Annotated in this window: 60 protein-coding genes, 1 tRNA gene and 1 pseudogene (1 of these 62 cut by a window edge); 20 read left to right on the top strand and 42 right to left on the bottom strand. The window is 63.7% G+C overall.

Translation table 11 applies throughout. The annotated features are described in order from the left end of the window. Together ACWKV7_RS20800 and ACWKV7_RS20795 are read right to left on the bottom strand one after the other, a co-directional pair. Nucleotides 1–868 carry the 5' portion of an efflux RND transporter periplasmic adaptor subunit gene (locus ACWKV7_RS20800; protein ID WP_483859608.1) on the bottom strand. It extends 452 nt beyond the left edge of the window, so 868 of the gene's 1,320 nt are visible here — the first part of the coding sequence; the start codon lies at nt 866–868; its stop codon lies beyond the left edge, outside the window. Further along, nucleotides 865–1,635: an efflux RND transporter periplasmic adaptor subunit gene (locus tag ACWKV7_RS20795; RefSeq protein WP_483859607.1), complete on the bottom strand. Its 771-nt coding sequence runs from the start codon at nt 1,633–1,635 to the stop codon at nt 865–867. Before ACWKV7_RS20795 ends, ACWKV7_RS20800 begins: the two co-directional genes overlap by 4 nt. A 202-nt stretch (nt 1,636–1,837) precedes the next feature. On the opposite strand from ACWKV7_RS20795, the gene ACWKV7_RS20790 reads away from it, so the two are divergent. Further along, entirely contained in the window at nt 1,838–3,112 is a 1,275-nt protein-coding gene (locus tag ACWKV7_RS20790; protein ID WP_483859606.1) for an ATP-binding protein, read from the top strand. Nucleotides 3,113–3,197: 85 nt separating this feature from the next. Continuing rightward, nucleotides 3,198–3,271, top strand: a tRNA-Gly gene (locus ACWKV7_RS20785). 477 nt (nt 3,272–3,748) lie between these two features. Here ACWKV7_RS20785 and ACWKV7_RS20780 read toward each other — a convergent pair. The 4 genes from ACWKV7_RS20780 to ACWKV7_RS20765 form a co-directional block, all read right to left on the bottom strand. Beyond that, complete coding sequence (locus ACWKV7_RS20780) at nt 3,749–4,906, bottom strand: UvrD-helicase domain-containing protein (protein WP_483859605.1); 1,158 nt, start codon at nt 4,904–4,906, stop codon at nt 3,749–3,751. After that, complete coding sequence (locus tag ACWKV7_RS20775) at nt 4,899–6,560, bottom strand: ATP-dependent nuclease (protein ID WP_483859604.1); 1,662 nt, start codon at nt 6,558–6,560, stop codon at nt 4,899–4,901. The genes ACWKV7_RS20780 and ACWKV7_RS20775 overlap by 8 nt, the downstream gene beginning before the upstream one ends. Nucleotides 6,561–6,792: 232 nt before the next feature. Further along, the gene (locus tag ACWKV7_RS20770) at nt 6,793–8,070 is read right to left on the bottom strand and encodes a Y-family DNA polymerase (RefSeq protein WP_483859603.1); all 1,278 of its coding nucleotides are present in this window, start codon (nt 8,068–8,070) and stop codon (nt 6,793–6,795) included. After that, a complete protein-coding gene (locus ACWKV7_RS20765; protein WP_483859602.1) occupies nt 8,063–8,500 on the bottom strand; it encodes a LexA family protein in 438 nt (145 codons plus the stop codon). Before ACWKV7_RS20765 ends, ACWKV7_RS20770 begins: the two co-directional genes overlap by 8 nt. A 155-nt stretch (nt 8,501–8,655) precedes the next feature. Here ACWKV7_RS20765 and ACWKV7_RS20760 point away from each other — a divergent pair, with 155 nt between their 5' ends. Beyond that, nucleotides 8,656–9,366, top strand: a complete 711-nt coding sequence (locus tag ACWKV7_RS20760; protein WP_483859601.1) for an SOS response-associated peptidase family protein — start codon at nt 8,656–8,658, stop codon at nt 9,364–9,366. 336 nt (nt 9,367–9,702) lie between these two features. Here the strand turns inward: ACWKV7_RS20760 and ACWKV7_RS20755 are convergent, their stop codons facing one another. After that, nucleotides 9,703–9,885, bottom strand: coding sequence for a hypothetical protein (locus tag ACWKV7_RS20755; RefSeq protein WP_483859600.1), 183 nt, complete (start codon nt 9,883–9,885; stop codon nt 9,703–9,705). Between the two features lie 64 nt (nt 9,886–9,949). Next, nucleotides 9,950–10,753: a DNA adenine methylase gene (locus tag ACWKV7_RS20750; RefSeq protein WP_483859599.1), complete on the bottom strand. Its 804-nt coding sequence runs from the start codon at nt 10,751–10,753 to the stop codon at nt 9,950–9,952. Nucleotides 10,754–11,419: 666 nt separating this feature from the next. On the opposite strand from ACWKV7_RS20750, the gene ACWKV7_RS20745 reads away from it, so the two are divergent. After that, entirely contained in the window at nt 11,420–12,256 is an 837-nt protein-coding gene (locus tag ACWKV7_RS20745) for an S-type pyocin domain-containing protein (RefSeq protein WP_483859598.1), read from the top strand. Nucleotides 12,257–12,269: 13 nt separating this feature from the next. Further along, nucleotides 12,270–12,605, top strand: coding sequence for a DUF6572 domain-containing protein (locus ACWKV7_RS20740; protein ID WP_483859597.1), 336 nt, complete (start codon nt 12,270–12,272; stop codon nt 12,603–12,605). A gap of 1 nt (nt 12,606) precedes the next feature. Here ACWKV7_RS20740 and ACWKV7_RS20735 read toward each other — a convergent pair whose 3' ends face one another. From ACWKV7_RS20735 to ACWKV7_RS20725, 3 genes are read right to left on the bottom strand one after another with little or no spacing between them, the layout of a single operon-like run. Beyond that, a complete protein-coding gene (locus ACWKV7_RS20735) occupies nt 12,607–12,789 on the bottom strand; it encodes a hypothetical protein (RefSeq protein WP_483859627.1) in 183 nt (60 codons plus the stop codon). After that, the gene (locus ACWKV7_RS20730) at nt 12,707–13,189 is read right to left on the bottom strand and encodes a hypothetical protein (RefSeq protein WP_483859596.1); all 483 of its coding nucleotides are present in this window, start codon (nt 13,187–13,189) and stop codon (nt 12,707–12,709) included. The genes ACWKV7_RS20735 and ACWKV7_RS20730 overlap by 83 nt, the downstream gene beginning before the upstream one ends. Continuing rightward, entirely contained in the window at nt 13,180–13,734 is a 555-nt protein-coding gene (locus tag ACWKV7_RS20725) for a glycoside hydrolase family 19 protein (protein ID WP_483859595.1), read from the bottom strand. Before ACWKV7_RS20725 ends, ACWKV7_RS20730 begins: the two co-directional genes overlap by 10 nt. Before the next feature lie 99 nt (nt 13,735–13,833). Between ACWKV7_RS20725 and ACWKV7_RS20720 the strand changes: the two genes are divergently transcribed. Beyond that, nucleotides 13,834–14,535 (top strand): endonuclease, encoded by a 702-nt coding sequence (locus tag ACWKV7_RS20720; protein WP_483859594.1) that lies wholly within the window; start codon nt 13,834–13,836, stop codon nt 14,533–14,535. 226 nt (nt 14,536–14,761) lie between these two features. Here the strand turns inward: ACWKV7_RS20720 and ACWKV7_RS20715 are convergent, their stop codons facing one another. From ACWKV7_RS20715 to ACWKV7_RS20675, 9 genes are read right to left on the bottom strand one after another with little or no spacing between them, the layout of a single operon-like run. After that, nucleotides 14,762–14,998 carry a hypothetical protein gene (locus ACWKV7_RS20715; protein WP_483859593.1) on the bottom strand — a complete coding sequence of 79 codons (237 nt, stop codon included), beginning with the start codon at nt 14,996–14,998 and terminating at the stop codon, nt 14,762–14,764. Continuing rightward, nucleotides 14,998–16,767: a hypothetical protein gene (locus ACWKV7_RS20710; protein WP_483859592.1), complete on the bottom strand. Its 1,770-nt coding sequence runs from the start codon at nt 16,765–16,767 to the stop codon at nt 14,998–15,000. Before ACWKV7_RS20710 ends, ACWKV7_RS20715 begins: the two co-directional genes overlap by 1 nt. Beyond that, the gene (locus ACWKV7_RS20705) at nt 16,767–17,615 is read right to left on the bottom strand and encodes a hypothetical protein (RefSeq protein ID WP_483859591.1); all 849 of its coding nucleotides are present in this window, start codon (nt 17,613–17,615) and stop codon (nt 16,767–16,769) included. Before ACWKV7_RS20705 ends, ACWKV7_RS20710 begins: the two co-directional genes overlap by 1 nt. Nucleotides 17,616–17,618: 3 nt before the next feature. After that, nucleotides 17,619–18,608 (bottom strand): hypothetical protein, encoded by a 990-nt coding sequence (locus tag ACWKV7_RS20700; protein ID WP_483859590.1) that lies wholly within the window; start codon nt 18,606–18,608, stop codon nt 17,619–17,621. Next, nucleotides 18,608–22,183: a hypothetical protein gene (locus tag ACWKV7_RS20695; protein WP_483859589.1), complete on the bottom strand. Its 3,576-nt coding sequence runs from the start codon at nt 22,181–22,183 to the stop codon at nt 18,608–18,610. The genes ACWKV7_RS20700 and ACWKV7_RS20695 overlap by 1 nt, the downstream gene beginning before the upstream one ends. Nucleotides 22,184–22,231: 48 nt before the next feature. Next, nucleotides 22,232–22,630 carry a hypothetical protein gene (locus ACWKV7_RS20690; protein ID WP_483859588.1) on the bottom strand — a complete coding sequence of 133 codons (399 nt, stop codon included), beginning with the start codon at nt 22,628–22,630 and terminating at the stop codon, nt 22,232–22,234. Further along, nucleotides 22,631–25,969 carry a tape measure protein gene (locus ACWKV7_RS20685; protein ID WP_483859587.1) on the bottom strand — a complete coding sequence of 1,113 codons (3,339 nt, stop codon included), beginning with the start codon at nt 25,967–25,969 and terminating at the stop codon, nt 22,631–22,633. A gap of 59 nt (nt 25,970–26,028) precedes the next feature. Further along, nucleotides 26,029–26,496, bottom strand: coding sequence for a hypothetical protein (locus ACWKV7_RS20680; RefSeq protein ID WP_483859586.1), 468 nt, complete (start codon nt 26,494–26,496; stop codon nt 26,029–26,031). 21 nt (nt 26,497–26,517) lie between these two features. Continuing rightward, nucleotides 26,518–27,111, bottom strand: coding sequence for a PH domain-containing protein (locus ACWKV7_RS20675; protein WP_483859585.1), 594 nt, complete (start codon nt 27,109–27,111; stop codon nt 26,518–26,520). A gap of 149 nt (nt 27,112–27,260) precedes the next feature. On the opposite strand from ACWKV7_RS20675, the gene ACWKV7_RS20670 reads away from it, so the two are divergent. Beyond that, nucleotides 27,261–27,737: a hypothetical protein gene (locus tag ACWKV7_RS20670; RefSeq protein ID WP_483859584.1), complete on the top strand. Its 477-nt coding sequence runs from the start codon at nt 27,261–27,263 to the stop codon at nt 27,735–27,737. A 24-nt stretch (nt 27,738–27,761) separates the two neighbouring features. Here the strand turns inward: ACWKV7_RS20670 and ACWKV7_RS20665 are convergent, their stop codons facing one another. The 20 genes from ACWKV7_RS20665 to ACWKV7_RS20570 all read right to left on the bottom strand — a co-directional run bounded on the left by ACWKV7_RS20665 (nt 27,762) and on the right by ACWKV7_RS20570 (nt 43,691). Then, complete coding sequence (locus ACWKV7_RS20665) at nt 27,762–28,517, bottom strand: phage tail tube protein (RefSeq protein ID WP_483859583.1); 756 nt, start codon at nt 28,515–28,517, stop codon at nt 27,762–27,764. A gap of 48 nt (nt 28,518–28,565) precedes the next feature. Further along, on the bottom strand, nt 28,566–28,769 hold the full coding sequence (locus tag ACWKV7_RS20660) for a hypothetical protein (protein ID WP_483859582.1): 204 nt from the start codon (nt 28,767–28,769) through the stop codon (nt 28,566–28,568). 11 nt (nt 28,770–28,780) lie between these two features. Continuing rightward, nucleotides 28,781–29,218 carry a hypothetical protein gene (locus ACWKV7_RS20655; protein ID WP_483859581.1) on the bottom strand — a complete coding sequence of 146 codons (438 nt, stop codon included), beginning with the start codon at nt 29,216–29,218 and terminating at the stop codon, nt 28,781–28,783. A 1-nt stretch (nt 29,219) separates the two neighbouring features. Continuing rightward, entirely contained in the window at nt 29,220–29,531 is a 312-nt protein-coding gene (locus ACWKV7_RS20650; protein ID WP_483859580.1) for a hypothetical protein, read from the bottom strand. Nucleotide 29,532: 1 nt separating this feature from the next. Further along, nucleotides 29,533–30,519 carry a major capsid protein gene (locus ACWKV7_RS20645; RefSeq protein ID WP_483859579.1) on the bottom strand — a complete coding sequence of 329 codons (987 nt, stop codon included), beginning with the start codon at nt 30,517–30,519 and terminating at the stop codon, nt 29,533–29,535. A gap of 68 nt (nt 30,520–30,587) precedes the next feature. Continuing rightward, on the bottom strand, nt 30,588–31,223 hold the full coding sequence (locus tag ACWKV7_RS20640) for a head decoration protein (RefSeq protein ID WP_483859578.1): 636 nt from the start codon (nt 31,221–31,223) through the stop codon (nt 30,588–30,590). Next, nucleotides 31,220–32,416, bottom strand: a complete 1,197-nt coding sequence (locus tag ACWKV7_RS20635; protein WP_483859577.1) for a head maturation protease, ClpP-related — start codon at nt 32,414–32,416, stop codon at nt 31,220–31,222. Before ACWKV7_RS20635 ends, ACWKV7_RS20640 begins: the two co-directional genes overlap by 4 nt. After that, nucleotides 32,400–33,866 (bottom strand): phage portal protein, encoded by a 1,467-nt coding sequence (locus ACWKV7_RS20630; RefSeq protein ID WP_483859576.1) that lies wholly within the window; start codon nt 33,864–33,866, stop codon nt 32,400–32,402. Before ACWKV7_RS20630 ends, ACWKV7_RS20635 begins: the two co-directional genes overlap by 17 nt. Next, nucleotides 33,866–34,090, bottom strand: a complete 225-nt coding sequence (locus ACWKV7_RS20625) for a hypothetical protein (RefSeq protein ID WP_483859575.1) — start codon at nt 34,088–34,090, stop codon at nt 33,866–33,868. Before ACWKV7_RS20625 ends, ACWKV7_RS20630 begins: the two co-directional genes overlap by 1 nt. A 20-nt stretch (nt 34,091–34,110) precedes the next feature. Beyond that, nucleotides 34,111–36,072, bottom strand: a complete 1,962-nt coding sequence (locus ACWKV7_RS20620; RefSeq protein ID WP_483859574.1) for a phage terminase large subunit family protein — start codon at nt 36,070–36,072, stop codon at nt 34,111–34,113. Between the two features lie 3 nt (nt 36,073–36,075). After that, entirely contained in the window at nt 36,076–36,657 is a 582-nt protein-coding gene (locus ACWKV7_RS20615; protein WP_483859573.1) for a terminase small subunit, read from the bottom strand. A 148-nt stretch (nt 36,658–36,805) separates the two neighbouring features. Then, nucleotides 36,806–37,597 (bottom strand): hypothetical protein, encoded by a 792-nt coding sequence (locus ACWKV7_RS20610; RefSeq protein ID WP_483859572.1) that lies wholly within the window; start codon nt 37,595–37,597, stop codon nt 36,806–36,808. Beyond that, nucleotides 37,561–37,908 (bottom strand): phage holin family protein, encoded by a 348-nt coding sequence (locus ACWKV7_RS20605; protein ID WP_483859571.1) that lies wholly within the window; start codon nt 37,906–37,908, stop codon nt 37,561–37,563. The genes ACWKV7_RS20610 and ACWKV7_RS20605 overlap by 37 nt, the downstream gene beginning before the upstream one ends. A gap of 322 nt (nt 37,909–38,230) precedes the next feature. Beyond that, nucleotides 38,231–38,542: an FxLYD domain-containing protein gene (locus tag ACWKV7_RS20600; RefSeq protein WP_483859570.1), complete on the bottom strand. Its 312-nt coding sequence runs from the start codon at nt 38,540–38,542 to the stop codon at nt 38,231–38,233. A gap of 250 nt (nt 38,543–38,792) precedes the next feature. Further along, nucleotides 38,793–39,392: a hypothetical protein gene (locus ACWKV7_RS20595; protein WP_483859569.1), complete on the bottom strand. Its 600-nt coding sequence runs from the start codon at nt 39,390–39,392 to the stop codon at nt 38,793–38,795. Between the two features lie 342 nt (nt 39,393–39,734). Next, a complete protein-coding gene (locus ACWKV7_RS20590; RefSeq protein WP_483859568.1) occupies nt 39,735–42,452 on the bottom strand; it encodes a bifunctional DNA primase/polymerase in 2,718 nt (905 codons plus the stop codon). After that, nucleotides 42,449–42,640, bottom strand: coding sequence for a hypothetical protein (locus ACWKV7_RS20585; RefSeq protein WP_483859567.1), 192 nt, complete (start codon nt 42,638–42,640; stop codon nt 42,449–42,451). The genes ACWKV7_RS20590 and ACWKV7_RS20585 overlap by 4 nt, the downstream gene beginning before the upstream one ends. Then, nucleotides 42,637–42,840: a TraR/DksA C4-type zinc finger protein gene (locus ACWKV7_RS20580; protein ID WP_483859566.1), complete on the bottom strand. Its 204-nt coding sequence runs from the start codon at nt 42,838–42,840 to the stop codon at nt 42,637–42,639. Before ACWKV7_RS20580 ends, ACWKV7_RS20585 begins: the two co-directional genes overlap by 4 nt. Then, on the bottom strand, nt 42,833–43,321 hold the full coding sequence (locus tag ACWKV7_RS20575) for a phage regulatory CII family protein (protein ID WP_483859565.1): 489 nt from the start codon (nt 43,319–43,321) through the stop codon (nt 42,833–42,835). Before ACWKV7_RS20575 ends, ACWKV7_RS20580 begins: the two co-directional genes overlap by 8 nt. Nucleotides 43,322–43,484: 163 nt before the next feature. Beyond that, on the bottom strand, nt 43,485–43,691 hold the full coding sequence (locus tag ACWKV7_RS20570) for a Cro/CI family transcriptional regulator (protein WP_483859564.1): 207 nt from the start codon (nt 43,689–43,691) through the stop codon (nt 43,485–43,487). Nucleotides 43,692–43,805: 114 nt separating this feature from the next. Between ACWKV7_RS20570 and ACWKV7_RS20565 the strand changes: the two genes are divergently transcribed. From ACWKV7_RS20565 to ACWKV7_RS20505, 13 genes are all read left to right on the top strand, one after another. Beyond that, nucleotides 43,806–44,585, top strand: a complete 780-nt coding sequence (locus tag ACWKV7_RS20565) for a S24 family peptidase (RefSeq protein ID WP_483859563.1) — start codon at nt 43,806–43,808, stop codon at nt 44,583–44,585. 311 nt (nt 44,586–44,896) lie between these two features. Then, complete coding sequence (locus ACWKV7_RS20560) at nt 44,897–45,466, top strand: deoxynucleotide monophosphate kinase family protein (protein WP_483859562.1); 570 nt, start codon at nt 44,897–44,899, stop codon at nt 45,464–45,466. A gap of 11 nt (nt 45,467–45,477) precedes the next feature. Then, the gene (locus ACWKV7_RS20555; protein ID WP_483859561.1) at nt 45,478–45,762 is read left to right on the top strand and encodes a hypothetical protein; all 285 of its coding nucleotides are present in this window, start codon (nt 45,478–45,480) and stop codon (nt 45,760–45,762) included. Beyond that, nucleotides 45,759–46,127, top strand: coding sequence for a hypothetical protein (locus tag ACWKV7_RS20550; RefSeq protein ID WP_483859560.1), 369 nt, complete (start codon nt 45,759–45,761; stop codon nt 46,125–46,127). The genes ACWKV7_RS20555 and ACWKV7_RS20550 overlap by 4 nt, the downstream gene beginning before the upstream one ends. Further along, complete coding sequence (locus tag ACWKV7_RS20545) at nt 46,124–46,360, top strand: pyocin activator PrtN family protein (protein WP_483859559.1); 237 nt, start codon at nt 46,124–46,126, stop codon at nt 46,358–46,360. The genes ACWKV7_RS20550 and ACWKV7_RS20545 overlap by 4 nt, the downstream gene beginning before the upstream one ends. Before the next feature lie 39 nt (nt 46,361–46,399). Further along, on the top strand, nt 46,400–46,744 hold the full coding sequence (locus ACWKV7_RS20540) for a hypothetical protein (protein ID WP_483859558.1): 345 nt from the start codon (nt 46,400–46,402) through the stop codon (nt 46,742–46,744). A 44-nt stretch (nt 46,745–46,788) separates the two neighbouring features. Then, nucleotides 46,789–47,610: a DUF2303 family protein gene (locus ACWKV7_RS20535; protein ID WP_483859557.1), complete on the top strand. Its 822-nt coding sequence runs from the start codon at nt 46,789–46,791 to the stop codon at nt 47,608–47,610. A 75-nt stretch (nt 47,611–47,685) separates the two neighbouring features. Beyond that, nucleotides 47,686–48,435: an ATP-binding protein gene (locus ACWKV7_RS20530; RefSeq protein WP_483859556.1), complete on the top strand. Its 750-nt coding sequence runs from the start codon at nt 47,686–47,688 to the stop codon at nt 48,433–48,435. Next, nucleotides 48,432–49,139: a phosphohydrolase gene (locus ACWKV7_RS20525; RefSeq protein ID WP_483859555.1), complete on the top strand. Its 708-nt coding sequence runs from the start codon at nt 48,432–48,434 to the stop codon at nt 49,137–49,139. Before ACWKV7_RS20530 ends, ACWKV7_RS20525 begins: the two co-directional genes overlap by 4 nt. Continuing rightward, complete coding sequence (locus ACWKV7_RS20520; RefSeq protein ID WP_483859554.1) at nt 49,136–49,732, top strand: hypothetical protein; 597 nt, start codon at nt 49,136–49,138, stop codon at nt 49,730–49,732. Before ACWKV7_RS20525 ends, ACWKV7_RS20520 begins: the two co-directional genes overlap by 4 nt. Continuing rightward, a complete protein-coding gene (locus ACWKV7_RS20515) occupies nt 49,729–51,438 on the top strand; it encodes a DNA cytosine methyltransferase (protein ID WP_483859553.1) in 1,710 nt (569 codons plus the stop codon). The genes ACWKV7_RS20520 and ACWKV7_RS20515 overlap by 4 nt, the downstream gene beginning before the upstream one ends. Continuing rightward, nucleotides 51,435–51,893, top strand: coding sequence for a hypothetical protein (locus tag ACWKV7_RS20510; RefSeq protein WP_483859552.1), 459 nt, complete (start codon nt 51,435–51,437; stop codon nt 51,891–51,893). Before ACWKV7_RS20515 ends, ACWKV7_RS20510 begins: the two co-directional genes overlap by 4 nt. Next, complete coding sequence (locus ACWKV7_RS20505) at nt 51,890–52,096, top strand: helix-turn-helix transcriptional regulator (protein WP_483859551.1); 207 nt, start codon at nt 51,890–51,892, stop codon at nt 52,094–52,096. Before ACWKV7_RS20510 ends, ACWKV7_RS20505 begins: the two co-directional genes overlap by 4 nt. A 6-nt stretch (nt 52,097–52,102) precedes the next feature. Here ACWKV7_RS20505 and ACWKV7_RS20500 read toward each other — a convergent pair whose 3' ends face one another. Continuing rightward, a complete protein-coding gene (locus tag ACWKV7_RS20500; RefSeq protein ID WP_483859550.1) occupies nt 52,103–53,248 on the bottom strand; it encodes a tyrosine-type recombinase/integrase in 1,146 nt (381 codons plus the stop codon). A 347-nt stretch (nt 53,249–53,595) separates the two neighbouring features. Further along, nucleotides 53,596–53,823: pseudogene (locus tag ACWKV7_RS20495) on the bottom strand (helix-turn-helix domain-containing protein); the annotation flags it as partial. Between the last annotated feature and the right edge of the window lie 64 nt (nt 53,824–53,887).

The following is a 53,887-nucleotide window of genomic DNA, read 5'->3' as shown; positions in this document are numbered from 1 at the left end:
CGCGCTTCTGCTCGACCCGCGCGGCCAACAGATCCAGCCGCGACTTGGCCTCCACATCGGCGAACGCGCGCTGGGCGCTGGCCTTCAGTTCCGCCTCGGCCACGTTCAGGCTGCGCTCGGCGACGTCCGCCTGGGCCTTCAGCGAGGTGGCATCGAAACGCACCAGCAGGTCACCAGCCTCGACCGGTTGGTTGGGCTTGACCAGGAACTCCGCAATCACCCCATCCAGCGGCGCGGTGACCACCCGCCCGTTCAGCGGCACCACCTCGGCCGGAGCCAGCACCGATTGGCGCACCGGAACCAGCAGCAGCGCCAGCAGCGCCGCGGCAATCGCCAGCAGGCGCCGCCGCGGCCAGCGCAGGCGCCAGGGCTTGCGCGGTTGCAAGGCCAGCCAGGCATGGGCATAGCTGTCGCCGAGCTGGCTCAGCAGGGCTTGCTCGGCCTCGCTCCAGGGCTGCTCGCGCGCCAGCCAAAGGCCGCCAAACGGCTCCCCCTTGCGGTCACGCAGCGGCAGCCAGAAAGCCTCGCCCGCCGAAAGTTCGAGCCAGTCGGCCTGCTCCTGGGCGGCCAGGGTATCCCTGGCTACCGGGGCGGCGACAGCCAGCTCTTGCCGGGCCATCAAGCGTGCACCGGCACGCTCGACGAAGGCGACAAAAGGAGCGTTCGGCTCGACCACGCTGATTCCAGTGAGCGCCTGCACCTTGCCGGCGATCAGCAGCGCCGCATGGCGAAAGCCGAACAGCGGCTGGCCGTCGTTGACCATGCTGTAGGCCAGTTGCTCGACCGTCGACGCTGCGCGGGCACGCTGCTCCAGCGCCAGGAACTGGGCGAAGACGCGCTCCGCCTGGCCAACCACCGGGGCATTCATGGCGCCTCCGCGAACCGCGCGCTGCCGCTCATGCCAGCCAGCAAGCCACTGGCACCGGCCGGCAGCTCGCCGATCAACAGCAGCGTCTGGCTGCCTTCGTCGATGCGTGCACCGAGCCGCTTGACCACGGCCTGCAACGGCTGGCCTGTTTCGTCGGGAATGAAGGTGAAGGCTTGCCCTGCTTCGAGCGCGCCGAGCCAGCGCGAGGGCACCAGCAGATGGATTTCCAGGCTGCGGTTATCGACGATTTCCATCAGGGGCGTGCCGCCGGCCACGCTCTCGTGGGGCTGCACCTTGCGCTCGACCACCTGGCCATCGAAGGGCGCCGCGATGCTGCAGCGCTTGACTTGTACCTGGTAGACCTGGGCCTCGGCCTCGGCCTGGGCGCGGTGCGCCTCGGCGAGATTGACCTCGAAGCGACCGACGGAGTTGAGCGCAGCCAATTGCTTCTTGTGCGCCAACTCCTCGCGGGCCGCACGCGTCGCCGCCTGGGCGGCGTTCAACTGGGCCTGGTAGGCGCTGCAATCGAAGCGCACCAGCACGTCACCCTTATGGAAGCTCTGGCCCTCGGCGAATGGCATCTCGACGATACGCCCAGCCAGCTCGCTGGCCAGCAGAGCCTGGTCACGAGCCCGCAGCACGCCTCGCGCCTCGCGCAGCTCCTGCGTCCCGACCGGCTCATCCAGCAACGGATCGCCCGCCAACACCGGTTCGGCCAACAGCCCCAACATGCACAGCCCGCAGGCCAATACCGCAACACGCCCCATGAAACGCGCTCCATGCCAATCGGCTCTGCAACCGAGCCTGTATTTATCCGCGGCAGTCTACGGCAAACCCCATACACCACCAACGACGGACCATCCGTCCGTCTTCCATCTCGTCGGCAACGGCCAGCAAGACCAGCCTTGGCTATGCTTCTTCCAGCAAAACGCCAGTATTGGCCCGAACCAGAAAGCCGAGGGTCCACTCTTGAACTTTAGCGTCGTCCCGCTCAGCGCGCAGGCGATGGAACAGATGCCCATCGGCATTCTGTTGCTCGATGGCGAGTTGCGCATCGAGTACTGGAATCGCTTCATGGGCCAGCGCAGCGGCCGGCAACTGAGCCAGATCCAGGGCCAGAACCTCTGCGACGTGTTTCCGGAAGCCGACATGCCCCGCCTGCAACAGATGCTGACCCAACTGCAGGACGGCGGCGAGCCGCTACTGACCCTGCTGCCGGAAAACCCCTACCTGCTCAAGCTGCCCGAAGGCCCGGCGAACGCCCCCATGCTGCAAAGCACGCTGCTGTTCTGCTTCACCGGCCAGCAGGGTAACCAGCATTTCGGCCTGGTCTTGCTGGACAACAACGCCGCCGCCAGCAACAACCCGCACCTGCGCGACGCCCTGCGCGCGCTGGTCGGCAAGCAGAGCGAGCAGGACCAGCTGATGCGCAAGCTGGAACAGGCCAACAACCAGTTGCTGCAGTCGGAAAAGATGGCCGCCATCGGCCAACTGGCCGCCGGCGTGGCCCATGAGATCAACAATCCCATCGGCTTCGTCTCCTCCAACCTGCAGACCCTCGCCGACTATGTACAGGACATGCTGCACATCCTCGATGGGCTGGACAGCGACAGCAATCTCGACGAGCTGTGCAAGCTCAAGCAGAGCCTGGAGTACGAGTACATTCGCGGCGACGTGCAGGCGCTGCTCAGCGAATCCGCCGACGGCATCGACCGGGTCAAGAAGATCATCATGGCGCTCAAGGATTTCTCCCATATCGACGAGGAGGAGTTCCGCCCTGCCGACCTGCACCGCGGGCTGGATACCACGCTCAACGTGGTCAACAACGAACTGAAGTACAAGGCCGAGGTGGTCAAGGAATACGGCGACCTGCCCGAGGTGGAATGCATCCTTTCGCAGATCAACCAGGTGACGATGAACCTGCTGGTCAACGCCGCCCACGCCATCGAAGGTTTCGGCCGCATCACCATTCGCACCGGCATCCAGGACGACCTGGTGTGGCTGGAGGTAGAAGACACCGGCAAAGGCATCGAACCGCGCCTGCTCAATCGCATCTTCGAACCCTTCTTCACCACCAAGCCGGTGGGCAAGGGTACCGGCCTGGGCCTCTCGCTCTCCTATAACATCGTGCAGAAACACCACGGCCGCATCGAAGTCTCCAGCGAAATCGGCAAAGGAACCCGCTTCCGCATCTGGCTGCCCCAGCGCCAACCCAACCTGCCGAACCGCACCACCAGCCCCTGAACGCCCGCGAACAAGCCCATTACCGACCCGCAACAGCCGACCGGGCTTCTCCTGCGCCGGGACTTCTGGTAAAAAGGCACCCGCTGCGGGCGTCGTATAATGGCATTACCTGAGCTTCCCAAGCTCATGACGAGGGTTCGATTCCCTTCGCCCGCTCCAGATACAGCAAGGCCCGTAGGTTTTTCCGACTGCGGGCCTTTGTTTTTGGTGACAGTTTTGGCGACAGTTACTTGCCCAAGCGGGCCCCGCTAACGCAGTATCCAAAGCCCCCAATACAGGCGCCAAAGGGCAGCCCCAGGCTGGGAAATTCGCTTGCCGCATTGTTCGATGCGCTCTACGCAGCCTGAGGCAGGTCCGATTGCACAAGTGCATTCAAGCTGTACACCCCCGATTGTGTAGCTGTACAACGGCGGAAAGCCTGCTAGGCCCCAGTCGCCGGGGCCTGCACCTAAATTCGATGAAATGTTTGACCGGCCCGCCAGGCTTCGAGTGGCATAGTTTGGCGCTCGATTTGCCCCATTTCTGCCCCACATTTCCGCGCATGGGACAAGCATCGGCTAAGGGCGTCGATAGCCACCGGCAGAAACCGGCCACAAGCAGCCCCTTTCCACACAGCGCAGTTACGAGTAGCCACGGTCAAGCGAAGGGCTTCGTCCAAACGGGGAAACGTAAGCCCTGCGCTTTCTTGTCCGGCATGATGAACCCCACGCTATACCTAGCCCGTGTTATAGCGACGTACAGCTTGTTTTGCGCCGTCTCAGCATCCGCAGGGAATGGTGTCATGCCATCCAAAATGAAATGTATCTGGCTGTCCGCCGGCAGAATCAGCACACGATCAAAACCCAATCCTTTGCTGCTGCCAAAGTTGTAGCAACGAGCCCGAGCAGGAATAAACTTTGTCCCAGAGGCCACGTTCCAGCGCAGTACCATCGGGTCATACGCCTCAATGTAATTGGGAACGTCCGATTGCTTAACGATGAAAGCACCAAGGTGGTGGGCGAACTCAGGCGGGATATCGTCAACGGCTGATTTGGTCGCCTCGTAAGCACCCTTATGTACTGCATCGGCAATCGTACAGATCGTTTGGATGCACCTCCAATTGAGCGCAAGCGTCTCTTCTTTGAAGCCCATGGACTTGAACGCTGCAATCTTCTCTGCGGCCGTCTGAGGCGCCTTGTGGCCAAATGTTGTTTCATACACAGTCTGCCGGAAGTCGCCCACACAAGTGATGGGGGATTTCATCACCTTGCTCAGCTCCTTGAGCACCTCGTAATCCCATCCGACCAAGTCTTGCACCTCATCGAAGTAAACTTGGCTGTAGATATCGCCGAGACGAGCCGCAGCAGCATTCTTCGTGGCCTTCGCGATCCGGGTCGCCAACTTTGCCAGGAAGCCAGTGTGGGCTTTAGTCTCGCACTGAGTAAGGAAGTAGCTGGGATTGTAGCTCTTGTCCTCCAACTGCTCTTTGCGTCCAGGCAACATGTAAGTTGATTTCGGCATTAGATGAGGATTGCGCTCATTGAAAAATATTCCGTCGATCCGCCGCGCAAACAACACCTGTTGATACGGCCTCACCATGTCTTCTAGGTAGAACGAGAACAGGCCCTTCACCACGAACTGATTGCTGTGTCTCCCAAAAGCAGCCAGGAATCGGCGCCGCAGTTCCTGTTGGTTGCTGGTGGTGTACGTCACTACCAGTACCTTGCCCCCGCGTTCGATCTCCGCAATCGACTCTGTGATGATCTTGTGGGTCTTGCCTGACCCCGCACCGGCTATGCACAGAATGTTAGACAAAGTTCAGCACCTCACCGAGGAAGGCGGGATACTTGAATTTTTCGGTGGTCTCAAACAATTTGATGGCTGAGTCGACCTTCTTCTTCCCCTTGCCATCACCATCCGCGCTCTTGAACCAGTCGATGATAAAAGCACGTTTTTCATCAAATGTTGGCTCCGCGGCTAGCAAATTGTAAGTCTTGGTCGAAAGCACGATTTTTGCGAACGCCAGCAACTCTTTCTCCGATGTGGCATTTGCAGAAATCATGGCCGGCTCCAGCGAAAACTCCTTATCATCGGTAGATGAGATAAATTTTATATTCGGAAACGCGGCGTACTCCTTTTGCGCGCTGACGACGTTATTAGCGTAATCACCATCATTGTCCCGCAGCACATTCACCGCAGTGCCAATCTCTTTACCGATCTCAATGAACGTCTTGAAGCCCACGCCGCGCACTACGATGATATCAATCCCATCCTGCTCAGGAAGGCGGCCCTTGTTGTTAATTTGGTATATTTTCTTGAGAACCAACTCATCAGATGGCCCTTCTACCAAAACCACCTTTTTGGACAGCGCGACGCGCAATGTATCGTAGCCAGGTAGCCGCTTCAGCGTCTTCACCACTTCTTTGTCTAAGAGATGCAGTCGCTTATATGAATCATGGAGCAAGCAGATCTTGTCAATGCTCAACTTATTTAGCACATACGAACTGTGGGTGGTAAGGAAAAGTTGCTTGCCACCTCTCTGTTCTTCGATGTCTTGTATAAGCCTGCTCAGTTCGACGTGGGATAGATGATTTTCTGGCTCTTCCATCATCACAAGATCAATGTCTTTCGACTTGTTATGAAGTGCCAATTTGATCTGCACCTTACTCTGCTCACCCTTTCCAATCATGTGGAAAGGTACGGCATCCACCTCAAGCTGCAAACCATTCTGTAGTGCGCCGGCCGGCATTGTGTTGGCGGCAATGGTCAGTTTTTTATCGGTTATTTTGTTTTCGGAATCCAAATCCTTATTAACTATTTTTACCTCGTCAGTATCATTGAAGGATTGCAAGGTCTCACGGTAGTTGAGACTCAATCTGTACTCTTCGTCCTTCTTGAGTGCGGTATTCAGAACATTCGAGATGTACTGATTTTTGCCAAAGGTGGGATGGATGCGAGTAGGGTCAATGTAGAGCGCCCGGAATTGTTTGTTCATCGGTTTAATGATATTCCAAGCAAAATCCATCCATTCGACCTTGTAGAACTCCACTGGGATGCTGGTTATCGGAGCTCCGGCGGCTAGGTAATCCTGGTAGGCATCTGTGAAATCTGGGTCAAAACTCGCTTTGACCTGAACCCCCTGAGCATCAATCAGCAGGCTGTTGTTCGCACCTCGGTAATCAGGCACGTTCTTCATGTACGCCTCGATCACGAGAACTGGCAAGTTAGCAGGGGTCTTCGAGGAGGCTAGGAAGGCAGCGACCGCGTCGCTGTTGAATAAATCGGGAGAAAGCTCATTACTCAACGGCCGGCCGCGATACTGGAAGTTAAGCACGATTTCCAAGGCTTCCAAGATCGTGCTCTTGCCGGCGTTATTGTCGCCAACAAAGACATTTATATCCTCATTGAACTCAAAAAATTGATCTTTGAATTTTTTGAAATTAAGCAAACGAAGTGATTCTACGAGCACTTTTCAACTCCCTCTGAGGTGGCGGCCCAGGGGCACGAGGCCGCTTGTGGCAAAACGCTATTGTGCTACGCATGACTTGTCCAGCGCAGAAACGAAGTGGCACTGGTCAAGGTATGAGGGCATGGAAGAGTTGTGAAAGGCATCAGAAGTGAATCACGCTTGGTTTTCCTCGCTGCCTGGGCGGGCAGCAATGGGTCGGAAGCACCCGCGCGCGCACGTCCACTTTTGGCCGCTAGCGGCACCTCACCTGCCAGAGCTGCTCGACATTTGATGTATAGTTCAAACTCATCAACTCACGCTTCATCCCCCACTCCGGCGTGCAGGGCACGCTGGCCGGGCGCAGGGTCCCGCGGCCCCAGCGGGCGTTGATGCTGTCGAGCACGCTCATCACGCGCTCGGTGGCGGCCGGCTGGGTCGGGGCGAACAGGTCGTCGGTGAACTCGCCGCGCTGGCAGAGTTCCAGCAGCAACACCTCGGCTTTGCTGAAGGCGAAGCCGGGCTGAAAGATGCGCTCCAGGCCGGTGATGGCCGCCTTGGTGATGACACGGGTGTCATCTGAGGGATACGGCAGTTCGCAGACCACACCCTTGGCAAACTTCGGCTCGCTGGGGTTAAACATGCCGGTGCGGATGCTCACCCGCACCTTCTTGCACAGCGAACCCTGGGTGCGCAGTTTTTCGCAGGCGCGGGCGGCGTAGCTGGCCACCGCCTCGCGAATCGGCGGCAGCTCGCGCAGGCGCTGGCCGAACATTCGGCTGCAGCAGATTTCCTGCTTGTGCGGTGCGGCCTCGTCCAGCTCCAGACAGGCCGTGCCTCGCAGCTCGCGGGCAGTCTTCTCGATCACCACGGAGAAGCGCTTGCGCAGCGTCCAGGGGTCGGCCTCGGCGAGTTGCAGCGCGGTGCGGATGTTCATCTCCGCCAAGTGCTCAGTCATGCGCCGGCCGATGCCCCAGACGTCGCTCACATCGCACGCCTTGAGCAGCTTCTGCCGGCGCGCCGGCTCGCGGATATCCAGCACCCCACCCGTCTGCTTCTGCCATTTCTTCGCCGCATGGTTGGCGAGCTTTGATAAGGTCTTGGTCGGCGCGATGCCGACGCCCACTGGGATGCCGGTGTAACGAAGCACCTGGGCGCGGATCTGACGGCCCAGGGCCTCCAGCGAGCCGGGTACGCCGGAGAGGTCGGCGAAGGCTTCGTCGATGCTGTACACCTCCAACGCCGGCACCAGGCTCTCGATCACCGTCATGACCCGCTCGCTGAGATCGCCATAGAGCGCGTAGTTGGAGCTGAAGGCTACGCCCCCTGCCCGCTCGTAATCGCGGCGGATCTGGAAGTACGGCGCGCCCATCTTCACGCCCAGGGCCTTGGCCTCGGGCGAGCGGCTGACCACACAGCCGTCGTTGTTGGAGAGCACCACCACCGGGGTGCGCATCAGGTCCGGGCGAAACAGCCGCTCGCAGCTGCAGTAGAACGAGTTGCAGTCGATCAGTGCATAGACGGGCTCAGGCATGGCTACACAGGCGGCGGATGCTGGCAAACACCACCCCCCAAATCATCAGCTCCTCGCCCTCCAGGATGTAGCGCGGGGCATATCTTGTATTGGCGGAATACAGCACCACTTGGCCCTGCAGGCGGCTGAAGTGTTTGACCAGTGGCTCGCCCTCCACCGCGGCGATCACCACGTCACCGTCGCGGGGCTCCCGTGCGCGGTTCACCACCAGATAGTCGCCATCGAAGATTCCAACGTCCTGCATGCTGTCCCCCGCCGCTTGGGCGAGGAACACCTGGGGCGTGTGGATCTCCAGCAGGTTGTCGAGGGAGATGCGTTGTTCTAGATGGTCCTGCGCTGGCGAGGGGAACCCGGCCGGCACGGTGGGCAGGAAGAAGCTGATTTTTGTGGAGGACGGTTCGAGCGAACCCAGGATCGAAATGCTGTCCATGGTGGCTTACTCATGATTACTGTATATGAATACAGTATTTAGACCATCAGGCACCGGTCAACGCAGAAAGGCGGCGAGCCGACCAGCGGAAGGCAAGCTGCCAGCACAAAGTCGGCTGCTAGGCTGATGCCAGAGCGCTGCGGGAGGAATGCGGGATGTGCGGAAGATTCGCCCAGTACCAGGGCATGGCCGACTACCTGGCCGAGCTGAACAGCGAGCAGGATGTGATCACCGGCTATGACAACGTACCCATCGAACGCTACAACGTCGCCCCTTCCACCAAGGTGATGCTGGTTCACGGCGAGCCAGCCGGCTTGGTGGTGGCCGCCGTGCGATGGGGCTGGGCACCGCAGTGGGCCAAAGCGAAGAAGATGCCGCCACCCATCAACGCCCGATTGGAAACGGTGATGAAGGGCAAGTTCTTCCGCCAGATCTGGCCGCACCGGGCACTGGTATGCGCTGATGGCTGGTACGAGTGGGTGAAGGACGAAGCCGACCCGAAGAAGAAGCAGCCCTACTTCATCCGCCTGAAGAGTGGCGCGCCGATGTTCTTTGCTGCCATAGGCCAATTCCCCTCTGCCGAGGGCGAAGAACGCGAGGGGGATGGTTTTGTGCTCCTGACTGCAGCCTGCGACGGCGGCATGGTAGACATCCACGACCGCCGCCCTCTGGTGCTCTCCGCTGAACACGCCCGCGAATGGATCGACTGTGACCTGCCCTTACAGCGTGCCGAAGAACTGGCCAAACACCATGGACTGCCTGAAGAGGCATTCGAGTGGTATCCGGTCGATAAAGCGGTGGGTAACGTGCGGAATGATGGGGTTCATCTCATTAAGGCGATCAGGCCGCCTCCCGAATGCCTATAGGTGACAGTATTTCGCCACTCCGCTACCTTGCCGCCCCGCAACACCGAAAACGCTCGGCTCCGACTTCTTCATGGTGCTTTCAACCGGCATGAATACAACAGGTGGACGAGTTACGGGGAGGCTTTCGAGCGGTGATGGCGTGAAGAACCAGGCGGCTAGGTAGATGGCCAGCAGGGCCAAAGAGGCAGCGATAAGTAGATAGCGGGTGAGGTGTTGCCGCATAGTCGATATCCCTTTCGACAAGAAATCCAGGCGCCATCATACCGACTGAAAACATCAAATGAGAGCAATGCCGATCTCTCGACAGCTTCACTTAATCGGGAAAGGAAGGCTGCCCTAGGCAGCCTTGTCAACGCTCCACACCTCGGCCGCCTGGGGAAAACCTACCCAGCGGCCTTCTTTATCGAGCCCCCGCCCCGCCATCTCAATCGCAGCCAGCGCCTTGGCGTCGATCTCGCCCTGGGCCAGGGCGAGCAGCAGTTGGGTGGGGAGCGTCTGGAGGTATTCGTTGAGGTTCATAGCGGACTCCGCTGTCGTTTGAGTGACACCATTCACGCTCCACCGCCGACACATCGCAAGCGTTTCAGAGGCCATCGAAGAGCCCTCCAAGAGCCGCCGGCTCCCAGTTGGTAATGACCAGTTCACCGGTGGTTTCCGCCTTTCCCTGGCGTTGGTTGGTGCAGCTATAACGGATATCGAGACGCTGCATCGGGAAGCCCTCGAACGCCTGACGAATGTCCGGATGGTCGTTGATGCTGACCATCACTTTGCCCTTGCAGCGGCGCATGAAGTCGGCCATCGCCAGGTACTGGTCGTAGGGAAAGTCCACCCCATAGCCCTCGGTCTGCCAGTACGGCGGGTCCATATAGTGGAAGGTATGCGGCCGGTCGTAGCGCTCGGCGCAATCCAGCCAGGGCAAGTTCTCGACATACACGCCGGCAAGACGCTGCCAGGCTGCCGATAGGTTTTCCTCGATGCGCAGCAGGTTGATGGCCGGGCCGGTGGTCGCCGTGCCAAAGCTCTGGCCACTGACTTTGCCGCCGAACGCATGGTGCTGCAGGTAGAAGAAGCGCGCGGCGCGCTGAATATCAGTCAGGGTTTCAGGACGGGCCAACTTCTGCCATTCGAATATCTGCCTGCTGCTCAGCGCCCATTTGAATTGGCGCACGAACTCTTCAAGGTGATTTTGCACCACACGATAGAGGCACACCAGGTCGCCGTTGATGTCATTGAGCACCTCGACGGGCCCCGGTTGAGGGCGCATGAAGAAAAGCGCTGCGCCGCCGGCGAAGACCTCGACATAGCACTCATGAGGCGGGAACAGGGGAATGAGTCTGTCTGCAAGGCGGCGTTTGCCGCCTATCCACGGAACGATAGGTTGGGTCATTTACAAGCCTTTACTGTATAAATAAACAGGTGATAGGCTCCGCGGTCCTCGTGCACGAGGTGAGGAGCCCTGGTCCGGCTTGCAGGTATGGTCTGCGGGTTGGGCGGCCAGCGCCGTGTTGGCGCACGTCGCTGGCCGCTCCTCGTTTGATTGTGAAGCCGCCATCTGGGCGGTGTTCTTGCGAACTTCCGCACATCCGACAGAGGTGGCAGGCGATACGCTTGTTGGCTGGATATCAATCGAAGGATCGAGCCTGTGAGTGGATATGTGCCCAATAGCCGTGGGAAACGGCCGGAGCCAGTAGTCCCTCCGTATAACGGAGACTTTGACCAACAGCCTGCACGCCCCCTCGTGCTGGACACTGCATCCAAATCTAGCGCCCCTACTCCTGCCCCACCGAGACCGCTTTCAAGCTGCGTCTTCGCCAAGCCCTGTTCCCTACCTCCCGGTCAGGTTGACTATCAGAAGGTTGTGCCGGCTGAACTGATCAGCAGCTACGGCCAAGCCGCGATATTGACGGCCTCAGTAGGCGCCGCGACCACATCGGGCGAATTGCTCCTCTCTCGTGTCGCAGGGCAAGTGGCCAGCGCGGGAACCTGGTCACTCCGCGGGCTTGTTGTTGCGGCAGGTAGCGCAGCGGAGGGCGCTCTCGCGGGGATTGGCACAATGGCAGCGGGCGTGGTGGTCGGTGCCGTCGGGATGCTATGGCCAAGCCCAATGGGCAAGTCCGATCTGTACAGCCCGGAAGATCTGGCCATGCAAGCGGCAACTGCGGGGGCTGCGAAAACTCGGGTTCGTTTTCATATCGAGCAGGACGCATCTGGCGCCTATCGCGCCTATGGCTTCCATACCGGAGCCCGCAGCGGCTGGGATACCGTTCCAGTGATCGAAGCGGTTGCCGAGGGCGAAAAAGCCGTTGCCGAGCTAGGCGGTGGCCTATCCCTGGTTTGGACGCCGCAAGTCGACCGAAGCAAGGTTTTGGGTTCACCGCCGCCGTCACCAGAAGTTCAGGGCCTGACGGAGACAATCTGGATCTACCCTGCCACCGAATCCGCTGGCCAGGTGCTAGAAAATCCTGCCTACCCTCCGGATTATCGGGACTTCATCATTACCTTCCCTGCTCACCCAGGTGTAGAACCGCTTTACATTGTCTTAAGCACCCAGTTGGAGAAGAACAAAAGCCAAGGCCGTGCATTTGAAGATGAAATCTATGGGATATATAGCGGCGCTGGAACCGAGTCTGCGCGAGAGGTCACCCTTAAAACAAAAAGCGGAGTACGTACACGGGTCGACATTATCGGCCGCGAAGCGGACGGCAGTATCACGTGCATCGAGTGCAAGTCTTCGGAAACAGCGCCCCTGACTAAGAACCAGACATTGGGCTACCCTGAAATTGAAGAAAGTGGCGCGGTAGTCGTCGGAAAAGGTAAACCAGGCTTTCCAGGGGGATCAACGATACCCCCCACCAAAGTAGATATTATTCGCCCCAAACCAACGCCCTAACGAGATCCACGCTATGTCAGTCCTTGAAACCCAAAAACTCGATATCTGGGCCATTCCTAAATGGGAACCAGATAATGTCGTTTTGATAATCACCGATCATTTGGGCTGGGAGAAGGAGCAGGAGGGCGAGCACCTTCTTCTTCTTCAAGAAAAGATAAATACTTACCTCTCCTTTATCGAAAGCGGAGAGATCGACGAAGTTATACCATCAGCGAAAGGTAAATCGCCGATCATTCGCATAATCGGTAAATACCCACTATCGGAGCAAGCGGAAAACTTTATTGATCGCGCCGCTGAGGTAACAGAGGGTGCCGGCATACTTTTAGAATTTGTGCATAAAGCAAGTTGAATTATCTATCTTGCTGATTTTGCCGCTCGATGCAGCCGATTACCTGTATTGCGCAAGCTAAGAGCGCAGCATCGGACTCGTCCAGTGCCTGCCGCCACTGATCATTGACCAAGATCACCGGCCGCGCCGGGAGACGGCACGGGACCAGACTGCACTCCATCCGGGGTGCGGTAGGCTGCGGGATCGGTGGTTTCGGGGCGCTGGTACAGCCAGCCGAGAGCAGCAGGCACAGGGCCAGCGAGGTAGGCGGCAATCGCTTGGTCATTGCGTTTCAACTCCTCCAAGGCCTTAGCCTGGGCTGATTCGGTGCGGGTGACGGCTTGACCGAGCTGCTGCATGCGCCGCTCGATCACAGCCAGGTCGCCGAGTAGCTGCTGCTGGTTAGCCAGCACGCCGGCCTGTAGCTCAACCATGGCCTGGGCGGCGGCCAGTTGCTGCTGAGCCCTTTGCGCTCGCTCGAACTGGATAGCTATCCGTGGCGCCATGCCCCACCAGGTGATACCGGCAGCCGCGGCGATCAGGGCTGCGGGCAACACGATCTTGGCGACCAGTTGATAGCGCGCAAGAAATCCGGTTAGCGGCATAGCACCGCCCTCGCCCGTCCCCACAACTCCCGCCGATCCGCCAGACCGTTGGTACCACCATTGATAGCTTTGGTGATTCCGAGGAAATCACCAGCATCGGCTTTGGCGTTCAGTCCATTCTTGAACCAGAACCAGCCGGCCGACTGCGCAGCCCATTCCGGCTGTTCGAGCAGCTCCGGCTCATCTAAAAGGCGGTGATCGCCGAACAGGGCAATGCTGGCCAAGATGTAGTTGGTGCGCCCGGTAATCTGAATCAGTCCCCGCCCCCGGTAGCGCTGACCGTCGCCATCTGCCTCGGGCGTGTTGCCCAATCGGGACGCGAGGCTGCCGGTGTCGTATTTGCTGAGATAGGCATCACCGCCCAGCTCCCGGACGTATCGCAATTGCCCGGACTCGTGAGCGACCTGCGCCAGGAACGCTGCGGCGCGCTTCGGTGTGTTGATCTTCCACCGCGCCATAGCGGCATTGAGCGCGGATACAAAAACGCCCGCTTGGTGGCGGGCGTTGGGCATGATGCGGAGCAATTGCTCTTCGGTTATCTGCACGGTTCCTCCGGATTGAAAAAGCCCGCGCGGGGCGGGCTGATAGTTTGAGCGGTTTACTGCCGGTCGGCATAATCGCGCCCCTGTTGGGGGAGCTATCACATGAAACGAGTATTCACGCTGCTGGCAGGGCTGCTGCTGGTTGTTCAAGCCGTGGCCGACATTCAGCCACCGCGCACGTTCAACGAAGCCAAAAAGATCGCCTGGAAGCTCTACGCCGAGCAGCAGGTGACCTTCTACTGCGGCTGCCAATACACAGGCAATCGGGTGGATCTAGCGAGTTGTGGCTATCGCCCACGCAAGAACGCCAACCGTGCGGGCCGCGTGGAATGGGAACACGTGGTACCGGCCTGGGTGATCGGCCATCAGCGGCAGTGCTGGCAGAACGGCGGCCGGCGCAACTGCACGGCCAACGATCCGGTCTTTCAGGCGGCCGAGGCCGACCTGCACAACCTGGTGCCAAGCATTGGCGAGGTGAACGGCGACCGCTCCAACCACGCCCTGGGCATGCTGGCCGAACAGCCCTACCAGTACGGGGCCTGCCCGATGGTGGTGAACTTCAAACAGAAAACCGCCATGCCACCTGAGCAGGCCCGCGGCCCCGCCGCGCGGATTTACCTGTACATGGCCGACCGCTACCAGCTTCGCCTTTCCAAACTTGACCGGCGCACCTATGAAGCCTGGAATCGGCAATACCCGGTCACCGAATGGGAACGCTGGCGCAACCAGAAAACGGCTTGCGCCATGGGACACGGCAATCCCTACGTGGGCGAAGTGAATATGGCGCTCTGCAAACGCGGTTGACTCAGCACTTTGCGCCGGGGTTACGCACTAGCTTTTGCATGCACTCAGCCTCGGCAAGCTTGTAGTCCACCAGTGTGTAAGCGCCGTAGATGGCCAACAAAAAAAGCGGTACGAAAATCGCCCAATACCAATGGGGTGAGTTGTCCATCCAGAGAGACCTCATGTGCATGACAGGTGCCTCGATAGTATCGAGCCGCCTTGGTACCAGCCAGCCAACCCGGCGCAGTTACACATCCACATCCAGATGCGGCAATTCCGGCGCCGGCCCGGTGATCACGCCGTCGGCGATGTAGGCCCGGCTGTTTGCCGGTACATCGACGCCGCGCACGGTGACACGAGTGCCGCTGCGCAGCTCGACGGTGCTGAGACCGGTGCCGGTGTCGATGCTGCGCACCACTGCCACGGTGCGCACACCGCCTGGTAGCAGGCCGATGAAGCGTTTCCAGGGGTTTACCGTCGCCATCAGTGGTGCCGCTCCAGTTTCAGTTGCTGTTTCACGCTGACGGCGCCGGTACCGGTTGCGTTGATGTCTACCGACAGGCACAGGCCGACCCAGGTGCCGCTCTCTTCCGGGACCTGACAGAGCATCGCCGGCAGAACCAGGCCGACACCCTTGTCGTCGCCGGCCGGGAACAGCGGAATGGTCACCCCGACGATCTCGATGTTGCCGCCCTTGCTCAGCTCATGGATGCCCCGGGCGCGGTTGGCTTCTTCGCCGGTCAGCCAGTCGTCGAACACGTCCGGGGTCGGATTGTCCCCGGCGGTGCCGGCGCGACGTACAAGCATCGACACCCCGTGGCTGGTCCCGGAGACGTAGCAAGCATTCCAGGCCGGCTGCGGCGTCCACTCGCCGCTGAGGTCGGTCATCATCGCCGGCGGGATGATGCGCTCCACCGGTGCGGTGGGTTCGTTCCACTCCCAGGGCGGCGCCGGGTAGCGCGGACGCACTTCGAGCCGATCGGCATCACGCTCCGGGCGCACCACGGCGCCAACCGTTTCTGCAATCCGCGCGATCACCTGCATGGCGGTCTGGCCCTGGTAGCTCAGCGCCCCCGTGGGAAACGTCCAGTCGGCCGGGCCGAGGTTGACGCTGTCCCAGGAGAGGCTGAAGCCGGTGTTGAGCAGCTCCGCCTCGGCGGCCTGGCGGGCAGTGATCGGCGCGTCGTTCAGAGCGGTACGCAGCGGTGCGTAGGGCTCGGCCAGCAGCTGGCTGCGGGTGGCACCGCTGATGCTGTACGCCTCGCCGGGGAAACTGCGGTTGCGGCTGTAGCGCTCCACCAGCAGAACCCAGAGCCAGCCGTTGATATCCAGCTCGATTTCCTTGGCACCTTCGGCGCCCGGCTTGACCAGGTCGAGGGCGGCCTGGGTGAAGATGTCGGCGCTGAACTTCCAGCTGAAGCTGTCCGCATCCAGGCTGACCTTGACGTTCTTGGCCTCGATGGGTGTGCGCGAGGGCAGCACCACCAGGTTGACGGTGTTGGCGATCATGTAGGTATCCAGTAGGTCCGGCGTGGGCGGAGCCGGTGGCAGCGGCTTCACTGGGCCGGGGTAGTCCACGTAGTCGATGCCGGTCAGGCGCCCGTCGAGCACCCGCCCCCAGCCCCAGGGCAGGCGCAGCGATCGACTCAGCGTTCGCGCCCTCCCCCAGGCCACGCCCAGGCGCTGGGTGTCGGCCGGTTGAATCGGCGATCGGGTCGGCTGGTAGCGAAAATCGAAGAACACCAGCGGCGCGTTGCTGGGGGTGTAGGGGCGCCCGCCGAAGTGGAAACCCAGCGGTGCACCCGGCACGTAGAGGCTGTGCTGCAGGGCATGGGCCGCATCGTGCCGCGGGCCGTATTCGTTCACCCGCCGATGGCCGGCCGCGACCTGGCACTGCTTGCTCGCCGGCCGCGGGTTGTAGAGCAGACGCAGGCGCACCTGGCGCGGCTGCCAGCTGCGATTCCAGCGGCCCCGGCAGAGCAGGTCGCGCGCCGTGATCCACTGCCAGGGCGCCTGCCACGGCCGCACGCCGAGCGGATCGGCGATCTGCCAGGCAGGCGCGGTGCCGTGGTCGCGCGCCGGCACCTGATTCCAGGGCAGCGGATCGGCGCGCCGGTCCTCTGCCGGCGCCGGCAGCCAAGCGCTGGCCAGGCCCTGATCACACGGCGGCGAGGGGGCCCAGGGGCTGGCCGCGGGTGCCCGCGCGATGATCCGTGCGGTGCTCCAGGCACCGCCCACAAGAGTGGTAAGCATCAGCTCAGCTCGACGTTGACGGGACCATGGGCGATCGGTTGGAAGTAGCGCCGAGCGATCGCCCGGGCAGTGCCCAGCGGGCGCGAGGCGTTATCGCCCTCGGCTGGCCACCAGATCGGCTCGCTGGCCGGCAGCTGGCCTGGCTCGGTGACTTCGTACAGCCATCCGGCGAACAGGCTGGGACGGATGCGCTGACCCACCGCCACCGCGGCATTGGCTTCGAACGGCAGCCCCCAGTCATCCAGGCCCAGGGCATAGCGGGTACCGCCGGCCGTCACCTCCAGCGCGATGTCGGCGGTACCATCGAGGGCGGTCTGCCCGGCCCCGGCTACCCGCCAGTCCCCGTCCAGCTGCCGTTCGATCACTACCACCTGGCGCACCGCATCCTGCCCGCTCACCCGGCTGCGGGTCGCGATCCGGGCTGGCACGGTGGGGTCACGGCCGCCCTGCCCTTCGGTGAGGTTGTAGAGCAGCAGGCTGGTGTTGGCGTCGAACACCGGCCAGCGCAGGATACCCAGGCGCGGCTCACCCTCGTCCACCACCTGCACGACGAACTGGCCGCGCAGCTCACTGGCGAGAAACTGCTGGTTCACCGGCGCCTGGCGCACCTGGTAGACAGCCAGCAGCCGATCGGCGATCACCGTATCGCCCCGGTAGATCCGCACGATCGAGCGAACCGGTGACGGCTCGCCTTCGCGCAGCACGTTTACCGACAGCGGCTGGTAGGGGCCTGGGCTCCAACTGGGGGATGCCGGGCAGAAAACGCGCCCGAATACCCGCGGCTGCGACCCGTAGCGCTGCACCCACAGCTTCGGCTTGAGCTGCAGCGGTAGACGGAAGCTGGGCATGGTTCAGGTCCAGAACTGCGGGTCGGTGGAGAAAAACAGCGTGCCGGTCGAGCACACCTGAAACGACATCGGCACCCCGTCGAAGTCCAGCCGCTCGCCCATCGAGTTGTAGCTCTCGGTGATGCCCAGCCGGCTGGCGAGATGCCCCGGCGAGTAACGGCTAAGGGTCGGGTCGTACAGCAGGCCGCGCAGTTCGCCGACGAAGTTGCTGCCGTCGGTCACTTGCGGCTGCAGCAAACTGAAGCGCGGCGGGTTGTCACCCTCCCCTCGGGCGATCCAACTGCTCGAACTGTGAAAGCGGAACGGATTGGCTGACAGTTCGTTGCCGATGCCGGTCAGCGCCACGCCGGTCTTCTGATCACGCAGGCTGGTGTAGCCGCCCTGGAACAGCCAACCGTCATGGTTACCGCTGCTGCTGTTGACCGTGGTGTAGCCCCCGCCGACGGCTATGAAGCCCTGCACCCCGTTCAGTCCGTTCCAGTTGCGGTACTGCCCCACGTAAAGCAGCTGCGAATAGGCGGCACCGGCGGCAGTGAACGCCGTGGCCAGGTTGACGTTGAGCACGAAGGTCTCTTCATCGGCGATCAGCGACCAGTACCAGGCCGCAGACGAGCTTCCGTGATAGACGGTGTGGCGGCGGGTAAAGCTGGCGTTGCTGTCGGCGCTGTACTGATAGGAGCGGGTATTGATGCCCCGCGGCAACGGCGTGCTGGCGTCGAGAATGCCCTCGTGCAGGTAGAGGTCGTAGACCCCGTTGGGATACCCGGCATGCAGGTGAAGCGTGACCTGCGCGCAGTTCGAAGCCGGCCGCAGGGTGATCGCCTCATCGAACTCGCTGACCAGCGACCAGCCGGCGGGCGCCTGGCCGGCGTAGCCGTCGATCAGGCAGGCGCGCAGGATCGTGCGCAGGCGGGTGAGCAGGTAGTTCCCCGATGTGGTGGACTGCGGGCCGGGCCCGCCGGTGTCTTTCCAGCTGTAATAGCGAGCGACCATCAGTCGGCATCTCCTCGAATCTGCAATTTGAAGGCGTCGTTATCCACCGTGCCCTGGCCACTGATTACGGTGCGCACTACCCACATCGGGCCCAGCGCCGAGTCGGTGTTGAAGCGCACGGCATTGCCCGCGGCCCAACCGCTGCCCCAGCCCTCCTTGCGGATCAGGAAGTACGGCTCGCCGGTCAGCGGGTTGATCGGCGCGCAGTCGCTGGCGGTGCTGCCCACGGCGATCACGCCAAGCTTTTCCTCGACCACCTGGAACGCGGTCGAGCCGGTGAACACCAGCGCCCACTTGCCGTCGACCGCGCCCTTGTTGGTGATCACCGGCGGATAGGCCAGGCTGTTGTACTGCGCGGTGGTGGTGTTGCCCTGCGGCGCGTCGGTCCAGTTCGGCGCGCCGGTGCTCCAGGTCTGCTGGGTGAACCAGCCGTGCACCCGCGCGCGCAGGTCGCCCCAGGTCACGGCGCTGGAGACCCAGGTGTTGCCGGCCGGCAGGCTCCAGGGCAGTGGCGAACTCAGGCCCAGCTCGCCGGTGATCTGCACCTCGGTGCACAGGGTCATGTGCTCGACCCGATGGCGGACCACCAGCGGCGTGGCCAGCGGGTTGCCGGCCTCGTCCTGCAACACCAGCGGATTGGCCCAGGTCAGGCTGCCGGCATCGCGGTCGACGCTGTAGGACGTCTGGCGCAGCGGCACGCCGTTGGCGTCCAGCACGTCCACCGCGGCGAGCTGCTGCCGGCCCAGGTTGAGCGTGCCTCCCGGCGTGGGCGCCGGCACCGACAGCTCGCCGGTGTGGTGGACCACCAGCACGTCGCCCTGACGGTAGATCGGCACTCGGCCATCGGCGGGCAGCCGCACCGGGTCCAGGCCGAGCAGGCCGGCATCCAGCGGCAGCTGGGTCTGCACCACGGCGTTGTAGCGCAGCAGCAGCGGCAGCACCGGTACCTCGCTGGCCCCGCTGGCGTCGTCGGGATCGAGGGTGAAGCTGACCCGCACGATGCCGGTCTTGATATCCACTGCGCCGCGGATCACCGGGTGGCTGAACTCGCCGTTGAGGTTGGCGGTGGCGGTGATCACCTCGGCCGTGTCGCTGCGCACCGCGGTGATCTGCGTGCTGGCCGGGCGCAGCGGCGCACCCGGCGTGCGGAAGGTCACCGCGGTGACGCTGAAGCCGGCCTTGGTGGTCAGGCAGGCCAACAGGCTCGCCGGGCCGCTGGCGTTGTCCGGGTAGCTGGTCAGCGTGGCGGTGCCGGCGGCGTAGTTGACGGTGCCGACCGCGGTGCCGGCATTGGTGGCGCTGTTGATGTCGCGGTAGAGAATGCCGGAACGGTCGCAATACACCGCACCGTTCCAGCTGAACAACAGCGAACCGGGCACGATCGGCTCGGCCACGCCTGGCAACAGGTTGAAGGTCAGCGGCGGTTGCGGCTGGCTGGCGGTCTTGGCCGCGCTGCTGACCCCGGCGGGCTGGGCCTGGGTGGTCAGCAGCCCACCGAAGGTCTCGCGCAGCTGCACGTTGGTGGTGACCAGAACCGGTTCCCGCGCGCCCCAGTTGCTGACGTTGCGCTTGCTGTAGACGTACTCCTGGTAGTCGTACAGCTGCGCCACCTGCAGGGTGCAGGCGCCGGTGGCGTAGTCGATGCTGCCCAGGCGCCCACCCTGCCAACCGCCATTGCCGTTGTCGTTGGCGCTCTGCGCGTGATCGCGGTAACCGTCGTACACCGGCAAGGTGTTGCCACTCTCGACCACGTCCCAGTTGATCGCCGGGGCCGCCTGGCGCCGCGTGGTCACCCAGCCGATGCGCACACTGCCGGGTTTCAACGGCGCACCGGGAAGGGTGAAGCTGGCCATGCCGCTGCCGTCGCTCGTGACGTTCAGCGGCGCGGCGTTGACCGCCCCCTGCTGGTAGGCATAGCTGATGCCGCCGGCGGGTGTGGTGCTCAGCTGGATCACCACCTCGCCCGCCGCATAGCTGATGCTGCCGGTACCGCCGCTGCCCGTGAGCTTGCCGGAGCCATCGTCGGTCAGTGTCTTGGTCTGCCCGCCGGCGCTGAAGCTGACGCTCAGCGAGCCCGGCAACACACCGCCGCCGGGCAGGGTATGCCGCACTTCCAGGTTCGGCACCAGATTGCCACCGGTGCGCGAAGTGATGCTGTTGTCGGCGGCGCTGACGTAGCTGTAGACCAGCGAGCTGCCCACATCCGGCAGGGCACCGAGGGTCAGCGACACCGATCCGGTGGCGAAGCTGATGGTGCCCGCCCCTTCGCCGCTGAGCAGGCCGTCGCCGAGGTCGCGCAGCTCGTACCACTTGCCCAGCGCCATGTAGCTGACCACCAAGGTGCCCTGGCGCGGCAGGGCATCGGCCAGGTTCAGGGTGTAGACATAGCCGCGGCTGCCGGGCGTGATCGGCACCTCGCCGGTGACCGTGTCGCCGGTCGCGGCTGCCGCCGGCTGGTAGCTGGCGGCGCCGGACCCGGTCCAGGCGCTGCCGGTACGCACCAGGGTCAGTTCGCCGGTCTGGTAGTCGATCCGCCCGCTGCTCAACCAGTGGTTGCCGGAGACGAAGCGCAGTCCACCCTTGCGGTCGTCGGCATAGGTGCCGCCGTTGACCGTCAGGCTCAGCGACCCGGGCGCGCAGCCGCTGCCCAGGAAAGTACGCGACTCCCCCGCCAGGGCGCCCGCGGCGACGCTCAGGTTGACCGTGCGCACGGGCCCGGCAGGCAGGTAGAGCTGCCGCTGGTAGCCGGCCAGGAGATCGACCAGCGCCGATTCCTTAGTGGTGCTCGGCACCAGTTGCGCGTAGACGCTCTGCAGCCGCAGGTTGAGGTCGCCGGCGCTGACCGCCTGGGCCAGCGGGCTGATGCCGTAGTAGCGCGCCGCATCGGCCACCTGGGTACTCAGCACCCGCGCCTTGGTCTGGCCGCTGAGGGCCGTGGCGCTGGTCCCGCCCGGCGTTACCTGGCCGCCCGGAAACTCGCGCAGCAGCGGCGCGCTCAGGGCCAGGTCGAGACGGCGACGGGTGAAGTTCATGAAGTTGCCCTGGCCATACTCGTAGGTAAAGGCTTCCAGACGGTGCTCGACGCCGATGATGCGCACGTACTGCGCGCCGTTCGGGCCGCTGAGCTGGTACACCTCGCCGACCTCGGGGATGCGCTGCTCCTCGCGCTGCACGCAGGCCAGACCGCGCTGGCCGGCCAACTGGGTGCCGAGCAGGTCGAAGGGCGCGGCGGTGGCCGCGGCCACATAGCTCTCGATGGCATCGCGGGCGTCGGCGCGCACGTCGGTCTGGCTGTGGGTGTTGAACAGCAGCACCGACACCCGCGGATCGGCTGGCGCCTCGGTGACGATGGCGTGGGCGCCCAGGTACTGGTCGGCGTTGCTGGTCATCACCCCGGCGAACACCTTGCGCAGGTTGATGCGCCCGGTGGTGCGGTCCAGGCGGCTGATGTCGGGAAACAGGTTGTTCACCTCGCCATCCACCACCGCGTGGCCGGTGGCTCGGCCGCCGCCGTCGGCCTCGTCGGTCAGGCGTTGGGATTTGAGCAGCTTCACGTCGCTGGCAGTGATGGCCATGCGGATCTCCAGGCAGAAAAAAGCCCGCACGCGGCGGGCTGGTCGGTATCAGGGGGTGGGTGGTGGCGGCGCCACGCTGATCAGGCGCAGGGTGACGTCGTAATCCGCCTCGGGCGCTGGCTGCACCTCGCGAAACAGCGGTTTGGCCTCCAGCGGCGCGCCGTCCACGCGATTGAAGATCACCCAGTGCTGGCGGCCATCGGCCAGGGTCAGGTGCATGATCCGCCCAGGCTGGTCGCGCATCGCTTCCAGTTGCCGCACCACCGCCAGCGGTGTCCAGACCCCGCCGTTGCTGGCCAGGGTGATCGGCCGCCCGTAGCGCTTGACGCCCTCCTGAACGATCAGCGCGCCGCTGAGTGAGCGCTCCTGGGTCTGCTCCACCGCCGACCAGTCGAACTCGTCCACCCACTCGAACTGGTCGTCGAGCGGCACGTCATCGAGCATCATCTACAGCGTCCTCAGCCCGGCATCTTCAAGCAGCCCGAGCAGCGTGGTTTCGTCGGTGGGGTTGGCGAGCGCGACCTCGACGGCCCTGCCCTTGCTCTCCAGGCGGATCACCTTGCTCGGCGTGGGCGGCGGGGCAGCCGGCGCGGACGGCTTGGCCGCCTCGATGCGCTTTTCCTGCTCCTCGCGCTGCCGTTGCTGGGCGGTGGCCGCCTCGATCTGGCGCAGCAGACCGAGGGAACGGTTGACGTTGGTCACCGCGTCGCTGTCGCCCTTGGCGCGGGCTTCGGCCAGTTGCGCCTGTAGCTCGCGCTGGCGGGCGGCGAAGCGCCGCCGCTCGATGTCCGCCTGGCGTCCTTCCAGACCGTCCAGTTCGTCCTGCAGGCTCTCCAAGGTCGAGCGGGTCGATTCGCCCATCTGGCGCATCTGTTGCTCGGCTGAACGGATCGCTGATTCCAGTCCACTGAGGTCGGCTTCATCGAGCAGGCCCAGGGTGCTCTTGGCCCCCTTGGCCGCCGAGACGAACTGGCGCAGCGTCATCGCACCGCTTTCGTAGCGGTTCATCAGGCTCTGCAGGGCCAGTTTCTGCCCCAGGGCGGACTTCTGCAGCTCCAGACTCTGCACCTGGGTCTGCGTCTGCCAGCGGCTGAAGGCCGACATGCCGGGCGTCAGCGATGCCTGCTTGATGCCCGCCAACTGCTCGTTGACCCGCTTCAGGGAGGCCTCGGTGGCCGACAGGTCGCTGGTGTCGATCTCCACCTTGGTGCTGGCCAGACCGCGCAGGCGGTCGAACGCTTCCAGGGCCGCGGCACTGATCGCGGCCAGCGGCTCGCGCGCGCGAGTCATCACCCCGCCGACGAAGTCGGACATGGAAGACAGGTCGCGCTTGGCGTCTTCGCTGCCCTTGCGCCGCGCCTGCATAGCCGCGTCGCCGGCCTTGCGCTCGGCCTCCATGCGCTTGCCGGACTCCCGGCGCAGCTGCTCGCTGGTGACGATGGCGTCGCGGTCGGCCTGGTTCTTTTCCCGCTGTGCCTGGGTGCCTGCGACGACGGCGCCTTTGAGTTCCTGCTGGCGCTCGCTGGTCTTCTTCAGCTCGGCGTTGTACTGCGCCGCGGAGATCTCGCCGTCGTTGTACAGTCGGCGCAGGGCGCTGCGGATGTTGTTGATGTCGACGTCGGTCTTGGCGCTGGCTATCGCCTGCTGCACCGCCTGCAGGTCGCCGAGCTTGTCGTCCAGGTCCGATACCGCGGCGCCCGCCCCTTCCGCCGCCGTGCCCAACTGCTGGAGCTGGCCGTTGAGCAGGTTGGTGGCCTGGGCGAACTGCTCCTGGCTCAGTTGGCCCTCGGCGAAGGCCTTGAGCAGAGCACCGCGCAGGCCCTCCAGTTGCTGCACGCTGGACGCCATATCGATGAGCCGCACGGCGTCGGCCATATCGGTGATGGCTTGGGTGCCCGCCACCGCCGCGGCAATGGCGGCATCCTTCACCCGCTGCTGATTGGCGACCAGCTCATCGGCCAGCGCCTGATTGAGCATGCGCTGCTGTTCCGCTTCGCTCTTCACCGCGGCGGTCTGCTCGGCGGCGCTGTCGGCGGCGGCCTGAGCGGTGTTGCGCCAAGTGTCCTCGATGTCCTGACCGTCCTGGCGGATCTGCTCCAGAAAGCCGTCGGTCATGCCGTCCAGCATCTGCCGGGCGTCGGCGATGGCCGCGCGCAGTCGCTCGCCGCCGAAGGACTCGGGCACTGCCTTGGCCACGGTGGCGAACACGGCCAGCATGCGGTTGCCGAAGCTGGTCAGTGCCGCGCCGGCCAGGGATATACCGGCGGTGAGGCCGTTGAACAGCGTGCGAAACGGTGCGACGAACAGCGCGATGCGCTGAGTGGCGTCATCGATCTTGCTGCCGAAACCGTCGAGCCAGGCGCTGCTGTCGTCGGCCAAGGTCTTGAAGTCGACCTCGAGCAGTTGCGTGACGAAGGCTTTCACCTTCTCGGCGCCCTCGATGAACGCGCCCGACAGCGACTTGGCCAGACGATCCAGGCGCCCGTCGGCATCCATCTGGCTGATGGTGTCACCGAGCGCCTTGAACTGACCCTTGACGTACTCCAGCGCCCCGGACTCGGCGATACGGTTGAGGAAGTCGCTGGCCTGGTCCTTGAGGTTGCTGATCAGGCCGCTCAAGCGGCTCATGTTGGCCTCGGCCGCCCCGGTGCTGGTCCGGCCGATCTCGGCGACCAGGGCCGCCAGCACGTCGCGGCCAAGCTTGCCCTTGCTCGCCAGCTCCTCCAGCTGGCTGGCGTTCTTGCCGGTGACCTTGGCCAGCAGATCCCAGGCCGGCACACCGCGCTCGACCAGCTGCAGGATCTCTTCGGTCTGCAGCTTGTTTTTGGCATACGCCTGGCCGACCGCGCCGATGATGCCCTGCAGACGCTCCATGCCGCCGCCGAGCTTCTCGTTCTGGTCCACCAGGGCGCGCAGGGTGCCGTCCATGGGATCGACGCCATACGCCTTGAGCTGGGCGAAGGCTTCGGTCACCTCCTCCAGCTGCAGCGGCGTGGTTCGGGCAAAGTCCTTGATCCAGGCGGTGGCCGCCTCGCCCGCGGCGACCGAGCCCATCAGGGCGGTCATGCGGGTTTGCAAACCCTCGAACTGGTCGCCGGTGCGCAGCATCGCGACGATGCCGTCGCGCAGGGCGGCGAAGCCGCGGGCGACCAGGCCGAGGACGGCGTTCAGACCCACGAACGCAGCGGCAAAGGCCAGGGCCTGTTTGGCGCCGCCGGACAGCGCCTCACGCGCCGCACCGACCCGCGAGGCATGTTCGGCCGAGCTGCGCGCGGCGGCGGCGCTCGCCCGATGGGCCGCCTTGAGCTGCTCGGTGTTCTCGCCCAGGGCTGCGCTGGCTCGGCCAACCTCGGCAGCCAGGCGCTGCTGCTCGTCGCTCAGGTTGTCGACGTCGATGCCGGCCGCTCGCGCGGCCTTCTCCTGGTCTTCCAGCTTGGATGTCAGCGCACTGATCTGCCGGCGCGCCCGGCTGGCCTCACGCTCGGCATCCTTTAGCGACTGCTGCAGGCCGGCGGCTTCGGGCGAGGCATTGAGGGCCTCGCGCAGTTCGCGCACCTGCTGCTCGGTCTGGCTCAGGGCGCGGCGCGATTGCTCCAAGGTGCGGCGGGTGTCATCGATACCCTTGGCCAGGCCGGTCGCCGCCTTGGCCGAGTCCAGGGCCTGGCCGAGCTTTTCGGCCTCCTGGCGTAGACCATCGATGGCTGCGCTGGACTTCGCCGCCGCCGGCGATAGTTCGTCCTTGCCGCGCAGGATGAACTGGATCAGGCGTTCTTTAATGCCTGCCATCTCGGTTTCTCCGGGCAATAAAAAACCCGCCGAAGCGGGTTTAGATGTGTACCTGTTGGTCAGTTCTTGATTTGAATACTGACCCTGTCTTCCGCCACGCCATAGGTCCAGGCCAGGCGCCGAGTGGCTTCAGCCAAGCTAAGCAGGCTCAGGGTTGAGTCTGCGGTGAATCTAATAGTCTCAGCTGCTTGCTGGATTCTCTCAGCATTGATTTCATGCAGGACAGAACCGTTCAGCACTTCATCGGAGAAACGACGGAACAACTCCATACGAAGCTGAGGATCAATCTCCCGCGTGCTGATCAACCCCTCCAAATGAGCAGTGACCTCACTGCTGTCAGCAGCTACTTCAAAGGAAAACTTTCTGATTTTGGCAACCCAAACCGGGGTTTGATAGCGATCGTAGGTCACTACGTATTCCACTGTTCGCAGAGAGCGAAGCTCCTCGCACTCAAACGTGACAATGCCATGGGTCCGGATGCTCTCTGATACTGATTCTGCGTGAAAAATAGAAATAGCTCTGCTCATTTGATACTCCCTGCTTAACGCTCACCCAGCCGGATGACTCACGCTCTCGATTCTGCGCTTCACTTCAATCGGGTCATCAATGCTCCGATAGACCACATCACTGATTCCCCTTCCGGTGACCTTTACGTTTCCGAACCCGAACATCCGACCGAGAACGCCTTGGTCCAACTCGACGGTTTCAACCGAACCCAGCTTCATCTCCTCGGTTTTCCGGCTGATGATGCCACGCTTCACAATGACTCGCTTATTGGTCAACCCTTGTTCCAGCGACCGTAGTTTCAGCCATTGATAGATGGCCACCGGCAGGAGTATTCCCAGAGTCAGGACAGCGGCCAATCCCCATAGCCAGACGGATATCCATGATGCCCAGTGCAGCGTGAAGACTGCCTCGACGCGCTCACCAGCCGAGAGTGAGCCACGGATGTAAGGGGGAATCTCGTCCAAATCATCGAGCGGAGCAGCGATTGACTCGGATGGCTGCGACTTCAGCTCAGCCAAGGATCTCTGCTGTTTTAGCAACAGCGCTTTCTCGTAAAACGCGCCGCAATCCGGACAGCGCAAAGGATCACCGAAGGCTGATGCAGGAGCTTCGTGATCGCAGGCTGGGCATTGCATAGGGTGTCTCCGTTCTCAAAGTCGGGAGACATTAGCACCAGACCGCCCATTACACAGCCTCGGTTTGCTTCCCACCGCTGCGGCGGAAGATGTTCGTCCATCACTCGGCTCGTTACACTCGCTGCTTTGTCATGCAGGAGACCGTGCACATGGATTTGCTGAACCCAACTGGCTGGACGGCCATCATCCTGAGCACTTTGCTCACAGGTATTATTGGAATCTCACCGAAGTTCGCCCGCCACTTCGCAGCAAAATGGAAGCTACGAAGCCGCAAAGCAAAGCGACAGCAAATTACCCGCTTTAAGGAAATCTCGGCCGACTCGCTACTGTTGCAGCGCGAGATCGTAAGCAGCGGCGTCTATCAGGCCATCTTCGTTCTCAGTGGCATGGTCTTTCTGTGTTCGTTGCCGCTACTGGTTGCCGAGACCCCCAAGCAATTGCCCTTTGTGCTGATGCTTTCGGCGCCGATCTACATCTACGAGGTGATGTGGTTGAAGAAGCGGGACTTCCTCAATGACTTCGCCAAGTGGCGGAAGAAGAAGGGTCAACGCACCGCCCAACGTCTCGCCCCGACACCGCTGCCCAAGCCCAAGGCCACCAAGCGCAAAGCACCGCAGCCTGCATGAACCTGGGCCATCCATGGCCCGCACTTAGGCAGCCTTGTTCAGCAGCGTCATCACGCAGAACTTGGAAATATCGCTGGCCTGCACGGTCGGGTCGGCGAGGATCTCCACTGGCCCTTCCAGCTTCACGTAGTCCTGACCGAGCACCGGGAACTCCTGCAGCATGCCGAACTTCGCCCGGCGCACGGCGAGGCTGTAGGGCTCGCCCGACTGCGCGTCGTTGAGGCCGGCGATGTATAGCTCCAGCTCCACCTGGGCGCCGTTGAGCATGTGCACCTCGCTAGTCTTCAGCCGGGTGTAGCTGGCCTTGATGCCCGCCGCGGTGATCCCACCGCCGCCGATCACGGTGATGCCGTGTGGGGTCAGCAGGTAATCGGTACCGGGATTCAGCGCTGCATCGGCTGCCGTCTTGATCACCGGCGCCACGCTGAGGTCGGGCAGGTGCTTGAAGGGGATCAGCTCCCCATCAATACCGGCACAGGCCAGCACCTCGTCCACCACCGCCCCGGCGGCGATCTCTTTCAACGTTGCTCGGGTCACCCGGGCGATGTTGGTGGGGGTCAGGTCATACATGCCGATGGTGGCGGTGACGTCGGTTGGGCGCTCACGCACGTTGCGGTTACCGCCGCCGCCCATGAAATTGGGCAGTGTCTTGCGGTCGGTGGCGTAGCGCAGGTTGAAGGTATCGCAGTTGCCGAACGGCAGGAGGGCGTCTTGGCTCTGGTAGGCGCGCCCCCAGATCACGCCCTCGCCGATGAAGGAGCGGTCGATGGTTTGAGACATGGTGAGTTCCTTGCGGGATGTTCGGGTGGCGCGCTGTGTGGGCGCGGGTTACTGGGTGTCGCCGGACTTGGCAGGCTTGCCGGCCCTCTCGGCGAAGGCCCCCACCTTCAGCTTCAGGGCATGGTCGATGGCGGCCTGGCTGAGCGTGGTCTTGGTGCAGTTGGCGGCCGGGCGATAGTTGCCTGGCGTGATGGCACGGGTCTGCGCCCCTTCACGGATGTGAAAGGGGGCACTCACGGTGAACGTGGGCATGGGTGGCTCCGTTATTTCAGGGGTTGGACGTAGGTGATCTGCAGCGGCATGAGCCGGGCCGACCAGCGCTGGCCCTCGCCGGCCGGCATCAGCGAGTCGGGCAGGAACGCCGCCTGAATGACGCCGGGCGTCTTCAGCCCAGCCTTGGTACCGGCCAGGGCCGCCTTGACCGCCAGGCGTCCGGCGCGCAGCTGCGGACCGAAGCCGCGGCGCCGGGTCAGCAGGGTGATGTTCAGCGTCAGCCGCTCCTTGATACCCGCCGCGCCGATCCGCTCCAGCTCCTCGGTGTCGCCGGGCTGGATGACGATCAGGTCATTGGGCAACGTCTCGTCGTCGGCATCGATCACCCGCAGTACGAAGTTCTCCTCGACCAGGGCGCCGAAGTCTGGCACCCCGCCGAGCGCCTCGACCAGTTCGGCGAGCACGCGCGATTGCAGGTCGTCGGGCATGTCAGGGCCTCACATAGAAGGTGATCAGGTGGCCGTCGTCTTCGGCGATGCCGTCGAGGTGCCAGGTCTTGCCCTCCATGCGGAAGGCGCCCTGGCGATCGAACGGCTGCAGCAGGGCCTGGCGCACGCAGAAGGTGCGTTGGCGTTGCAGGGCACCGCTCTCGGTGATGCGCTCCACACCCTGCTCCACGATCACCGGCACGCCCTCAACGAGCACCGCCCCCGTGCGAGACAGGTAGTCGGCGGTGCCATCGTTCAGGCTGTCCATCACTGCGTCGTCGAGATCGTCGATAAGGTCCGAGAAACCGGCCATATCAGCGGGTCAACAGGATGTTGCCGCGCGGGCGGGTGCACAGGTGCAGCGGGTTGGACTGCGCCTCGCCCTGCACGCCCTTGTCGTACTTCATGCGTTCGAGCTTGGTGTAGTACGGCACGCCCAGGGTGTTGACCGTCTCCGTGTAGTTGGCCGGAGCAAACACCGACTTGAACAGGCCCGGCACACCGTCGGGTACCAGGTAGGCTTCGTCATCGCCCACGAAGGGCACACCGTTGACCTTGCCGCGATAGCGAATCCACAGCACACCGCCAAATTCGAACGCCTGCCGGCGGTCGCCGCGCAGGGCCGCGGCGGCTTCGTGGTTGCGATAGGTTTCCTTCACCGACTCGTCGGTGATCAGGTCCGTCCAGAAGCGTCGGCCGCACCAGGCAATCGCGCCCGTGCCGGTAGCGTTGCCCAAGGCATCTTCCTGCATGTCGAGCGCTTCGCCGGCCCGCACGCTGACGTCCACCTGACCGAACTCCATTTTCAGCTTCTGCTGCTTGATGCCGAACTGGTGGTAGAGGTCGACCAGCACGCTGCCATCCTTGTCCAGCACCTGGCCCTTGATGGCGCCGATGCGCTGGTATTCATGGGTGAGGTCGAGCTGGCCGCGCACCTTGTCCAGGCGGGCATTCACCACCGCCTGCACGCCCTGCAGCTCGGTGCGGCTGCCGAAGGCGCGAATGCCCTGGATCTCGTCGGCCATGATGGTGAACTCCTGCGGCAGGTGCACGCAGTTGAACGGGATCAGCTGACGCTTGCTGCCGATCACCACTTGCCCCGGCGCGCCCCGCGGGGCCGCCGCCACCAGTTCGAGCACGTCGCCGTCCTTCTCGATCTGCTGGGTGACGGTGGTACTGCCTTCTTCGGTAAACAGACCCGAGGCGGCGATCTGTCCGGGAATGGGATGCTCTTCGTTGATGACGGCGAGCAGCGAGGTGACGCTGAAGGCGTCGTCTTCGAAAATGGAAATCTCAGCCATGTCGGGCTCCTGGAAACGAAAAAACCCGCAGGTGCGGGCTGGGGTGTCAGCGGTAGGAAGGCCAGGGATCAGGGGCGAATAACGATGCCCTGGGCGAGCAGATCGAGGCGGCCATTGGCATCGAGGCCGGTGAGCAGGCGCTCGATCACCTCGGCGTCGCGCACGATGGCCACCGCGCGCACGTCGTTCAGGCTGGCATCCACCGGGGCGAACAGAATGCCGCCCGCCGTGCGCCGGCCATCGTCGGTGCCGCCGTCTTCATAGGGGCGCCATTCGCCCAGCCCCGCCACCACGCTCAGGGTGAAGCCGTCGCCTTCGGCAAAATCGGTGGCGCCATCGCTAAGGGTGAAACTCAGGCCCTTGCCGCTGAACGGCACGCCGACGGTGCCGGTCCCGACCACCGCGCCGAGCGGGTCAATCAACTCGAAGCTGCCGCCATTGGCCGCGGCGGCAGTGATGGTCAACTGATAATCGCCGGTGATCGCGGCGCTGGTCACCGAGGCCGCGCTGACGGTGCCGTTGCCGGTGTTTTCCGCCTTGGCCGTTGCGGTCACCGCGTTGGCGGCGGTGATCTGCGCGATCAGCGTGCCGGCGGCGAGACGGCCGGCGCCGGCGCTGAGGGTCACTTCTTCGCGGCTGCGGGTGCCGCTGGCCTCCGAGAGAAGGAATTCCCCGGCGTGTACGCCTTCGATTTTGATGCTCATGGCTGCCCTCCTGTCGAGGCTTTGGGTTTACGGCTGGCATAGATGGCGCCAGGGTCCACGACCTTGGCGGCCGGGGCCGGCTGGAGTTCGTCCAGCGGGGGTTTGTTGTTGATTTCCACTTGGCTGCTGCGCTGGACCAGCGTGTCGAATAGCTGAATGCGCGCGGCATCGGCATCCAGGCCGTCGCGGATCAGCTCGACCGCCCGCTCCGGCAGCTTGGCCAGCACACAGAGGTCACGCAGCGCCTTGGCCCGGCTGAGTTCGGCCTGGACCGCAGCGGCGCTCTTCAGGCCGCTGGCCTTGATCAGCAGCGGCGCGACGTTGGCCAGGCCGGCCGCCTGGCATTCGGCGGTAAGCTGTTCGGCCAGCGCAACCGGATCGGGCGCCGGTTCCGGCGGTGGCGCCTCCGGGTTCAGCTCCGGGTCAGACGGCGGATCTTCCGGCGCCTGCTCCTGCAGGTTGGTGACCAACTCCCGAGCCTGCGGCGGGGCGTTGCGGTAGCGGTTGAGCAGCTTGGCGTGGCCGAGCGCGGCCTTGATCTGTGCGCCGACCAGCACCTCATCGATGAAGCCCAGGGCCTTGGCCTCGGCGGCGGTCATCCAGGTGGTGGCGTTGATCTTGGCCAGCAGCTCGTCGTCGCCCAGATTGAGCGGCCGGCGCTTGTAGCAGGCCACGATCAGCTCGCGGGACTTGTCCAGCAGATCGGCGTAGGCGCGCAGCTCGGCGCTTTCGGCGCCCTGCAGCCAGTCGATGTTGGGGTTGTGGATCATGTACAGGCCGTTGTCGGCCATGGTCACCCGGTGGGCCCCTGAGACGGCCACGGTGCCGGCGCTGTAGCAGGCGCCGACGATGCGCCCCTCGCAGCGCTCGCCCAGATCGCGCAGGGCGTTGTGGATGGCGATGCCCTCCATCAGGTCGCCGCCGATGGTGGCGAAGCTCACCACCACCTTCGACTGCCCATCATCAAGGGCCTTGAGGTCGCGCACGAACACCTCGGCGCTAATGCCCCAGTAGCCGATCTCGCCATACACCATGGCTTCGATCCCCTCCTCGGTGACCCGCATGCTGTACCAGTGGTCGCGGGGCTGCTCCTGCGGGCCCAGGTTGCGGATGCGCGGCATCGGCAGCGCGCGGGCGCCCTGCATGACCAGCATCAGGCACAGCCCGGACCAGTAGTTACGCAGCGTCTTCATGGGGTTTGTCCTCTTGCTCGGTCGCTTGCGCGACGGTGTCGGTGGTGTAGTTGAGGCCCAGGCGCCGGGCGCGGGCGTTGTCCTGGGCGTTTTCGTCGTCGATGACTTCGGCGTCGTAGCCGCTGCGCAGCACGTGTTCGCTGCGGCTGTTCAGCCCGCCCTTGATCTCCAGCAGCTTGCCCTGCACGTCCTGCACCGGATGGATATAGGCCCAGCCCTGCGGTACCCAGCGCGTGCGCAGGTATTCGCGGCGCCGCTCGCTATAGGCAGGCAGGCGAATGGCGCCGGACAGCACGGCGGTGTCCAGCCAGGCGGCGCGCACCGGCCGGCAAAGCTGGTAGACGTACACGCTGAACTGCAGCTGCTCAATGCGGCGCCGGAACTCGTTGAGCAGCACGCGCAATACGCGGTCGCTGATGTCGGCCATGTCGCCGGTCAGCAGTTCGTAGGGCAGCCCCACGCCGGCGGCGACCGCCTGCAGCTGCTGCCGCATGAACTCGACGTAGGTGTTGCCGGCATCCGGTGGGTCGGAGAAGGTCACCTCCTCCCCGGCCAGCAACTCCTGCATGGTGCCGGGCTCCAGGCCGACCATCGGCGCGCCGTCGCTATCGAGCTGATACGGCTGGCCGGTCTGCGGATCGAGCTGCGGCGGCCCCTCGCTGGCGGGCCGGGTGATGAAGCCGGCGAACAGGTTCGCCACCTCCTGACGGAACAGCACCGCGTCGTCGTAGTTGTCCAGCGATTTGAGCCGCAGCAGCACCGGCGCCAGTCGCGGCACGCCGCGCAACTGGCCACCCTCCAGCGGCTCGAAGATGTGCAGCACCTGGTCCGCCGGGATGCGGTGCAGCGTGTTGTAGCTGTACTGGCTGGCGTTGGCATCACCGGGGTGCGTCTTGTACATCCAATAGGCCACCCGCTGGCCGATGCCGTTGAACTCGATGCCGGCGCGCACCGGGTTGCCGGCACGGGTGCGGAAGTTCTTCTCGGTCGGCACGAACTCCGGGGCCAGCACCTGCAGTTGCAGGGGCACGGCCAGGCCGTCCTCGACGCGGCGCGTGCGCAGTCGCACGAAGCATTCGCCGCTCTCCTCGACCATGCGCGCGATCATCGCCTGCAGGCCGTAGAAGTCGGTGAGGTTATCGGCGTCGGCTTCGTCGACCCAGTCCTCCCACAGCTGATGCAGCGCCGAGCGCACGGCGGCGTCCTTGGTCTTGGCCCGCGGCGTGATGCCGCTGCCGATCAGGCTGCTGACCCGTCGGTCGATGGCGCTGAAGGCATAGGGGTCGTTGCGCACGGCGGCGCGCGAGCGCTTGCGTAAAGTGGGCAACGCCGGAATCGCGATGGCATTCAGGGCGACGTCCGGGGCGTCCCAGCCCGCCGCGCGGCGGCCGGTGCCGGCACCCTCGTAACTGTTGCGAATGCGCTTGGGCGTGTTGCGGATACGGGCCATCAGATGCCTTTGCCTCGGTGGTAGAGCCGGCTCATGCGCGGGCGGTTCGATTGGTTGGCCGCCTCGCGCGCGGCCTGGGCGGCGTACTCGGTTTCGAGCATGCGCAGGCTGGCCAACTGGGCGCGGTCGATCTGGCGGTCGCCCTTGCGTACCGATTGGCCCTTTTCGAGGATGTCCTTGATCGACGCCCGGACCTCGTCCAGGCGCTGCTGTGCAGTTGTCATGCTGACCTCGCGGGGGGCGCTCACCGCCCCAGGTAGGCGCTGCGCGAGCTGCGCCGCGCCGGTGGTTTCGCCACGCTCGCCGGCGCGGATCGCGGCGACGGCGGGTTGTCGGGTTCGTGTGCGGGCTCCGCCGCCGGCCGCTCGGCGAACAGGCTGGATTGCGACACCGCCATCTTCAGGCGCTGCCAGTCGTTGACGCCGTAACGGTGCAGGCCCAGGTAGTGGGCCATCGCCAGGTTGTACACCAGCAGGTCGAGGCCCTCGTTGCGGTCGGCCTTGGCCTTCACGTACTCGGTGCGTTTGTGTCCGCGCACGTAGCGGGTGATCTTTCGTTCGGCGACGATCTGGTCATAGAAGTCGTCCGGTAGATCCTTGGAGAAGTGCAAGGCACCGGGGCCCTCGGCCAGCGGGTAGCGGTTGTAGATCCAGTCCTTGGCCGTGTCGGTGCCGAGCATCCACAGCTCGGCGCCCTGTTTCTCGGTGGTGCCCTTCCAAGTCACGTCGACCTTCGACGGACGCTGGGCGATCACCGGGCGGCCGGGTTTGCTGTGCCCCTTCACCGCGAACACGTTGCGCCAGCGGCGCAGGCGGGTGAACTGGTACACCTCGTCGGTGTGGTGGCCACCGGAGTCCACCGCGGTGGCAACGATGGCCAGCTCGACGCCCGAAGCGTGCCGGTAACGGTGCTTGAGCTTGTCGTCCAGCAGCGCCCAGGTGCGCTCGTCCGAAGGGTTGCCCATGATCACCTGGTGATCCACAGTCCAACGCTCCAGGCCCTCGCCCCAGCCGATCACCAGCAGCTCCAGGCGATCGCCCTGGGTGTCCACCGCGGCAGTGAGCATCAGGGCGTCGCGCGGCACGCTGCCCAGCGGGAAGTCCTCGGCGCGGGCCCGCAGCTCGCTGGCCTTGGTCATCTCCTGGGCGCTGTCCCACACCCGGGCCAAGCGGGTGTTGTAGAACACCTGCATGGGTTCCAGGTCGCCCTTCTCCTGTGCCTTGCGGGCCTTCTCGAACTGCTTGGCCAACCCGGCCCAGCTGACCCAGCCGAGCGGCGCATAGAGCGCATTCAGGTAGAAGCCCACCGTCTCGCCGTCGCCTTCGGCATGGCTGCGCCACTCGCCCGCGGCGAGCATGGCGGTCTTGTGGTGCTCCTCGATCTGCGCGTGACAGGCCGGGTTGGCGCAGAGGTAATCCACGCGGCTGAAGTCGTCGCTGTACTTGAGGTTTTCCCACTCCAGCACCTGCATGTGCCGGCAGTGCGGGCACGGCACGTAGAAGTGCCGCTGATCGCTGATGGCGTAAAGGTCGGCGATCTTCGACACGCCTTTGAGCGTCGGCGAGCTGGAGTAGTAGAACTTCGCCCGCCGGCCGAAGGTGGAGCCGCGTGCCTCGGCGATCTCGATCGGATCGCCTTCGCCGTTGAGGTCGATTTCCCAGCGGTCGATCTCGTCGCCGTAGATGTAGCGCGCCGCCAGCTCCGCCAGGTTGGCAGCCGAGCCGGCGGTGGTGCAGTACAGCGTGCCGCCTTCGAATTCCTTGGTGTCGATGGTGTTGCGCGCATCGCGCGAGCGCGGCTTGGCCACGCGTTCGCGCAGTTCGGGCACCGCGTCGATGGTCTTGCTGATCCGGCTCGATACCCGCTTGGCCAGACCCATGCTCGGCAACAGCGCGAGGATGTTGGCCGGCGCCATGTGAATGCAGCCGCCGATCCAGTTGAGCGCGATCTGCGTCTTCATCAGCTGTGAGGCCACCATGGTGACCACCCGTTTGGCCGGGTGATTGGGCGACAGGCAGCGCATCGGCTCGCGGGCGTAGGGGGTGCGCTCGGTGTGGTACTTGCCGGGCTCGGCGGCGCCGGTTTCGCGGGGGATGCGCTGGTAGGCATCGGCCCACTCATCGATCCAGAGTTCGGGGTCGGGCTTGAGCCCTCGGCGGTATGCCGCGCGGTACGTGGCGGCACCGTCGGCATACGGGTATTCCATGGCTCAGTCGGCCTCCTCGGCCTCGTGTTCAATGACTCTGCCCGGCGCAATCAGCCGGTCGGCATCGTCCAGTACCTGGCGCAGCAGGCTGGTGAGCCGGCGCTCCATTTCCCAGGGATCGTCGAGGGCGATCAGCTCGCCGCTGACCTTGGCCGGCAGGCCCATCAGCAGGTCGCGCAGGGTGCGGGCAATCTCGAAGCCGGTACGGTCGACGGCGTCGCGCTCCACCAGCTCGCCGCGGCCCTTGCGGAACTCCTCTTCGGCCAGCAGCGCCAGGAAGTGCTCGCGACGTGCGCGGGCCTTCTGGAAGTCGGGCAGCTTGTCCGGGTTCGGCGCCGGCTCATGGGACGGTGCAGTGGGCGCCACCAGGGCGTGCACGCCCTTCTCGGCCCGGTCGCGCTGGTGGCGGTTGGCAACGCCGACCTTGCTCGGGTCGGCGGTGCTGGCGAGCAACGCATCGGTCGCCTCGGCGTCCACCCGGCCGGCGGCATCGAGCACCAAGCGACCCTGCTTGGCCAGCTTGGAGACATAGGCGCGCGACCAGCCGCGGCTATCCGCGTACTCCGATTTGGTAATGAATGACATGCGGGCTACCTGTTAACCGCGATGAACCAGCGGGTTAACCCGGTTAACCCTGTTAACTAACTTCCAGGGGCTGCCACTGACACGAGAACGCGGCTCCAATTACCCTTGCCGGTCCCCGCTTACTGGGGCCCCCGGCCCCAATCCGCACTCAGCGGGCCGACCGGCGTGGCCGGTCTGACAGGGTGCCGGCCAGGGCCTTCTGCACCGCCAGGTCGATGTTGGCGGACAACTCGCGGTCGGCGACGCGGGCCACGATGCCGTGGAAGTCCAGGCGCGCCCGGTAGCTGGGTTGCCGCACGAAGGCGAGCACCACGGCGATGCTCGCTCCCCTACGCTCGGCGATGCCAATCGGCGTCTTGCCCCGGCGCATCACGAAGAACGCCTGGGCGTGCCCTTTACGCTGACTGCGCCGGCTGCGGCTGGCATTGCCGGTATAGCCATCGCGGTCGGCGATCTGCAGGCCGCTCTTGAGCTGGGCGATCTGCCCCTGACTCAGGTTGCCGTAGCGATCCAACCGCGCGCCGGCCCCCGGCACAATGAAGCGTCCCGGCGGCAGAATGCCCTTGGCTCGAAGCAGCCGCTCCAGGCCCTTCTGCTCCCGCGTACCGCCGAATACCTCGGCCTTAAGCCAGCGATCCGGGGCGATGTCCTTGGAGGTGCGGTAGTCGTCGATCCACAGCGCGGCGGCCAGGCTGCTGGGCTTAGCCTCGAAGACCTTGATGCTTTTCAGCGTCCAGGGCGTGGGCCGGTCGAAGACGCTGGCCATCTCCCGGTGCAGCGCGTTGCGCGCCTGATAGGCGGAGTGACTCAGCGCATCGGCCATTACCTGGCGCGGCAGATCGCCACCGAGAAAGGCCAGCTCGCCGAGGGCCTGCTCGATGCCAAGCGGTTCGACCTTGGCCCTCATTCGGTCGGCGGCGAGGTCGGCGGCACGTCGCACGCGCCAATGCGCTTGGCCAGTGCCCGCTCATACAGCGCGCTGGCCACGTCGGCGCCCATGGTGGCGACCACGCAGCCGATGGCCACCGCCACCAGCACATGAGCACCGGCCGCCCACACCAGGGCGAAGGTGGCCAGGCCGAACACCGCCGAAGCGCCGGCCCGCAGGCCGATACGCTTGACCAGCGCCCAGCCGCTCAGCCCCGCCTTGTCGGCGCGCCATGCCTCGCCGGAAAAGCCCGCTACCACCGCGATAATGGCAACCGCCCATAGCGGTACATCAGCCAGCACCTGCGCCTGCTGCTCGTTCATGTTCACCTCGGTAGCGTCGAATAGGTGCCGGCCGGAGCCGGCGACGGCGCCTTGACCAGGGCGGGGAACCCAGGCGCCGAAACGAAAAAGCCCCGCCGTTTCCGGCAGGGCTTGGGATAGGTGGCCCCTTGCGGGGCCGGGTACAGGTCGTGGGGTACCCCTTCCTTGGGGCATTTGATAAGGACCGTACTGGCGACCATCTTAGCGAAGCGGCAGGCCCGGACAATCACCGGAACTCCACTCGGCCTGTAAGCGATTTGCCATAGCGCCAGAAACAACAAACCCGGCACGGTGGCCGGGTTTGCATATGGCAGTGGCGATATCAGTATGTATCAACAGAACTGATCTTCGCTTCCTCGAAAGCTACCGTAGCCGGCGCTTGAAACTTCCAGCGCTCACCGGGACCAATGTCCGAACCGTGAGCGATGGTATTGCCGACGATGACCCCACCCTTGTAGAGCTTGAACTTAACGAAGGCACTCTTGATGGTCTGCTCCGTTATGTTACTAGCTATGCCTTCAATTGCTGGAAGCCCATTCACATGCACCACTTGAAGATCGCTGATCGTGAGTGATTCCTGGGCGGAGGCTACCCCTGCAAAGAGCAACCCAATTACGGCTAGTGCCTTGCGCATATTCACTGCTTCCTTGGCTATGTACAGGGAACCGTCTTCTACACACCACGGTTCGCGTGGTCAACAATGGAACAAAACAATGGCTAGGTAGGCTGAAAGAAAACCCCGCCGGGGTGGGCGGGGTTTGCAGGTGCCCGGGCTGGGTAACCCGGGCTTTCGGCACAGCACTGTGCGCTCTGTTGCTCGCTAGGCGTACCTATCGAATCGTGGGGACTTTGTACCCCTGTAGTGACAAACCGAAAACCCCCAATTAACGGTTGTTCCTGACGGGGGCTTGCCGGGGCGCTACGGCGCCGACTGGCGCCGAGTCGCCCGACGAACGGTCAACGCCCGCCCGACGATGAAGCTCAGCACCTCGGGCCGCATGCGCTCTCGCAACCTGCTGCACGGAAGCCTGGCGCATGCGGTCGCCCTCCCGCTTCGACTCACGCCGCATACGGACGGCGAGCTCCTGACGCGACTTCAGCTCCACAGCAACCAGCTCATGCAGCCGATCCAGCAGCCGGAAGTACGCCCTGCGCCCGGCTTCGGCTCGCCCCAGCTCAAGGTCGCGCACCTGCTCGGCCACTGGCAGCGCCGGCTCGTAGGTGTAGCGCCGCGCAGCCAACCGCACGAGCAGCTCACCGCCTTCAACGCGGCCAACCGCACCGAGCGCCGCCTCCACCTCGCTGGCCACGAAGTCCGGCCCCGCACCCGCCAGCAGCATCCGCGAGCCAGCAGAGCCAGTGCGCGGCGGGCAACCCTTCCACTCCACCAACGTCCCGGCCGGGCTGCCCAAGCCACCGCTCGGCGCGCCACAACGCACGAACTCACCCCAATGCTTCAGCACCGCTTCAATCGCCTCAATCATGGCCCGTCTCCCCCTCGCCAGAACCAACCCAACACAAAAACGCCCAACCCAACACACACCCAACACACTTAAAACCCAGCAAAATCAATGCTTTCAAAGCATCTGTGCTAGGTGTGTTGGGTTTGTTGGGGTTTTCAGTCCTCGCGTGAGAGAAAAAACCGCCTCCACCTTGAGCCGCTGTAGTCGCAGAAAATGAATGCGCGCACGCCTGGGCGCGCGGGTAAACCCAACACACCCGACACAGCCGGCCAAAACCCGTGCCGCACAAGGCTTGCACCTGTGTAGGGTTGCCGGAACCGACCCAACACAAACCCAACACACCCAACACAACACCGGGCGCACTCATGCCGCACCTACCTTGACGTGATCCCATGAATCCACACTCCACCCGCCCAAACGCGCCCGCTCTCGCCATTCCGCGACGTGCTTGCCCAGCTCGGCCGCTGACAAGGATGGTGGCAGGAAGGCACCTTCATCGGAGGGGAAGAAGAACGTTCCGAACCGTCGCCCATGGCCTGATGACCAAGGGATCGCCCGCGTCTTCTCCATGCCAGGCGCCGTGCTGATGAACAGCGAGAACTTCGTCTGGCTCATCGAGTGCTCTTTGTTCCGGTGGCACCACTCCAGAAACAGCGAGTAGAGATCCGTGCTCAAGCACGCCCCCCACAGGTTCCTGCCAAGCTCGCCGACCTGCCACAGGTGCAGAAAGGTCTGCCAGCTCGCCCGGCTCAACGCCACCAGCCGTTCTCGGGCTGGCGTAACCGGTGGCTTCGTCTGAGGGTCGAAGTCGCCCAGGTCGACGCTCAGCAGCCAGCCATACAGCGCCTCGACGCCACCGTTGGCCAACTCATGCTTGATCGCCTTCTGGCGCTCGGCCGGCAGCTTTTCCTCGGGCCACATCACCAGGAAGCGGCGGTCGCTGTCGCTGATCGGCCACGGCATGATCTCGTTGGACAGGAACACCGCATTCATGTGGCTGGCTTCCTCCCAGCCGTTCACGAACTTGCTCTCGATGCGCACCGTCTGCCCGGTGATCAACTGCTTGATCTTGCCCACTTGGTTGTAGCGCTGGTCGCGCGAGACGACTTCCTCGAACACCGCCCACAGCTTGCCGCTCTGCCAGGCGTTGAAGTTGCCCTCAAGCTGCGTCTGACCCACCGTGGCCGAGTACTGGCCGTACAGCATCCCCATCACCACCGAGAACAACAGGCTCTTGCCCGATCCCTCGATGATCGAGTGCATCAGCACCGCGGTATCCATCTTCGCGCCCGTGTGCTGCAACGGATACGCCAACCACCGGGTCAGCCACTCCACCGCCTTCTCATCGTGGTTGCACAGGAAGGCGATCAACCACCGTAGGTTCTCGCACGCCGCCAGGTCGGCCGACGGCTCCAGGGGCAGGCCTTCGAACGTGTTGATGTACACCGCCGGGTCATGCGTCATCGTTGGGTCGAACACGATGTGGTTCATATCCACTACGCGACGTTCCGGGCTGTTCAGCCACAAGCTGTACGCATCGCCCAGCGCCATCTTCACCGCGCCCTCGGCAATGCGCCGTTTCTTCGCGTAGTCCCACACGTCCTTGGTGCCGTCGATGTACACATAGCGAACCAGCGGCGGCATGGTGATATCCCCCACCGCCTTGCCCGCCATCGTCCGGGCCTGCTCAATGTCGCGCACCCACTCCTCGCTGACCCGCTTCTTCGTCGAGTCAGTGACCGCGCTCCATTCCTTGAATTTGTCCTTGCCCACGTGCGCCTCGAAGGCCGCCCGCTTCATCTTCTTCGCCTTGTCGATGTCCCACACATGGGTGGTGCCTTCGATCAACGCATACCGCCGCAACAGGCTCTTGAGGCTCAGCCCCTCCCCCGTCCCCCCGTTATCGGAGCTGCCGGGCTCGCCGCCGGCCTCTGGTTCCGTTGGGGCCGGGGGAAGGTCGCCCACAGGCGGCGGTTCCGGCGGCCGGGGCGACGAACGCTTATGCTCCATGCCCAGCTCCCGCGCCGCCGCCTTGATCGCCGCTTTGGTGTCGCCGTTGTGCTCGAGGATGCAGAACACATCGAACGCATCGTTCATGTGCTCGTTGCAAAGAGGGTCGCTGCTGTGGTGCGAGTACAGGCGCTGCTCGCCCTGCTCATCCACCACATTCACCCCCGGCAAGCCGGTGGAACTCTGTGGCGCGAGCCACTTACGCCCGCGCTGGATGTAGCCGTGGCGTTGCAGCAGCGTCTCGATATCCGTGGCCCGGTTGAAGGCGTCGATCACCGAGGGGTGGTCACCGGCCTCTTTGCGAGGCGGCGAACTCTTCTTCACCTTCGCCGGTGGCTTGGCCGCGGCCGGCGCCCAGGGGCAGACTTCCAGCGCCGTGCGTTTGAAGATGTCCCACAACTGCCAGGTCTTCACCAGGTCGCTCGGCAACTCCGGCAGCCCATCGGTAGGCGGGTTGCGCCAGGTGTAGGGCTGGCCGGTATCCGGGTGGATCGAAGGCGGCAGCACATCCTGCACCGCCCCGGCCCGCAGCTCGAACACCGTCACCGGCGCGAACTCCTTCTGCCGCGCTTGCATGGCCTCGATCTGCTGCTTGTTGCCCGTCTCCCGCGCCGTTTTCAGCGCCGCCGTGGCCAGCTTGTGCTTGCTGCCGTCCGGGTCCTGCGGGTTGGGCCAGCTCAGCGAGTGGCGGTTGAACTCCAACCCTTCCGGCACCTTGAACATGATGCGAAAGCGCGCCGGGTTGCCCACCAGCGTCGGGTACACCGCCACCAGGTCATCCAGGTTGATGCCCAGCACGTCGCTGAACACTTGGCGGCAATACTCCACATGATCGACGTCGAGCGAACACACACCGCTCGGGCCCAGCACCACCCCCATGTTGTGTTTAGGGTGCGCCGACCAGAACGCCTCGGCCTGATCGGCATCCGTGATGTACCCGCCCGGCTTGTTCCAGCCGTTGCCCTTCGGGGCTTTCTGCCCCGGTTCGATGGGCACCAGGGCCAGGTTGAGGGTTTCGATGTAGCGCCGCGCCCAGGCGGCAATCGGAGTGGGGCTCCCTGCCTGCGTCATTCGACAGCCCCCTGCTCCTTGCCCTGCTGGGCTTTATTCCAGGCCTCGCCAAGGCCATGGATAGTGAAGGCATCTACAGAATGCCCACATTCAGGGCAATGCAGGCTGTAGAACGCCCCATGATCGGTGCCCAGCAAGGCGCCCTGATAGCCGCAGTGACAGGGCTTGATCTTTTCCTCCCCGCTCATCGCCGCCCCTCCAACCACGCCTGGCAATCCACGCAGAAGCGGCAACCCGGCACTGCAAGGCGCCGGGCTTGGGGAATATCGATACCGCAGTTTTCGCAGTCCTCGGCGCTCTCGCCCTGATACTGCACGCGGTTGTCGAGGGTCTGCTGCAGGCGTGCTTCCTGCGCCGCCTGCGCCAACTCGAGGAAGCGCTCATCCATCCTGGCGGCCCTCCATTGCGGCGCGTGCGCCGGCCATGATGCCAAGCACAGCACGGATTACCTCGTTGCCGTGGTGCTCGAGCAGCGCCACCTCGTGCGGCTCCCATTTGTTGTCAGCAGCCCCGCTATGCAGGCTGCCGACGAACTCGCCCTCTTTCTGCAACAGCTCGCCCACCGCACGAAGCGCGTCATGGGTGGCCGGTACCGGGGTTGGCTTGAACCAAACCGCCCCGGCCGGGCGCATCAACGCATCCAGCAGGCGCGGGTCCTGGGTGGCACCGACAATCTCTTCCAGTTCGTCAGGCGTCGGCCAGCGGCGCTCCTCGGTGAGCTTGAGTTTCTTCTGAAGGGTTTCGATATCCATGCCCAGGTCATGGGCCAGGGCAGTCAAACCGCCCTTGTAGTCGCGCCCGGAGCGATATAGCGCCTGGCGGAGAGAAAGAACCGGACCAGCGTCCGGCAGTAAGTCTGTGCGACTCATAACCGTAAATGCCCCCTTTACGGTGTAGCCATCGCGCAGGGCAAGCCCTACTCTATGGCCACGACCGATGCAGTGCTGTGTCGTCGTAAGCCGAAGCAAGGAGGTCAGAGACCTTGCCCGGCACCCCGCCGGCGCGGGAGGTCAGATTCCCGCGCCGGCAATTTCAAGCCGCTTTGCTGCGGCGGCAGCCTACGAGACGTATCTCGTAAGCCTGAAAACCGCCTGCCGGCAGTTGCCGGACACGAATATCGCGCCCGGATTTCATCATTTGGGACACGGCGCTTTGCGTGACCCCAAAGAGTTCTGCCAATTCAGGTTGACTCTTCCCCTTTGCAAAATCGGCCAGGGGCTGGCCATTGAATTCGTCCATCACGGTTTCCTCGATGGGTGGTCGGCAGGATATTAGTAGCACTTCTTTTAAAGCGCAACACAAAAAGCAGTGCAGCTATTTGGCGAATATAAGCCCCGCTTATACATTTGGCATATGGACATATCCCCCAAAGAACAAAGGGCAGAAGCGGATCGCCTGAAGGCCATCTACAAAGCCCGAAAGCAGGAAGACCGCAGCCTCACCCAAGAGCGCATAGCTGAGCTATGTGGCTGGTCTGGCCAGAGTGCTGTGAGCCAGTACATGACGGGGAAGATCCCCCTGAACCTGGCTGCATTGCTGAAGCTCGCTGCCGCATTGAAATTTCAGCTCGCCGATGTGAGCCCCAGGCTCGCTGGCCTAATTGAGCAAAAGCACCCACAGGCGCCAGATGCGGTTCCGAGCAGTCTCACCAGAGAACATCCCACCCTCTACCCAATAGAGGTATGGGACGATGGAACACCCCTCGGCCCAGACGAGGTCGAGTTGCCCTTCTTCCAGGAAGTCGAGTTATCAGCTGGCAAGGGGTCAGAAGTAATGCTTGAAACAGGGGGACGGAAACTCCGCTTTGGTCGCCGCACATTACAGCGGAAAGGCGTAGAACCTGAAACAGCAGCCTGCGTGCCAGTCACTGGCAATAGCATGGAACCAGTTTTGCCAGACGGCAGCACCGTTGGAATCGATACGGCCTCCACCCAAGTGCAAGACGGCAAAATGTACGCCCTCGATCACGGCGGGCAGTTGAGGGTTAAGCTGCTGTACCGACTCCCCGGCGGCGGCCTCCGCTTGCGGAGCTACAACTCCGACGAGCATCCCGACGAGCGTTACGAAGGCGATTATGTTGAGGACCACATCAGAGTGATCGGGAAGGTATTCTGGTACTCAGTGCTCCTTTAACGCTGAAATGAAGAGCTGCCAAATGGCGGCTTTCTAATGCCCAAAACAAACTTTATAAGCATCACTGTTGACTTGATAAATTAGTGGAGCTAATTTTAGCCGCGTACCCATTCTCTGACCTTCGGAGTACGCGAAATGCAAACGACACAGCACACTTCTACCTGCCAGGTGCATGCACACCCGGCGCTCCAACCCGCCCTCGTCTTTGAACTGCGGCGCCAGGCGCGCGACGCGGGCTGCCAGTACGTCACCAGCGAGAAACGCCGCCGCGCTCTGCAGAGCAGCACCGGCCCGTTCGGGGGTGACGCAGCATGAGCCAGATCCTGATCGGCCTCGCTGGCCACGCCCGCGTGGGTAAGGACACCGTTGCCCGCTACCTGGCGGCACACCTCACCCTCATCAGCTACGCCTTCGCCGACCCGCTCAAGCAGGCCCTGGCCGGCATGTTCCACCTCACCGCCGCCCAACTGGAAGGCGCCGAAAAGGAGCAGCCCCTGCACTGGCTGGGCAAGTCCCCGCGCGAGCTGATGCAACTGCTCGGTACCGAATGGGGCCGCGACCTGGTGCACCCGCAGCTCTGGCTGCTGCTCGCCGAGCAGAACCTCCAGCTACTGGCCGAGCACAACCAGGCCATGAAAGGCGTGGTGATCCGCGACGTGCGCTTCGACAACGAGGCGGACTGGGTGCGCAGCAAGGGCGGCGTGATCCTGCACATCATACGGCCGGACGCAGAAGCGGTCGCAGAACACGCCAGCGAGAACGGTGTGCGCGTCTATACGTTGGACTACACGCTGATCAACGACGGCTCGCTGGAACAGCTCTACGACTCGGTTGACCGCTTCATCAGCTGCCTCCAGCGCTACCGCTCCCGCGCCGCGTGAGGTCCTACTCCATGAATCGAACCACCAAAGAAGCCGCCAAGCTGCTGGGCGTTCGCCACAGCACACTGCGCGAGCGCCTGCGGACCATCCGCGCCATCAATGCCGACGGCTCGCTGGCCGCCCAGCACGTAGGCAAGGGCAACCTGTTCATAGACGTGCGCTCGCGCTGGAACCCTCACCTCGGCAAATACAGCCACTACGGCGTGCTGATGGTCACCGAAGCCGGCATTGACTGGCTGGCCAAGCAGCTCGGCGTAGCAATCACGCAGGTAACCAGCAAGGAAAGCGCCGCATGATCAAGCCAAACCCCATCATCGACGCCATTGGCGTGGTCAAGCTGGCCGGTATGCACTTCCAGAACCCGACAGCCGTATCGGCCAGCGTGGTTCGCGACGCATCCGCCGAGGTGTTGCAACGGCTGGAGTCCATCCAGCCGGAGGCCCTGCAACTGGTGACGCTCTACATGCACCTGCTGGCGATCACCCCTGTGGGCTGGCTACCGCACGTCACCCTCACCACCGACCCGCTGCGCCCGTTCGGCGCCGTGGTCACCGACGAAGCCGGCAACATCGCCGCCAGCGACAAGGCCAAATGTGTCGACAGTCTGGTCGATCTGTTGCGGCTACGGCTGACGGCGGGGTGTGGGGAGGCGCTGGCATGACGACGCTGGAACTCCTGCAACAGCGCTGGAAGGCCAATAGCCTGCCGCTGGACCAGGTGCGCGAGCACTACTTCCCGCACATCAAGACAGAGAAGCGCCTGCGTGCCCTGATCCGCGCCGGGGAGGTCAGTCTCCCCACCTTCAAGCACATCGATTCCCGCCTTGCGCCATTGCATGTGCGCCTGGCAGACCTGGCCGCTTACCTCGACTCCAGGGCCGAGAAAGCGGCTTAAAACGGGCACTCGCCCATCACAACCTAAGAGGCACAGCACATGAAAGCCACTGATGCGTCCGAGTTTCTCCAGTCCCTCAACGCAGGGGTGTTCGCCCAGCAACTGGGACAAGCCCTCTCCAACGTCGCCGCCGGCTGCGTGGAGTTCGGCAAGCAGGGCCAGGTCACCGTCACCTTCAAGCTCAAGCAGATCGCGCAGAGCCACCAGGTGAACGTCACCCACACCCTGGACTTCGTGGAGCCCACCAAGCGCGGCAAGCGCCGCGAGGACACCACGCTCGACACCCCGCTCTATGTCACCCCGGACGGCCTCCAGCTGTTCCTCGAAAACCCCACCGGCCAGCTGTTCCAGAAGAGCGACACGCCCGTTCTGGCCCGCAGTTGACCCTCCACCCACGTTCCCTCTCTGACACCACAAGGAACTGATCCATGTTCGACAAAGAAGCACTGCAACTCCTGCTCTCCACCGCCGTGGCAGGCGCCAACCAGACCGTCGAGACCGGTGGCCATCGCCTGGCCTTGCTGCCCGAGACCATCCGCCCGATCAACCTCGAGCAGTACCAGGCGCAACGCGACCGCTTCCGTGGCTCGCTGCGCACCCACTCCCTGCCCGACTTCGCCAACTATGTAGAGCGGCACACCACCACCGAGTCCAATCCGGCCGGCTTCGTGGATCAGGACGCGATGAGCGCCACGGTGATCTTCAACCTGGGAACCGAGACTCAGCCGGGCCACGGCGACGACACCGCCACGCTCACCCTCAAGCCCACCGCCGCCTACGTCGCCCTGCAGGCCATTGTTGGCAAGCCACTGAGCCAGCAGGCCCTGGCCGAGTTCCTTGAAGATTGGATGCCGCACTTGATGGCCGGCGCCGGCGATGAGTCCCTGGCGATGCCAGCGGCGATCAACGCCGTGCGACGCATGAAAATCACGGCCACCAGCAGCCGCGACAGCGAGGTAGGCGACCTCTCCGCACGCCGCAGCGCCATGGACGAGATCGAGGCGCGTAGCCTGGAGACCATGCCGACCACCTTCATCTTCACCACCCGCCCGTATGAGCCGCTGGAGCCGGCGAGCATCACCCTGCGCGTCTCGGTCATCACCGGGCGCGACGAGCCGCTGCTGAAGCTGCGCTGGGTCGGTGAGGACGCTCAGCGCGAAGGCTTCGCCGACGAGTTCAAGCGCGTGCTCGATAGCGCCGTCGGCGGCTTGGTACCGCTGACCATCGGCACCTACCAACAAGGCAAGTAACCACCCCCGTTGCAACACCCCGCCGCCGGACTCTGACAGCTATTCCCGGCGGCGGGCTCTACGAGGACACAGCACATGCAAACCACCACCATGCTTACCCTGATCATCGCCGCCCTGGTGCTGGCTCTGATCGGCCTGGCCGTCTACACCCGCCACTCGGCAGGCAGCGCCCGCGCCAATGGCTATGACCAAGGCTACGACGACGCCAAGCGCGCCCACGACGACCGCATTGCGGCGCTGCACGAGGATATCGAGCACCTTCACCGCACGCGCACCAACCTGGTAGCCGAACACCGTCTGGAGCGTGACGCGATCATGCAGGACTGCGACGCGCGCATTGCCATCTATGCCCGCCGCGCACTCACCGCCGACGACATCCTCACCCTGCGCGTCGTCAACAGCCAACTGCTACTGGCCGTGCAGACCTACACCAACCTCAAGCTGCTCGACCAGGCGCCCTTCACCAACACCGCCGTGCAACGCTTCGGCCAGGTGATCGACCGCATCGCAGCCGCTCTACCGGACGATCCGGCCAGGCCGGAGGATGGCATTCTCGCCATCGCCGCCAATGTCTCGCCAAACGGCAAGAGCTGGCTGGTCCACGGCCCGCAGGCCTGCGGAAAGACCCACAACGCAAAGGCCATCGCTGCAGCCCTCGGCCTGACCGACATCCTTGACGACTGGCAGCCCGGCATGCCAGTCCCCACCACCAAGACCCTGGTGCTGACCAACGACACAGGCCCCTTCCCGCCGTTCACCCGCCGCATCCTCACCTTCGAGCAGGCCATGAGCCTGGTGGCCTCCAAGCTGGAAGCAGCAGCATGAGCTGGATACTCACTATCTCGGCCCGAAAGTTCGACCTGCTCAACCCCACCGCAGCCATGGTCCGCACCTCGGATATCGTCCACGCCCTTAGCTTGGTCTGCCGCTTCACCGGTCACTGTGCCTTCCACTACTCGGTGGCGCAGCACAGCCTGTTGGTGGCCAGCATCCTGGAGCGTGATGGCCACAGCGCCGAGGAACAGCTTGCCGGCCTTTTGCACGACGCCTCCGAGGCCTACGTCAACGACCTGACTCGCCCGCTCAAGCTGCTGCTCATCGAGGCCGCCCGCCAGCGCAACGAGGTCTGGCAGTCCATCCTGGCCGAGCACTGCCCAGGGCCCGAGAATCAGGGAATAGCCCTGAAGGCCGCCATCCGCCACCTGCTCCCCAACGAACAGGGCCAGGGCCTCAGCGCCCTGGTCGACGTATACCAGCAGATCGAGGACCGCGTGTGGTTCGCCATCTGTGAGCACTTCGCCATCGACCCCGACCTGCCGGCCAGCGTGAAGCACGCCGATATGGTCGCGCTGGCCACCGAAAAGCGCGACCTGCTGCCCGAGCACCCGGAGCCCTGGGCCTGCCTTGAGGGCTTAGAGCCGATGCCTGGCCGCGTTGTGCGTACCGGCTACGAGGAGGTGCGCATCATGTTCCATCGGCGCCTGCTCGAGCTGCTGTCCACCACCCACCGCGGGAGGGCAGTGGCATGAGCACCATCCACGACCCTATGAAGGAAGTCATCAGTCTGCACGGCCTGGGCTTCATCCAAGTCCAGCTGCAGGGCAACCAACGTCTGCACGTCTGGCACCCTGACCTACCGCGCCGCCGGTTCTTCGAGCACTCGGCAATTCATAACCACCGTTTTGGCTTCGAGTCGCAGGTGCTGGTCGGCCAGATGATCAACATCAACTATCGGGCCATTGACGCACACGAAGAAGACGCCACCCACCTTCTCTACATGCATGAAGGCCCGCGCACCGCCCGCGGCGGACGTCCCTGGATGCCAACCCAACCGGTAAGCATGGTCGAGCAGGGCTTCGCCGTGATCTACGCCGGAGGAAGCTATCGAATGTGCGCCTACGACTTTCACCGCACTGAGGCCGACGGCGACGGTCGCGCGGCCACCCTCATGACCAAACTCGGCGAAGGCAAGGCTGGAGCAATGTCCAGTTGCCTGATCGGCGTGGAACCGGACACCGACTTCGACCGCTTCCAGTTGCCGCCGGCCGAGCTGTGGCGCTTCGTGCTGGACGTACTAGGCGGCCAGGGTTTGACGGTGAACAGCACAGAGGTGGCCGCATGAACAACCTCTACCGCATCCACCCCCAGCCCAGCTTCAACTTCGGTGGCCTGGTGATCGACAACTTCGCCGGAGGAGGCGGGGCCTCCACGGGTATCGAAATGGCCCTGGGGCGCCCGGTTGATATCGCCATCAACCACGACCCCGAAGCCGTCGCCATGCACGAGATCAACCACCCACACACCAAGCACTACTGCGAGAGCGTGTGGGAGGTGGACCCGCGCGAGATCACTGGCGGCCGCCCCGTCGACCTCGCGTGGTTCAGCCCGGACTGCAAGCACTTCAGCAAGGCCAAGGGCGGCAAGCCGGTGAAGAAGGAGATTCGCGGCCTCGCTTGGGTTGCCATCCGCTACGCAGCAACCGTGCGACCGCGAGTCATCATGCTGGAGAACGTCGAGGAGTTCGTCACCTGGGGGCCACTCGCCGAAGGGCGCCCCTGCCCGAAGAACAAGGGCCGTACCTTCAATAGCTTCGTCAACGCCCTGCGCCGCCACGGCTACCAGGTGGAATGGCGGGAGCTGCGCGCAAACCAGTACGGCGCAGCCACCATCCGCAAGCGTCTGTTCCTGATCGCGCGCTGCGATGGCTCGCCCATCGTCTGGCCCGAAGCCAGCCACTTGGCGGCGACCAGCCCCGAGGTGAAGGCCAAGCGAGCGCAGCCCCAACGACTGGCCGCCGATATCATCGACTGGTCTATCCCCTGCCCGTCTATCTTCCTCTCCGAGGAGGAAGGCAAGGCACAAGGCGTGCGCCGCCCGCTTGCCGAAGCCACTATGCGCCGTATCGCCCGAGGCATCCAGCGCTTCGTGCTCGACGCCGAGGAACCCTTTTTAGTCAAGGTGAACCATGGCTACGACTACTTCCGCGGGCAACCCCTGGACGCGCCGGTGCAGACCATCACCAGCAAGCTGGGTACCGCGCTGGTTGTACCCAAGCTGGCTCCCTTCATCACCGAGCACGCCAACGGCAGCACCCAGCGCAACATGCCAGCCAACGCCCCACTGCGCACCATTTGTGCCGAGGTGAAAGGCGGCCACTTCGCGCTGATCGCCCCAACTCTGGTGCAGCTCGGCTACGGCGAGCGCCCAGGCCAGGCACCGCGCGCGCCAGGCCTGGACAAGCCTCTCGGCACAGTCGTAGCCGGCGGCGGTAAACACGGGCTGGTAGCAGCGTTCCTGGCTAAGCACTTCGGCGGCAACTACACCGGCCCAGGCGCGAGCCTGCAGGCCCCAGCGCCAACCGTTACCACCCGCGACCACAACGCGCTGGTGACCAGCCACCTGGTGAAGCTGCGCGGCACCTGCCAACACGGCCAGCCTGTGGTCGAGCCACTTCACACAGTCAGCGCCCAGGGCAACCACCTCGGCGAAGTGCGCGCGTTCCTGCTCAAGTATTACGAAACCGCCGTCGGCCAGACTCTGGACGAACCACTCCACACCATCACCACCAAGCACCGCATAGGGCTGGTCATGGTCAAGGGCGAGCCCTATCAGATCGTAGACATCGGCATGCGCATGCTCGAACCCCACGAGCTGTACGCCGCACAGGGCTTTCCGGCTAGCTACATCCACGACCGGACCCTGACCAAGCCCAAGCTCTCCAAGGCTGCGCAGGTGCGCATGTGTGGTAACAGCGTCTGCCCACCGGTAGCTGCCGCCCTCGTCCGCGCTAACCTGGGCGAGCAGCAGCAAAGCGAGGAGGCAGCATGAGCGCTCGCAAACCCCACGACATGCGCGCCCGCCTCGAGCGCAACTGCCGGGCACTGGTGCGTACCAACCACGCCGCCGTGATCAACATCGATCCGGCCGGCGGGCAGCACCTGGTGAACTGGAAAACCGGCGCGCTGATCATGTCGCGCCCGATGGTTGACGCGGTGTGCGACTTCGCCCACCCCTGGTGCATCTACATCAGCGCCCTGTGCATCGACCAGTTCGGCCAGCGCTATATCAAGAGCACCGAGGTGGCGCCGCAAGGCGTCTACCTCGCCGGCCAACTCACCGAAGTAATCGAGGCTTTCTACCGCCAGCACCTCGACGGCTGCAACAAGCAGCACATCGTCAGTTCCGGCTGGATCGCCATCCCCAACAGCATGACCCTGGACGAAGCCCAGGCCGCCCGCATCTTCGAGAAGTTCGGCGCTTGGCCGATTATGGAGGCAGCATGAGTCCGCAGTTGGAGCGCTACATGCGCGAGGACCAAGTGTTGGAAGTAACCACCTTGTCGCATGCAACTCTGTGGCGCGAGATCAAGGCTGGCCGCTTTCCCAAGCAAGTTCGCCTTTCGCCTGGCCGGGTGGGCTGGCGAGCATCAGAAATAAACCGCTGGCTGAACAACCCAGCGGGCTGGCAACAACCAGAGGCGGCCTAGCCGCCTTCATGGTTTCACCTTGGCAACCTTAACCAACCAGGTAGCCCACTGCCTCAACCCTTCACGCTTTTCCTTCAGGTAGTCGTATCGGTCGTAGTGCTTCGATGAAACATCATTGAAAGCGTGCCCCTGGATTCGATCGCGCAACTCCTTGCTAAGCCCCGCGATGCCCATCAGGGTCTTGCACGAGCGCCGAATGTCACGCAGCGTAAATGGCCCATTGAACTTGTCCTTGTGGCGACCATAGAGCTTGGTCACCGCTCTGGATAGCGACTGCACGTTGATTGAGCTGTTTTCGTACCGTCCAACAAAGGGGTAGTCGCCCTTGTCGTCTATCGCCTCTGCGCGCTCCAGGCATCCCTTGCTCAGCGCGTTCAGCGGCACGACATGCATTTCGCGCTCACCTTCTACTCCCTTGCGGCTACGGATTACGTAGTGGTCCTTGTGGTATGCAGAGCGCGGCGCCGCAACAACCTGTTCCGGCCGCTGGCCGCCGCTGGCGATAAGGAACTTCAGCAGCTCTGCGGTGATCAAGCTCAACTGCTCGGGCAACAGGTTCCACAGGGTGGCCAGCTCTTCCTGTGAAAGCACCCGCTGTCCGGCACGCTCCCAATCGTCCTGCACCGGAATACTCGCCACCGGGTTGAACTTCAATCCGAAACGTACCGATGCCTCGCCGTAGTTCCTGGGATTGAACTCCTGCCCGAGCCCATGCTGGAAAGCTGCATGCAGCATCGAACGCACCCGGTTGCAGTAGGTAGTCACTCCATCGCCGATCATCTTGGCCAACACATCGCGGATGTCGGACGGCTCAATCGAAGCCGCAGGCCGCCGCACCAGATGCGGAAATGCTTCACTGACGTACTTCTTCAATGCCCAGCGCACATTCTCGACCGAGGCCGCACCCTCGGTTTTCAGCTTGCCAACGTAGGAGTCGATCAATTGCTGTAGGGTGCCGTCACTCTCAGCTATTGGCGAGGCATCCCGACACTTCGCCCGGGCATCCGCTAGGCCCAAGGCAGGCCAGACGCCAAGCTTGCGCTGCTTCTTCTTCCCCCCAACGTGCCACTGGTAGTAAAACTCCTTAGTTCCATTTGCACGCACCTTAAGGAGCAAGACCCCCTCTCCACGCGCGCCACGGCCGTCGGACATCACATAGTCCTTCCCCTCGGCCTTCAGACTCCTGACTTGCTTTTCCGTGAGCATCTAGTGACAGTATCCGGTGACAGTTGTCCCGAACTAACACGATTCTAGCCGAGACAAATTGAGACAGAGCCATAACCCTCCAGCCCTTACAGAACGTGGACTCTAGCACCTTACGGACACTGCACGCGATACCCTGATATCTGACCCTATATAGATTCCCAAGCTCATGACGAGGGTTCGATTCCCTTCGCCCGCTCCAGAATCCAAATGCTAAAGCCCTGTTTTTACAGGGCTTTTTCGTTTCTGGCGCCTAGTGGTGTCGAAGAAGTGTCGAAATCGAAAGCTGCTTAGGCTCAGCCAGACAAAGCGTGAATGACGTGCTCCGGGTCTATGTAGATGGCACGCAGCAGCGCCTTAGCCGGGCCGGCAGGCTCGCGTCGGCCTTGCTCCCAGTTGCGCAGCGTACCGAGCTGAACATCGATCATTGCGGCAAACTTGGCCTGGGTAAGGCCAGTAGCCTTGCGAATCTCCTTCACCCGGAGCGCGTCTACAGTGAATTCACGTGAAGGTGAATCGCCCCGGGTTTCGTGGAGGCCTTAACTCTTGAGAAGATGAGGCTATGAGAAAATCCACGACCTACTCCCC

The sequence above is a fragment of the Zestomonas ipomoeae genome, from assembly GCF_057128665.1.
Note: the sequence above shows the minus strand (reverse complement) of the source record. Positions and strands in the feature narration are given on the sequence as shown.

Excerpts from the sequence above, each read along its gene's own strand:
- ACWKV7_RS20795 (WP_483859607.1), bottom strand. The coding sequence starts at position 1,635 with ATGGGGCGTGTTGCGGTATTGGCCTGCGGGCTGTGCATGTTGGGGCTG.
- ACWKV7_RS20770 (WP_483859603.1), bottom strand. The coding sequence starts at position 8,070 with ATGCCTGAGCCCGTCTATGCACTGATCGACTGCAACTCGTTCTACTGC.
- ACWKV7_RS20765 (WP_483859602.1), bottom strand. The coding sequence starts at position 8,500 with ATGGACAGCATTTCGATCCTGGGTTCGCTCGAACCGTCCTCCACAAAA.
- ACWKV7_RS20760 (WP_483859601.1), top strand. The coding sequence starts at position 8,656 with ATGTGCGGAAGATTCGCCCAGTACCAGGGCATGGCCGACTACCTGGCC.
- ACWKV7_RS20755 (WP_483859600.1), bottom strand. The coding sequence starts at position 9,885 with ATGAACCTCAACGAATACCTCCAGACGCTCCCCACCCAACTGCTGCTC.
- ACWKV7_RS20750 (WP_483859599.1), bottom strand. The coding sequence starts at position 10,753 with ATGACCCAACCTATCGTTCCGTGGATAGGCGGCAAACGCCGCCTTGCA.
- ACWKV7_RS20745 (WP_483859598.1), top strand. The coding sequence starts at position 11,420 with ATGGCAGCGGGCGTGGTGGTCGGTGCCGTCGGGATGCTATGGCCAAGC.
- ACWKV7_RS20740 (WP_483859597.1), top strand. The coding sequence starts at position 12,270 with ATGTCAGTCCTTGAAACCCAAAAACTCGATATCTGGGCCATTCCTAAA.
- ACWKV7_RS20730 (WP_483859596.1), bottom strand. The coding sequence starts at position 13,189 with ATGCCGCTAACCGGATTTCTTGCGCGCTATCAACTGGTCGCCAAGATC.
- ACWKV7_RS20720 (WP_483859594.1), top strand. The coding sequence starts at position 13,834 with ATGAAACGAGTATTCACGCTGCTGGCAGGGCTGCTGCTGGTTGTTCAA.
- ACWKV7_RS20715 (WP_483859593.1), bottom strand. The coding sequence starts at position 14,998 with ATGGCGACGGTAAACCCCTGGAAACGCTTCATCGGCCTGCTACCAGGC.
- ACWKV7_RS20710 (WP_483859592.1), bottom strand. The coding sequence starts at position 16,767 with ATGCTTACCACTCTTGTGGGCGGTGCCTGGAGCACCGCACGGATCATC.
- ACWKV7_RS20705 (WP_483859591.1), bottom strand. The coding sequence starts at position 17,615 with ATGCCCAGCTTCCGTCTACCGCTGCAGCTCAAGCCGAAGCTGTGGGTG.
- ACWKV7_RS20700 (WP_483859590.1), bottom strand. The coding sequence starts at position 18,608 with ATGGTCGCTCGCTATTACAGCTGGAAAGACACCGGCGGGCCCGGCCCG.
- ACWKV7_RS20695 (WP_483859589.1), bottom strand. The coding sequence starts at position 22,183 with ATGGCCATCACTGCCAGCGACGTGAAGCTGCTCAAATCCCAACGCCTG.
- ACWKV7_RS20690 (WP_483859588.1), bottom strand. The coding sequence starts at position 22,630 with ATGATGCTCGATGACGTGCCGCTCGACGACCAGTTCGAGTGGGTGGAC.
- ACWKV7_RS20685 (WP_483859587.1), bottom strand. The coding sequence starts at position 25,969 with ATGGCAGGCATTAAAGAACGCCTGATCCAGTTCATCCTGCGCGGCAAG.
- ACWKV7_RS20680 (WP_483859586.1), bottom strand. The coding sequence starts at position 26,496 with ATGAGCAGAGCTATTTCTATTTTTCACGCAGAATCAGTATCAGAGAGC.
- ACWKV7_RS20675 (WP_483859585.1), bottom strand. The coding sequence starts at position 27,111 with ATGCAATGCCCAGCCTGCGATCACGAAGCTCCTGCATCAGCCTTCGGT.
- ACWKV7_RS20670 (WP_483859584.1), top strand. The coding sequence starts at position 27,261 with ATGGATTTGCTGAACCCAACTGGCTGGACGGCCATCATCCTGAGCACT.
- ACWKV7_RS20665 (WP_483859583.1), bottom strand. The coding sequence starts at position 28,517 with ATGTCTCAAACCATCGACCGCTCCTTCATCGGCGAGGGCGTGATCTGG.
- ACWKV7_RS20660 (WP_483859582.1), bottom strand. The coding sequence starts at position 28,769 with ATGCCCACGTTCACCGTGAGTGCCCCCTTTCACATCCGTGAAGGGGCG.
- ACWKV7_RS20655 (WP_483859581.1), bottom strand. The coding sequence starts at position 29,218 with ATGCCCGACGACCTGCAATCGCGCGTGCTCGCCGAACTGGTCGAGGCG.
- ACWKV7_RS20650 (WP_483859580.1), bottom strand. The coding sequence starts at position 29,531 with ATGGCCGGTTTCTCGGACCTTATCGACGATCTCGACGACGCAGTGATG.
- ACWKV7_RS20645 (WP_483859579.1), bottom strand. The coding sequence starts at position 30,519 with ATGGCTGAGATTTCCATTTTCGAAGACGACGCCTTCAGCGTCACCTCG.
- ACWKV7_RS20640 (WP_483859578.1), bottom strand. The coding sequence starts at position 31,223 with ATGAGCATCAAAATCGAAGGCGTACACGCCGGGGAATTCCTTCTCTCG.
- ACWKV7_RS20635 (WP_483859577.1), bottom strand. The coding sequence starts at position 32,416 with ATGAAGACGCTGCGTAACTACTGGTCCGGGCTGTGCCTGATGCTGGTC.
- ACWKV7_RS20630 (WP_483859576.1), bottom strand. The coding sequence starts at position 33,866 with ATGGCCCGTATCCGCAACACGCCCAAGCGCATTCGCAACAGTTACGAG.
- ACWKV7_RS20625 (WP_483859575.1), bottom strand. The coding sequence starts at position 34,090 with ATGACAACTGCACAGCAGCGCCTGGACGAGGTCCGGGCGTCGATCAAG.
- ACWKV7_RS20620 (WP_483859574.1), bottom strand. The coding sequence starts at position 36,072 with ATGGAATACCCGTATGCCGACGGTGCCGCCACGTACCGCGCGGCATAC.
- ACWKV7_RS20615 (WP_483859573.1), bottom strand. The coding sequence starts at position 36,657 with ATGTCATTCATTACCAAATCGGAGTACGCGGATAGCCGCGGCTGGTCG.
- ACWKV7_RS20605 (WP_483859571.1), bottom strand. The coding sequence starts at position 37,908 with ATGAACGAGCAGCAGGCGCAGGTGCTGGCTGATGTACCGCTATGGGCG.
- ACWKV7_RS20600 (WP_483859570.1), bottom strand. The coding sequence starts at position 38,542 with ATGCGCAAGGCACTAGCCGTAATTGGGTTGCTCTTTGCAGGGGTAGCC.
- ACWKV7_RS20595 (WP_483859569.1), bottom strand. The coding sequence starts at position 39,392 with ATGATTGAGGCGATTGAAGCGGTGCTGAAGCATTGGGGTGAGTTCGTG.
- ACWKV7_RS20590 (WP_483859568.1), bottom strand. The coding sequence starts at position 42,452 with ATGACGCAGGCAGGGAGCCCCACTCCGATTGCCGCCTGGGCGCGGCGC.
- ACWKV7_RS20585 (WP_483859567.1), bottom strand. The coding sequence starts at position 42,640 with ATGAGCGGGGAGGAAAAGATCAAGCCCTGTCACTGCGGCTATCAGGGC.
- ACWKV7_RS20580 (WP_483859566.1), bottom strand. The coding sequence starts at position 42,840 with ATGGATGAGCGCTTCCTCGAGTTGGCGCAGGCGGCGCAGGAAGCACGC.
- ACWKV7_RS20575 (WP_483859565.1), bottom strand. The coding sequence starts at position 43,321 with ATGAGTCGCACAGACTTACTGCCGGACGCTGGTCCGGTTCTTTCTCTC.
- ACWKV7_RS20570 (WP_483859564.1), bottom strand. The coding sequence starts at position 43,691 with ATGGACGAATTCAATGGCCAGCCCCTGGCCGATTTTGCAAAGGGGAAG.
- ACWKV7_RS20565 (WP_483859563.1), top strand. The coding sequence starts at position 43,806 with ATGGACATATCCCCCAAAGAACAAAGGGCAGAAGCGGATCGCCTGAAG.
- ACWKV7_RS20560 (WP_483859562.1), top strand. The coding sequence starts at position 44,897 with ATGAGCCAGATCCTGATCGGCCTCGCTGGCCACGCCCGCGTGGGTAAG.
- ACWKV7_RS20555 (WP_483859561.1), top strand. The coding sequence starts at position 45,478 with ATGAATCGAACCACCAAAGAAGCCGCCAAGCTGCTGGGCGTTCGCCAC.
- ACWKV7_RS20550 (WP_483859560.1), top strand. The coding sequence starts at position 45,759 with ATGATCAAGCCAAACCCCATCATCGACGCCATTGGCGTGGTCAAGCTG.
- ACWKV7_RS20545 (WP_483859559.1), top strand. The coding sequence starts at position 46,124 with ATGACGACGCTGGAACTCCTGCAACAGCGCTGGAAGGCCAATAGCCTG.
- ACWKV7_RS20540 (WP_483859558.1), top strand. The coding sequence starts at position 46,400 with ATGAAAGCCACTGATGCGTCCGAGTTTCTCCAGTCCCTCAACGCAGGG.
- ACWKV7_RS20535 (WP_483859557.1), top strand. The coding sequence starts at position 46,789 with ATGTTCGACAAAGAAGCACTGCAACTCCTGCTCTCCACCGCCGTGGCA.
- ACWKV7_RS20530 (WP_483859556.1), top strand. The coding sequence starts at position 47,686 with ATGCAAACCACCACCATGCTTACCCTGATCATCGCCGCCCTGGTGCTG.
- ACWKV7_RS20525 (WP_483859555.1), top strand. The coding sequence starts at position 48,432 with ATGAGCTGGATACTCACTATCTCGGCCCGAAAGTTCGACCTGCTCAAC.
- ACWKV7_RS20520 (WP_483859554.1), top strand. The coding sequence starts at position 49,136 with ATGAGCACCATCCACGACCCTATGAAGGAAGTCATCAGTCTGCACGGC.
- ACWKV7_RS20515 (WP_483859553.1), top strand. The coding sequence starts at position 49,729 with ATGAACAACCTCTACCGCATCCACCCCCAGCCCAGCTTCAACTTCGGT.
- ACWKV7_RS20510 (WP_483859552.1), top strand. The coding sequence starts at position 51,435 with ATGAGCGCTCGCAAACCCCACGACATGCGCGCCCGCCTCGAGCGCAAC.
- ACWKV7_RS20505 (WP_483859551.1), top strand. The coding sequence starts at position 51,890 with ATGAGTCCGCAGTTGGAGCGCTACATGCGCGAGGACCAAGTGTTGGAA.
- ACWKV7_RS20500 (WP_483859550.1), bottom strand. The coding sequence starts at position 53,248 with ATGTCCGACGGCCGTGGCGCGCGTGGAGAGGGGGTCTTGCTCCTTAAG.